At 42.9% G+C, this 41,066-nt stretch carries 40 protein-coding genes and 1 pseudogene; 17 read left to right on the top strand and 24 right to left on the bottom strand.

Annotated features, from left to right (window positions below; all coding sequences use genetic code 11):
* Positions 1-122 precede the first annotated feature (122 nt).
* The 8 genes from trmL to H3T75_RS10620 form a co-directional block, all read right to left on the bottom strand.
* Positions 123-605 (bottom strand): tRNA (uridine(34)/cytosine(34)/5-carboxymethylaminomethyluridine(34)-2'-O)-methyltransferase TrmL, encoded by a 483-nt coding sequence (gene trmL, locus H3T75_RS10655; protein ID WP_198211696.1) that lies wholly within the window; start codon positions 603-605, stop codon positions 123-125.
* A gap of 194 nt (positions 606-799) precedes the next feature.
* Positions 800-1,207, bottom strand: a complete 408-nt coding sequence (locus H3T75_RS10650; protein ID WP_198211695.1) for a hypothetical protein — start codon at positions 1,205-1,207, stop codon at positions 800-802.
* Positions 1,153-2,475 carry a phosphatase PAP2/dual specificity phosphatase family protein gene (locus tag H3T75_RS10645; protein ID WP_198211694.1) on the bottom strand — a complete coding sequence of 441 codons (1,323 nt, stop codon included), beginning with the start codon at positions 2,473-2,475 and terminating at the stop codon, positions 1,153-1,155. The genes H3T75_RS10650 and H3T75_RS10645 overlap by 55 nt, the downstream gene beginning before the upstream one ends.
* Entirely contained in the window at positions 2,472-4,232 is a 1,761-nt protein-coding gene (locus H3T75_RS10640; RefSeq protein ID WP_198211693.1) for a bifunctional alpha/beta hydrolase/class I SAM-dependent methyltransferase, read from the bottom strand. The genes H3T75_RS10645 and H3T75_RS10640 overlap by 4 nt, the downstream gene beginning before the upstream one ends.
* Positions 4,225-4,869, bottom strand: a complete 645-nt coding sequence (locus tag H3T75_RS10635; RefSeq protein ID WP_037393225.1) for a 1-acyl-sn-glycerol-3-phosphate acyltransferase — start codon at positions 4,867-4,869, stop codon at positions 4,225-4,227. Before H3T75_RS10635 ends, H3T75_RS10640 begins: the two co-directional genes overlap by 8 nt.
* 3 nt (positions 4,870-4,872) lie before the next feature.
* On the bottom strand, positions 4,873-5,787 hold the full coding sequence (locus tag H3T75_RS10630) for a phosphatidate cytidylyltransferase (RefSeq protein WP_198211692.1): 915 nt from the start codon (positions 5,785-5,787) through the stop codon (positions 4,873-4,875).
* A 1-nt stretch (position 5,788) separates the two neighbouring features.
* The gene (locus H3T75_RS10625) at positions 5,789-6,388 is read right to left on the bottom strand and encodes a CDP-alcohol phosphatidyltransferase family protein (protein WP_084547199.1); all 600 of its coding nucleotides are present in this window, start codon (positions 6,386-6,388) and stop codon (positions 5,789-5,791) included.
* A 284-nt stretch (positions 6,389-6,672) separates the two neighbouring features.
* Entirely contained in the window at positions 6,673-7,503 is an 831-nt protein-coding gene (locus H3T75_RS10620; protein ID WP_025329929.1) for a MetQ/NlpA family ABC transporter substrate-binding protein, read from the bottom strand.
* Between the two features lie 133 nt (positions 7,504-7,636).
* Here H3T75_RS10620 and dinG point away from each other — a divergent pair, with 133 nt between their 5' ends.
* From dinG to H3T75_RS10600, 4 genes and pseudogenes are all read left to right on the top strand, one after another.
* Complete coding sequence (dinG, locus tag H3T75_RS10615) at positions 7,637-9,769, top strand: ATP-dependent DNA helicase DinG (protein WP_198211691.1); 2,133 nt, start codon at positions 7,637-7,639, stop codon at positions 9,767-9,769.
* Positions 9,770-9,913: 144 nt separating this feature from the next.
* Positions 9,914-10,342, top strand: coding sequence for a 50S ribosomal protein L13 (gene rplM / locus H3T75_RS10610; RefSeq protein ID WP_025329931.1), 429 nt, complete (start codon positions 9,914-9,916; stop codon positions 10,340-10,342).
* A gap of 9 nt (positions 10,343-10,351) precedes the next feature.
* Positions 10,352-10,744 carry a 30S ribosomal protein S9 gene (gene rpsI / locus H3T75_RS10605; RefSeq protein ID WP_025329932.1) on the top strand — a complete coding sequence of 131 codons (393 nt, stop codon included), beginning with the start codon at positions 10,352-10,354 and terminating at the stop codon, positions 10,742-10,744.
* A gap of 145 nt (positions 10,745-10,889) precedes the next feature.
* Positions 10,890-11,122, top strand: a pseudogene (locus tag H3T75_RS10600) (tRNA-dihydrouridine synthase); the annotation flags it as partial.
* 380 nt (positions 11,123-11,502) lie between these two features.
* Here the strand turns inward: H3T75_RS10600 and H3T75_RS10595 are convergent.
* Positions 11,503-12,375 (bottom strand): lysophospholipid acyltransferase family protein, encoded by an 873-nt coding sequence (locus H3T75_RS10595; RefSeq protein ID WP_198211690.1) that lies wholly within the window; start codon positions 12,373-12,375, stop codon positions 11,503-11,505.
* A 103-nt stretch (positions 12,376-12,478) separates the two neighbouring features.
* Here H3T75_RS10595 and metK point away from each other — a divergent pair, with 103 nt between their 5' ends.
* The 6 genes from metK (at position 12,479) to H3T75_RS10565 (ending at position 20,455) form a co-directional block, all read left to right on the top strand.
* Positions 12,479-13,648 carry a methionine adenosyltransferase gene (metK, locus tag H3T75_RS10590; protein ID WP_084547456.1) on the top strand — a complete coding sequence of 390 codons (1,170 nt, stop codon included), beginning with the start codon at positions 12,479-12,481 and terminating at the stop codon, positions 13,646-13,648.
* A gap of 784 nt (positions 13,649-14,432) precedes the next feature.
* Positions 14,433-14,927 (top strand): MarR family transcriptional regulator, encoded by a 495-nt coding sequence (locus H3T75_RS10585; protein ID WP_037393212.1) that lies wholly within the window; start codon positions 14,433-14,435, stop codon positions 14,925-14,927.
* A gap of 18 nt (positions 14,928-14,945) precedes the next feature.
* Entirely contained in the window at positions 14,946-16,391 is a 1,446-nt protein-coding gene (locus H3T75_RS10580; RefSeq protein WP_198211689.1) for an efflux transporter outer membrane subunit, read from the top strand.
* 37 nt (positions 16,392-16,428) lie between these two features.
* Positions 16,429-17,625: an efflux RND transporter periplasmic adaptor subunit gene (locus tag H3T75_RS10575; RefSeq protein WP_084564345.1), complete on the top strand. Its 1,197-nt coding sequence runs from the start codon at positions 16,429-16,431 to the stop codon at positions 17,623-17,625.
* A gap of 208 nt (positions 17,626-17,833) precedes the next feature.
* Positions 17,834-19,363 (top strand): DHA2 family efflux MFS transporter permease subunit, encoded by a 1,530-nt coding sequence (locus H3T75_RS10570; RefSeq protein ID WP_025329940.1) that lies wholly within the window; start codon positions 17,834-17,836, stop codon positions 19,361-19,363.
* A 207-nt stretch (positions 19,364-19,570) separates the two neighbouring features.
* On the top strand, positions 19,571-20,455 hold the full coding sequence (locus H3T75_RS10565) for a lipid A biosynthesis lauroyl acyltransferase (protein WP_198211699.1): 885 nt from the start codon (positions 19,571-19,573) through the stop codon (positions 20,453-20,455).
* A 60-nt stretch (positions 20,456-20,515) separates the two neighbouring features.
* Here H3T75_RS10565 and H3T75_RS10560 read toward each other — a convergent pair whose 3' ends face one another.
* From H3T75_RS10560 to H3T75_RS10540, 5 genes are all read right to left on the bottom strand, one after another.
* On the bottom strand, positions 20,516-21,145 hold the full coding sequence (locus H3T75_RS10560) for an NAD(P)-dependent oxidoreductase (protein ID WP_084552568.1): 630 nt from the start codon (positions 21,143-21,145) through the stop codon (positions 20,516-20,518).
* Positions 21,146-21,172: 27 nt separating this feature from the next.
* A complete protein-coding gene (locus H3T75_RS10555; RefSeq protein ID WP_198211688.1) occupies positions 21,173-21,766 on the bottom strand; it encodes a uracil-DNA glycosylase family protein in 594 nt (197 codons plus the stop codon).
* Between the two features lie 27 nt (positions 21,767-21,793).
* The gene (locus H3T75_RS10550) at positions 21,794-22,000 is read right to left on the bottom strand and encodes a cyanate hydratase (protein WP_232335827.1); all 207 of its coding nucleotides are present in this window, start codon (positions 21,998-22,000) and stop codon (positions 21,794-21,796) included.
* A gap of 17 nt (positions 22,001-22,017) precedes the next feature.
* Complete coding sequence (locus H3T75_RS10545; protein ID WP_198208068.1) at positions 22,018-23,178, bottom strand: MFS transporter; 1,161 nt, start codon at positions 23,176-23,178, stop codon at positions 22,018-22,020.
* Between the two features lie 111 nt (positions 23,179-23,289).
* Positions 23,290-23,613 (bottom strand): YnfA family protein, encoded by a 324-nt coding sequence (locus tag H3T75_RS10540; protein WP_025329946.1) that lies wholly within the window; start codon positions 23,611-23,613, stop codon positions 23,290-23,292.
* Between the two features lie 358 nt (positions 23,614-23,971).
* On the opposite strand from H3T75_RS10540, the gene budA reads away from it, so the two are divergent.
* Both budA and H3T75_RS10530 read left to right on the top strand, forming a co-directional pair.
* Positions 23,972-24,673 (top strand): acetolactate decarboxylase, encoded by a 702-nt coding sequence (gene budA, locus H3T75_RS10535; protein ID WP_174829750.1) that lies wholly within the window; start codon positions 23,972-23,974, stop codon positions 24,671-24,673.
* Between the two features lie 116 nt (positions 24,674-24,789).
* Positions 24,790-25,227 (top strand): hypothetical protein, encoded by a 438-nt coding sequence (locus H3T75_RS10530; RefSeq protein ID WP_037393202.1) that lies wholly within the window; start codon positions 24,790-24,792, stop codon positions 25,225-25,227.
* A gap of 65 nt (positions 25,228-25,292) precedes the next feature.
* Here H3T75_RS10530 and H3T75_RS10525 read toward each other — a convergent pair whose 3' ends face one another.
* The 4 genes from H3T75_RS10525 to dnaK form a co-directional block, all read right to left on the bottom strand.
* Positions 25,293-27,572, bottom strand: coding sequence for a Tex family protein (locus H3T75_RS10525; RefSeq protein WP_198211687.1), 2,280 nt, complete (start codon positions 27,570-27,572; stop codon positions 25,293-25,295).
* Positions 27,573-27,750: 178 nt separating this feature from the next.
* On the bottom strand, positions 27,751-28,920 hold the full coding sequence (locus H3T75_RS10520; protein ID WP_025329950.1) for an alpha-hydroxy acid oxidase: 1,170 nt from the start codon (positions 28,918-28,920) through the stop codon (positions 27,751-27,753).
* A gap of 171 nt (positions 28,921-29,091) precedes the next feature.
* Positions 29,092-29,259 carry a hypothetical protein gene (locus H3T75_RS10515; RefSeq protein ID WP_167539456.1) on the bottom strand — a complete coding sequence of 56 codons (168 nt, stop codon included), beginning with the start codon at positions 29,257-29,259 and terminating at the stop codon, positions 29,092-29,094.
* A 281-nt stretch (positions 29,260-29,540) separates the two neighbouring features.
* Positions 29,541-31,475: a molecular chaperone DnaK gene (gene dnaK, locus H3T75_RS10510; RefSeq protein WP_025329951.1), complete on the bottom strand. Its 1,935-nt coding sequence runs from the start codon at positions 31,473-31,475 to the stop codon at positions 29,541-29,543.
* A gap of 398 nt (positions 31,476-31,873) precedes the next feature.
* On the opposite strand from dnaK, the gene H3T75_RS10505 reads away from it, so the two are divergent.
* The 3 genes from H3T75_RS10505 to H3T75_RS10495 all read left to right on the top strand — a co-directional run bounded on the left by H3T75_RS10505 (position 31,874) and on the right by H3T75_RS10495 (position 34,831).
* Positions 31,874-33,328, top strand: a complete 1,455-nt coding sequence (locus tag H3T75_RS10505; protein WP_025329952.1) for an anion permease — start codon at positions 31,874-31,876, stop codon at positions 33,326-33,328.
* A 320-nt stretch (positions 33,329-33,648) separates the two neighbouring features.
* Positions 33,649-34,215 (top strand): TMEM165/GDT1 family protein, encoded by a 567-nt coding sequence (locus tag H3T75_RS10500; protein ID WP_198211698.1) that lies wholly within the window; start codon positions 33,649-33,651, stop codon positions 34,213-34,215.
* A 52-nt stretch (positions 34,216-34,267) separates the two neighbouring features.
* On the top strand, positions 34,268-34,831 hold the full coding sequence (locus tag H3T75_RS10495) for a DNA-3-methyladenine glycosylase I (protein ID WP_084562171.1): 564 nt from the start codon (positions 34,268-34,270) through the stop codon (positions 34,829-34,831).
* A 39-nt stretch (positions 34,832-34,870) separates the two neighbouring features.
* Here the strand turns inward: H3T75_RS10495 and H3T75_RS10940 are convergent, their stop codons facing one another.
* Positions 34,871-35,275: a CHAP domain-containing protein gene (locus H3T75_RS10940; RefSeq protein ID WP_370570091.1), complete on the bottom strand. Its 405-nt coding sequence runs from the start codon at positions 35,273-35,275 to the stop codon at positions 34,871-34,873.
* 572 nt (positions 35,276-35,847) lie between these two features.
* Between H3T75_RS10940 and H3T75_RS10485 the strand changes: the two genes are divergently transcribed.
* Positions 35,848-36,432 (top strand): hypothetical protein, encoded by a 585-nt coding sequence (locus tag H3T75_RS10485; protein WP_198211686.1) that lies wholly within the window; start codon positions 35,848-35,850, stop codon positions 36,430-36,432.
* 36 nt (positions 36,433-36,468) lie between these two features.
* Here H3T75_RS10485 and dtd read toward each other — a convergent pair whose 3' ends face one another.
* From dtd to minC, 5 genes are all read right to left on the bottom strand, one after another.
* Positions 36,469-36,903 carry a D-aminoacyl-tRNA deacylase gene (dtd, locus tag H3T75_RS10480; protein ID WP_025329957.1) on the bottom strand — a complete coding sequence of 145 codons (435 nt, stop codon included), beginning with the start codon at positions 36,901-36,903 and terminating at the stop codon, positions 36,469-36,471.
* Between the two features lie 174 nt (positions 36,904-37,077).
* Positions 37,078-38,004 (bottom strand): hydrogen peroxide-inducible genes activator, encoded by a 927-nt coding sequence (locus tag H3T75_RS10475; protein ID WP_037393185.1) that lies wholly within the window; start codon positions 38,002-38,004, stop codon positions 37,078-37,080.
* A complete protein-coding gene (gene minE / locus H3T75_RS10470; RefSeq protein ID WP_025329959.1) occupies positions 38,004-38,270 on the bottom strand; it encodes a cell division topological specificity factor MinE in 267 nt (88 codons plus the stop codon). The genes H3T75_RS10475 and minE overlap by 1 nt, the downstream gene beginning before the upstream one ends.
* 3 nt (positions 38,271-38,273) lie before the next feature.
* On the bottom strand, positions 38,274-39,089 hold the full coding sequence (gene minD, locus H3T75_RS10465; RefSeq protein ID WP_100116785.1) for a septum site-determining protein MinD: 816 nt from the start codon (positions 39,087-39,089) through the stop codon (positions 38,274-38,276).
* Between the two features lie 62 nt (positions 39,090-39,151).
* On the bottom strand, positions 39,152-39,883 hold the full coding sequence (minC, locus tag H3T75_RS10460) for a septum site-determining protein MinC (protein ID WP_084552558.1): 732 nt from the start codon (positions 39,881-39,883) through the stop codon (positions 39,152-39,154).
* Positions 39,884-40,018: 135 nt separating this feature from the next.
* On the opposite strand from minC, the gene H3T75_RS10455 reads away from it, so the two are divergent.
* Positions 40,019-40,912, top strand: coding sequence for a Rossmann-like and DUF2520 domain-containing protein (locus H3T75_RS10455; protein WP_198211685.1), 894 nt, complete (start codon positions 40,019-40,021; stop codon positions 40,910-40,912).
* The last annotated feature ends 154 nt before the right edge of the window (positions 40,913-41,066 follow it).

Below are 41,066 nucleotides of genomic sequence, written 5' to 3'. Positions count from 1 at the left end.
CCGCCAGACTCCCTATAGAAGAACCCGGTTGATTAGTCAGCCGGGTTTCTTATTTTAGTACTGAGAAGTACAACAGAAGAAAAAATAATACCACAGCAGCCTAATGGCTGCTGTTGCTGTATCTAGGTCAGAGAAGGGAAGGACTGCTGACGCAGCGCTTCGTAGAGGACGATGGCGGCGGCGTTGGACAGGTTTAGTGAGCGGATGTGCTCTGACTGCGGGATTCGCAGACACTGCTCTGCGCGAGCCTGTGCGAATGCCCGGGGCAATCCGGTGGTTTCGCGACCGAAGAGAAAGTAGATTTGCTGATTGGGGTCGCTGTAGTCGAACTGAGTGTAGTTGCGAGTGCCGTAGGTTTCTATCAGGTAGACTTGTGCATTAATTTGAGTTTCGGTCATGCTGATGAATGCTTCCAGACTATCATGATAATGAATATCTACATGAGGCCAGTAATCCAGACCAGCACGCTTAAGCATCTTGTCATCGGTAGAGAAACCTAAAGGATGAATTAAATGCAGGCTGGTATGTGTGCCGGCACAAGTACGGGCGATATTGCCGGTATTAGCAGGAATTTGAGGTTGATACAGAGCTATGTGCAGACTCATCTGATTGGTTTTTATTGATACAAAAAAGATGATTAGTATAATCTATATTAGAAATTTAAGTGACTACTGCTTTGAATGAAGAATGTGACAGATGTATCGCTTATTCGCTTAACTGCTTATAGATAGAAAATTTCTATACCATTTTAATTTAACATAGATTAATCTTATTTTTTATCATTAAATCTACAGATATTTCATTTAAACAATAAAGTAATAATCCAGATTAGCCAGAGCAGAGCACAGCTTATTAAGGAATATTTGAGTTGCTTCAGTGCTCCCTGATATCTTTGTTCCAAAGTAAAATCTTGCAGTTTTTGTTTGTGCCAAATAGAAGTAAGAATAATACCAGCCTGCCGGTTATTTTCCTGAGTGAGTTCAGAGAAATAATGATTATCCAGCCATAGCCGCCAGCATTGATAAATAACTATACCGGCACCAGCTGTGATCAGTGAACGTATTAAGCCGCCAGATGCGCAAAATATTGCCCATAATAAAGGTATTAATGCCATCAATAACAAAAAGCGCCAGCTTGCTAATGTGTGGTTGACTAACACCTTACTAAGTTCATGTTCATTGGATTCTGGGTTATGCTGATATGCCATTGCTCAAGAAGTTCCATATGTTTGGAGCCTAGTACAATTTGCGGGCGTTGTTGCTGCACAAATGTACAGGCCTGTTCTACAGTTTTAAAATTATCAAAAGCCAGCAGCCATGCTACTACTACAATGGCACTACGTGATAGTCCCAATGAGCAATGGATTAAAACACTATTGTGCTGTGTACGTAATTTTTCTAATTCACTGACAGCTTGTTGCAATTGCAACATACTGGGGCAAACCAGATCCAGCATCGGTATACATGTATACACGCGATTATATGTAGATTGGGCGCGTGGAAATTCGAATGTTAAATCCAGAATGGCTTTTTGTTTAATACTGCTGCAAGGATAACTACCCATAAAAATGTGCTCATTGATTGGGCTGATAGCAGGAATTTTACGGGTATACAGCCATCTGGAAATAGTCATCAGACATCGCCAGGGAAATAACAGAATATAAGTAGCCGCTGAATATTTGCCATGCTGTGATTTATATATTGTATTAACACCAAAATGATATGAACAACTGACAATAAATAAAGATAATGCCAGCCATAATAACCACGGAGTAGAATAAATTCCAAAACATAAGCACACAAGCGCTGCTGTTGCATAATACTTAGTCAGCTTTTTTGACTGTGTACACGGTATATGAATATGGGTTTTTGGTATTTTTTTAACCGGTATTAGCCAGTCAATAAACATACCAATAGCTACGCCGATGATTACATCAATAAAATGATGCTGCCATGTCGTCAATACAGAAATACCAATTAACAGAAACCAGCAATGAATCAGCCAGCGCAGACGTTTAGGAGCATGTTGTAAAAAGTGTTGCCACAGCAGCCAGCTTAGGATGATATAGAGTATTGAAGATTGATTATAAGATAAATTAAACTGCTCCAGCTGATTAAACCACCAGCCGGTAAAACCTTCAACTTTGGGACGGATAAAGCTAAAACGAAGAGGAAATAGTAAAAAACTGATACAGGCTATTGTAGAAGCTAATACTAACCGCCAGGCCTGACGAGTCTGTTCAGATACAGAGCGACACAAAAATAAAGATATGCTATAGAGCAAAGCCAGACTACAGTAAGGAATAATGGTGAGCGGAATAAATGGGATGTATTGTTCCCAGCTATATACCACACTATTAATATCAGCTCGTGTGGCAGTAAACTGATTAACCAGTTCATACGTTACCAAGAAAAACGGCGCCAGAATGATTAACCAGCCTACTGCCAGACAGTTTAATTGACTACGCAACTTCATGATGCACGGCGAATTGCCATGGATACGCTGAAAATCCCCCATTCATCAATAATTTGTGCACATTTATCAAAACCGGCTGCACTTACCAGAGCATCCATTTCACCTTGAGAACGATTACGCATAATCCACGGCTGACCCTGACGATGGCTGGTTAAAGACCATGCAATGGTTTTCAATTGCGGGTGCCAAGGTTGATTTGTGTAAATCAGGATACCACCGGCAGGGATAGCTGCTGCTAAACCATTTAGTGAATTGCGTAACAGAGAGTTATCCGGAAAAAGTTCATAAAGTCCGGAAACAATACCCAGTGTAGGCTGAGGTGTAAGTACTGCGAGTTGTTCCTGATTGAAGGCATCACCAATTTCAAATCGCGCTTTATTGCTTAAACCATAATCAGCAATCATCTGCTGACCTTTGCTGACATTAAGTTCACTGTAGTCGCGTAATAAAATTTCTTCAACTGCATTGATATTGGATAATGCTTCAATGACATACCTGCCATGACCGGCAGCAATATCAACAACCCGAACCGGAAGATTTTCTTCCTGTAGTTTTGATACAGCTTGTTTAATCATATACTCCAGATTAATTTTGCGTTGCCGGATACCTCGCCAGCCAATGCTATTGAGATAAGCTTTGTCAAATTGTTTTCCCAGCCAGTTTTGACCCTGAGGCTGATTCTGATAAACATAATCCAGTGTACTGCCGGAATCAAAGCCAGTTTCACAACCCAGTTTAATACCATTAGAAAGTTTACCAAGGGTTGTCATACCTTTATGTAAGGCACGATAACTAAAGGCACTGAAAGAAAGCGGAACCGGTCCGCCGCTTAATTCACGCCAGTTATCTGCACTCGGGCTCCAGCGATCTTCATGCTGATAATTAAAAGCGGCTACTGGCTGCTGATATAAGGTATCGATAAAGCTGCGAATTTTTGTAAAAGCTTCTTCTCGGTTAAGTTCGCCCAATGTGTCGTGATAAAAACCGGGCAGAATGTGCATTTCTTTGAGCGGATTGCGAATACGCTGATAGAAATCCAGTTGTGGTTGCCTGTGCACTACATAATCCTGACCGGATATCAGCAGTTGTGTAGGTAAAGTAATAGCAGCGGCATCTTCAATGACGCGGTCGGCTGTACGGTATAAATCCAGTAAAATATTTACTGCAATTGCACGGGTAATCAGCGGATCGTTATTAAAACTGTTAACACGTTCAGGATCATGAGTCAGATACTTGCCTTTGACATAGGAATTAACAAAGAACAGACCTTTCACATATTGTCCGAAACTAAGCAATGGCCGGGCAAACGGCACGTACAGTTTTACTTTAAATGCAGGAGAGGCTAATACAAGTCCGCGAATTTTCGGGGCATAATCATGTGCCCATGTTGCTGCCAGTACCGCTCCTACACTTTGCGCAATCACTATGATATTCGAAAGAGGAGTTTGGCTGTCTGCGGCAACAAAATGCATAAATTCATCTACATCCTGTACAGAACGAGCCAGAGACGGGCTGTAACCGCGAGGGCCGGGAGAGTGGCCATGCCCGCGGGCATCCCATGCATAAAAATCTGTATCCGGCATGTTCAGCTCATCGACAATGTGCTGCAAACGGCCTGAATGTTCATGCCCGCGGTGAAACAATACAATAACTTTACGTATTGTGCCGGAGGTAATAGCAGGCCAGTGTCGATAAAATAATTCTTGTTTATCGCTGGTATAAAATGTGCTTTCTTTTGCTTGGCGTTGTTCAGTCATCAGAATCTCTTTTCGTATATTGCGGACGCAATGCGAGTAAATTATTTAATAAATCTGCTTTAAACTGGTCTTTATCCGGCTGGTAATACATGGCACTACCAATATTAATGTCTATGAATAGGGGCAGCGGAATACGATTACCTTTAGCCATAATCTGTTCAGTTCCCTGTAGCCATACCGGAATGATGGGTACAGTTGGCATAGCAGCGCTTAAATACCAGATACCTGATTTGAGCGGTTGCATTTTTCCGGGTTCGCCACGAGAGCCTTCTGGAAATAGGATAAGGATTTTGTTTTGACGTAAGGCTTCTTCACAGCCCTGAAGCGGATTGTTCTGGCCGCCATTCTGACGGGTAACCGGAATAATGTTGAGAATATTAATTGCAAACCAGGCCAGCCATTTATTACTCAGAAAGTAATCTGCTGCAGCTACCGGATGAATCTGATTTTGCTGTAAAGGTGAGTATAGACCCATCAGTGCAAATACATCCATGTGGCTATTATGATTAGCAACAATGATTGCCGGACCCTGTTTAGGCAGATTGTGATGCTGATGAATACGCAAACCCAGCCAGAAACGCATAAACGGCCATTCTATACATAATGCAAATATGGGTTTGAGTAATGATTTAAGCATGATTTAGTAGTAAAAATAGCGAACAAAATGAAAAAATACCGGTGCAGTAAAAATCAATGAGTCCAGACGATCAAGAATCCCTCCGTGGCCGGGTAATATCGTGCCGCTGTCTTTAATACCAATATCCCGCTTGATTGCAGACATGACAATATCACCACAGAATCCGCTTATACTGATGATCAGACCTGCAATTAAAGACATTTCCCAGCTCAGTGGTGTCAGTATAGGACCCAGCAGCATGGCAGCAATTGTCGTGCTGGCTATGCCGCCAAGTAGTCCGGCCAGAGTTTTGTTCGGGCTGACTTTAGGTGTTATTTTGATTTTACCCAGAGATTTACCCCACAAGTATTGAGTAATATCATTGAATTCTGTTAAACCCACAAGGAACAGTACCAATAGCGCACCAGTTTGCTGATGATCATTCGGCAGTACCAGCAAACTGGCAACATGGCTGAAAGCAAATACAGTTGTCATCAAACCCCACTGCAATTGAGACACTGTACGCAGAAAATGTTTGGTATCACCAGCAATAACCATTCGTGCCGGTAAAAACAGGAACATATATACCGGAATAAATATAATAAAAAAACCGTACCAGTTACTGCCGATAAACCAGTAATTAATCGGAATAGTGATAAACATCCACAGGATAGGCATACGGTCTGCATGGCGTGCCGGTACCAGCGTTAAATATTCTTTTAACGCCATAAAGCTGACCAGAGCAAAAAAACATATCCCTAACCAGGATGGACTGATTAATGCCAGAGAAAACAGTATAATAATAATCCACCACGTTCGAATACGCAGTGTGAGTTCATGCCAGTCTTTATCTGGTTTCAGGCACACTAATAAGCCATTGATAACTGTAGCCAGTAATAAAAGGCTGAAAATGACCAGTAAGGATTTTTGCAACAGCATATCAGTGTTCTCCGGTCAGGGCACTGCGACAACGGTTAACACAAGTCCAGACCAGTAAGACAATTGATACACACCACAGCAGATTGTTCCATGATGTTAATTCTGGCCAGATAGCCAGTAATAAAGACCATGTACCGAAAATCAGGGCGCGATCACTTTTACCCATGGGACCCGCATAGCTGCGGATGCCATTTATTGTTTGAGCAAGAATGCCGCAGAATTCCGTAAGTACTGCACAAAAGAGCATTACCAGTACCACAGTTGTATTACTGCCCGGTAACAGAATGAATGGCACATATAAGGCAATATCAGATAAGACATCACCCAATTCATTTAAGACAGCACCAAGCCGGCTTTGCTGGTTACATTCACGAGCGAGCATGCCATCCAGTGCATTGAGCGCCATTCTGATAAACAATGTAATCGGTAGCAGCCAGAATAATCCCGGATGCGGAAAAATAGCCAGTATGACACCGATTAATACAGAAAGACCAATTGCAGAAAGGGTAATGTGGTTTGCTGTAACGCCTTTTCGATACAGCCAGAACATGAGCGGGCGTAATAATTTTTGAAAAGCAGGTTTGATACTGTAAAGAGTCATGCTTTTATAAATTAAGTTATGTAATTTCTATATTATAAAATGTATTTAAAATTTTTGTTTTGTTATTTTTATTAAACATGTTAGGCTGCTGTACCGATTTGTTAAGGCATACTGCAAAACCCACGTTAATAAATATTACATGAGGGGTTTATTTTCAGTGTTTTGATTAATAATTAGTGAACTGCTATACATTTTTTAAATTTTTACTGTTACGTGATGAATTTATAGATGAATTGCCGGTAATGCGTGAGAGTATTACCGGCAATTTTCAGGATGAAATAGGTTTATTCACCTTGTGGCAGTGCCCACATCTGATTTTGATTGTATTTCTGCATAAATTGTTTAAATTCTGGTGATTGATAGGCTGCTTTTAAGTCTTTTGCCCACTGTGTATCTTTATTTTTTTCATTAATGGTAACCACCATTTCCATTTCCGGAATTACTTTTTCACGAAGTACGGCTTTTTTCGGATCAAGTTTAGACTGGTAAGCAATCCCACCGGAGGCGAAACCGAAATCTACTTCACCTAGTGTGCGCGGAATCATGACTGAATCCATTTCTTTAATTTTCAATTGTTTTGGATTGCTGACAATGTCTCTGGATGTTGCCAGTATCGGGTTAGTACCGGATTTGAGCTGAATGAAATGATTATCGGTCAGAATGCGCAATGCACGTGAAGTATTGGCCGGATCACTGGGAATCAGCACAGTAGCACCATTAGGCGCCTGCTGAAAGGATGTGTATTTGTCTGAGTAAATGGCAGCCGGTATGGTAGGGATATGTACCAAAGGATACAGATGTGTACCTTTTTCACGGTTAAAGACATTAAGATAGGCAGTATGCTGATCCAGATTAAAATCAACCTGACCATTATTAACAGATTGATTATTCACTTCCAGCGTGGAAAAATTCATGGTTTTAATGGTGTAGCCCTGTTTTTCCAAAATAGGTTTAATGCCTTGTTCAAATACTGTGCTGTAAGGCATAGCAGAGGCACCAAAAACCAGCTCTTTTTTGGTCGTACTGTCTGCTGTGGAATCTTGCTGAGTTTTAGAGCAGGCAATAAGACCTGTTGTCACGAGACAGAATAAAACGAAATAGATAATTTTGTTCATAATGTGCCTGCTAAAAATTTAATATGGAATTTAAGTATATAATTGGAATTAGTTTGTAAATATACTGATTTTAAATAACTTTACTACTAAAAAGAATATGGGTTTATGCTATTTACCTATTGTTTGAATTGTTATGCTTACTGATTTAGAAAAAAACGCCATACGTGATCATTACCAAAGTATTGCCAGAAGTTTGCCTAATTTCCGGCCCCGGCAGGCACAGCGGGAAATGATTGCAGCTGTTGCCAATGCATTTTCACGCACTCAGCAACAGCAGGATGGTGAGGATGCACCGGAGCGCAATGGTGAGTCTATCGTTGTAGTAGAGGGGCCGACAGGAGTGGGTAAAAGTCTGGCATATTTACTTGCCGGCGGAATTATGGCGCAGACGCGCGGCAAAATACTGGTAGTAAGCAGTGCGACTGTTGCCTTGCAGGAACAACTGGTCGGGCGTGATTTACCGTTTGTAGTCAGACACAGCGGACTGAGTCTTAGTTTTGCTCTGGCTAAAGGACGCGGACGTTATTTATGTCCCTATAAACTGTATCAATTAACCCAATTAAACGCACAGGACAGTTTGCAGGGTTTTGAACCACAAATGGTACTCTGGGAGCGGAAGCCTAAAAAAGAAGAATTGGCAGTATTGCGTAATATGGCAGATCAGTTTGCTGCCCGTACTTTTAATGGAGACCGGGATACATGGCCGGAACAAATTGACGACGGTTTATGGCAGAAAGTAACTAATGATCGCCATGGTTGTTTGAAATCCGGGTGCCCGAACCGCGCCGAGTGTCCTTTTTTTCTGGCGCGGGAGACGCTGGAAACGGTGAATGTTGTGGTAGCCAATCATGATTTACTGCTGGCTGATATCGGCATGGGCGGTGGTGTAATTTTGCCGGCACCGACCAACAGTTTTTATTGTATCGATGAAGCGCACCATTTACCGCATAAAGCTTTACAGCAATTTGCGGCTGAACATAGTTTGAATCAGACATTATGGTTTTTAGACCGGATTGGTAATATTGTAGATAAAGTAGCTGGTGTGCTGGATAAAAGTGAACTTGCAGTGCTGGCTGTTGAAGCTGCATCGGGTTTGCAGGAAAGTTTGCAGGAATGGCTGATTTGTCTGGCTGATGAACCCAGTCTGGCAGTACAGGACGGTATCGAAGAAAGCAGCTGGCTGTGGCCGGATGGTGAAATACCATTGAGTTTGAATATGCTGGTAAATAATACCGCTATCGCCGCACGAATGCTGCTGAAACATTTAAATGGTATGAATGAGGCATTATCTGCCTCTAGACGAGATAAGAATAAGGATAGCAGCCTGCTTGATCAACTCAGTACTGATTTGGGCATGCTGCTGGCGCGAACTGAACAGGTCGTGGATGTATGGGATTTAATGTCCACGGAAAAAGTTGAAGGCGAAGCACCACTGGCTAAATGGATTACTCGGATAGCTAAAGATAAGGTTGACTACAACTTTCATGCCTCTCCCATTACCAGTGCCAGTAAGCTGGCCAGTGGTTTGTGGCGGCGGGCGGCGGGGGCATTGCTGACCTCGGCCACATTACGCTCACTGGGTACATTTGATTTACTGTTAAAGCAAACAGGCCTGAGCTGGCTGCCTGATACTACTATGCTGGCACTGGACAGCCCGTTTCATTTTGCAGAACAGGGTGAGCTGTATATACCGGCACTGGCAGCCAGCCCGAAAGATGCGGCAGCGCATACCAGCGAAATTGTTAATTGGCTGCCGAAGCTAATTAATGAAAGCGAACCTATTGGGACGCTGGTATTATTTTCTTCACGGCGGCAAATGCAGGAGGTCGCGCTGAAATTGCCGGACAGTCATTTGCCCTTATTGCTGGTGCAGGGAGAAATACCTAAACAGATATTATTAGAGCGCCATCATGAGGCAATTGCTGCCGGTCGTCCAAGTATTATTTTCGGTCTGGACAGTTTCGCTGAAGGTCTGGATTTACCCGGTGAGATGTGTGTGCAGGTCATTATTGCCAAGTTGCCGTTTGCTATGCCGGATAATCCGATTGAGAAAACCCGCAATCAATGGATAGAGGCACGCGGCGGTAACCCGTTTATGGAAATTACTGTGCCGGAAGCCAGTATCAAGCTGATTCAGGCCGTAGGGCGGCTGATTCGGACTGAAACAGATTACGGCCGGGTTACTATTCTGGATAATCGTATTCTGACTGCGCGATATGGTAAACAGTTACTGGCGTGTTTACCACCTTTCAAACGTATCGGCTGAATATGACTACAGATGTAATCATCAATGCAACTGTATCCTGCTCAGTACAGGGAAATTGTCATACAAACCCTGTACAGCAATTGACAATCAATTGATTAATCTTTAATATTAGAAGCTTTCGTATATTTATCTGGATTAGCTTTTATGAAAACCTTTTCAGCTAAGCCCCATGAGGTGAAGCGCGATTGGTATGTGGTTGATGCTCAAGACAAAGTTCTGGGTCGTCTGGCTGCTGAAATCGCCCGCCGTCTGCGTGGCAAACATAAGCCAGAATACACGCCACATGTTGATACTGGTGATTACATTATTGTAATTAACGCTGACAAACTGCGTGTGACTGGTCAGAAACAGACTGACAAAAAATACTATCGCCACTCAGGTTTTCCTGGTGGTATTTATGAGCGCACTTTTGCTGAAATGCAAAACCAGTTTCCTGGTCGTGCGCTGGAAAAAGCCGTTAAAGGTATGTTACCTAAAGGCCCGTTGGGCTATGCCATGATTAAAAAACTGAAAGTATATGCTACTGCAGAACATGGCCATGCTGCTCAACAACCTAAAGTTTTGGATATCTAAGGACACGCAATGAACGGTAAATATTACTACGGCACGGGTCGCCGCAAAAGTTCAGTGGCTCGTGTTTTCCTGCAAAAGGGTAGCGGTCAGATTATTGTAAATGGTCGTCCGCTGGATGAATTTTTTGGTCGCGAAACCGGTCGCATGATTGTTCGTCAGCCTCTGGTACTGACTGAAAATCTGGAAGCTTTCGATATTAAAGTAAATGTTGTAGGTGGCGGTGAAACCGGTCAGTCTGGTGCGATTCGTCATGGCATTACCCGTGCACTGATTGACTACGATGCAGCTCTGAAACCAACTCTGTCTGCTGCTGGTCTGGTTACTCGTGATGCACGTGAAGTTGAACGTAAAAAATTCGGTCTGCGCAAAGCACGCCGTGCAAAACAGTTCTCAAAACGTTAATCTGTATTGCCACTACCAAAACAGTTTATATATTCAAAAAAGAGCCTTTATTGGCTCTTTTTTTGTGAATAGGTCAATAAAGATATATTGTAAATTTTGAAACAGATTACTGGCATATTATCCGCAGGAGCAATCTATTGCTTAGCAGCAGGGCGGCAGTAAGCGGGCAGTTCTAGTACAGGCTGCTATAATTACTGCTGGTTATGAGTATGATGAAATTAATCTGAACTGCGGCTGCCTCAGCACCAGCTCGCGGGTACAGCAAGGTGCTTTTGGTATCTGTCTGATGTGTAAAGTTGAACTGGTAGCACAATGCTTAATGCTATGCAGGAAACGGTTAATATTCCGGTTACGATTAAGCATCGCATCGGTCTGGATTAAGTCGAGTTTTACGGACAAATATTAAAGCAAAAAATTACAAGTTATATAGTTTAATAAAAATAAAACAAATCATAATTAGATAATTGTTTAATATTTTTTGCTAAACAAATTATTTATATTTTTAGTATTAATTTTAAGATTAATATATCTGTTTTATTAATAATAATTAATGATTTGTATCTAGTAGAAATTAATCTATATAATTTTATTCAATCTAATTTCAGATCATACTTGATAAATATTTATTAAATTGATATGACGATTTTTAATTAAATAATGTATTAAATAATTTCTGAATAATTATAATTTAAAGATAATTCTTCTGTGATTTCTATATTGTTTGTATAAGATATAGTTTGCTAATTTTTCGATGGTTTTTAGATAGCAGGTCTGTTTTTACGCCATTTGTACCGGTTATAGCCAAACAGGTACTGGCTTGGGAAACGTGTTACCCATTTTTCAACATTATTATTAATAATCTGTGCATCATGCTCGCGGTTGCCGTTGAGTGTACCTTCAAGCGGTGCGATATGAAGGGCAAAGCCGCGACCGTGCGGCAGGCGTTCGCCGCAAAAGAACAGGGGAGTGACTTCAGGCATGATGGCCAGACGCGAGGCTAGGGTCATGGTGTAGGCAGGCTGACCAAAAAAAGTTGCCCATACACCTTCACCTTCGCCGGGTACCTGATCGGGCAGTACAATGGTAGCCTGCTTATTTTTTAATGCCCGTACAATTTGTTTTACCCCCAGCATATTGGCAGGAGCGGTATAGCCGTTATCACGTACACGTCCGCTATTCATAACGCTTTCCAGCCAGCTTATTTTAGGCGGACGGTACATGGCGGTAAGCGGGAAAGGCAGTTTTTCGCTCAGAAAACGGCCGGCAAGATCATAATTGCCCAGATGTGGTGTAATTAAAAGCAAACCTTCGTTGCGTTCAATAGCGGCTTCTATGTGTTTCCAGCCGTGTACTTCTTTAAATAATGAGACGATATGCTTGCTTGAGCGGGTCCAGGCTATGGATAACTCAAGCCCGCTTTTGGCTGTTTCTGCAAAAATAGATTTAACCAGTTTTTCTGATTCTTGGTCGTTGGCGGCAAGTTTGCTAAAATGCAGATTTTTAGTTGTGCGTTTACGTTCACTGGTGGCGAAGTAAAAGCCAAGGCGCCCCAGTACGGAACCTAAACCCTGTAAAACAGGTAAGGGGATTAATGCCAACAGGAAAAATATGAAATAAACCAGCTTTTGCATCCGTTCTGTATCTCAAACTCGAAAATTTGGGCGACATTGTAACAAAAGCATTTATAACTGCCCATCATAATGCTTGATTAGCATCAGAAAGTATCCGCCAATTATGAGTGAATTTCTGTTTACTTCCGAGTCGGTATCCGAAGGTCATCCGGATAAAGTTGCCGACCAGATTTCCGATTCTATTTTAGACGCTATCCTGACTCAGGATCCTACTGCACGTGTTGCAGCTGAAACTCTGGTAAATACCGGTTTATGTGTTCTGGCCGGTGAAGTTTCTACACGTGCGCATATTAATTATATACAAGTTGCACGCGATACAATTAAACGTATCGGTTATAACTCATCAGAACTGGGGTTTGATGCCAGTGGCTGTGCGGTAATGGTGTGTTATGACGAGCAGTCTCCTGATATTGCTCAGGGGGTTAATGAAGGGGAAGGGCTTGACCTGGACATGGGTGCAGGCGATCAGGGACTGATGTTCGGTTATGCCTGTGATGAAACGCCTACGCTGATGCCGTTTGCAATTTATTATGCACACCGGCTGATGCAGCGTCAGAGTGAAGTGCGTAAAAGTGGTGAGCTGCCGTGGCTGCGTCCTGATGCCAAGGCACAGCTTACCTGTGTGTATGACAGTGAAACCGGAAAGGTAAAACGCATTGATACTGTGGTGCTGTCTACGCAGCATGAGCCGGATATCGAACGTGATGAATTGGTTGCAGCTGTTAAGGAATATATTATTAAGCCGGTGTTACCTGCTGATATGCTGACTGAAGAGACGCAATATCTGATTAATCCGACCGGGCGTTTTGTCATTGGTGGTCCGCAAGGCGACTGTGGTCTTACTGGTCGCAAAATTATTGTGGATACTTATGGTGGGGCAGCTCCTCATGGCGGTGGTGCTTTTTCCGGTAAAGATCCTACCAAGGTTGACCGCTCTGCTGCTTATGCCTGCCGTTATGTGGCGAAGAATATTGTTGCCGCCGGTCTGGCCAGTCAGTGTCAGATTCAGATTTCCTATGCTATCGGTATTGCACAGCCTACTTCGATTGCGATTGATACTTTCGGTACTGGCAAGATCGATGAAAACAAGCTGATTGAAATTGTGCAGGAACATTTTGATTTGCGTCCGAAGGGTATTATTAAAATGCTGGATTTGCAGCGACCGATTTATGCGAAAACGGCGGCATATGGTCATTTCGGGCGTGAAGAGCCTGAATTTACCTGGGAACGTACGGATAAAGCGCAACTGCTGCGTGAAGCCGCAGGTATTTAATTCTGGTTATGTAGAAACAGGCTGCTTTTGACGCAGCCTGTTTTTTTGCTGATGCGGTAGTTAGTCAGGATATGTATATATTGTGATGGTGTTGTATCGGTAGATTGTCTGTGGAATAAGCTGAATATGCTGCTTATGTCGTTATTGGTAATGTATTTGCTAAGAAAATTGCAGTTTTGTACAGGGTGGAAGATGCAATTTTGTTTAAGGCTGGTGTGAAAGGTTGTTGTGGAGAAGCCGGTAAAACAGGTATCTGGTTAATAAGGCGTAAAAAAATTCAAAATGTCTCTATATTTAATCTGTTATTAAATATAATTATGCTCTTAACACATAAGTATGGTTTTGAGTTGTTACTTTATGGTTTGTATAGAAAAATAATTATGTTTATGGTCTTTGCAGCCAATTATTAACAAGTTTAAGTGATGGTTTTTTTGAGTTGAAAACTGGTTAACCGGTATTGCTGAATGCTGTCCGGGTTGTTTCATTTCTGCAACGACGGATGATGTGCTAAAGCAATTTGCTGCTCTGGTCTGTAGAGTCTGTTTCCGGTAATTCTGTTTGACAGGTGATAGATGAGGGCTGGAAAAAACGATAACGGTATAGGGTATTTACTGTTACCGGCAATATGCAGATATACAGATAGATAAGAGGGCTTTTCAAAAAATTTGCTAAGGTAGTGACTATTTTAGGGATGGAATATTTTCAGCTAAATAATAAGCTTCATTTATAATAAGTGGTATGGTTATTAAAATGGTTTATTTTTTGGATTTTGAGGTGTTCTAAGATGGGTTTTTCTCTTCCTGCTACCGAACTGGAAGCTACTTTAGAGGTGCTGGCAGTGAAAATGCCAAGCATGAATGTTCAGTTGGTGATGCTCAGCCGGTTAATCCGTCTGGTACATACGTCGATTCACGGTGAGCTGAATGAGCGTTTACACAAGCACCATTTATCAGAAAGTCTGTGGCATGCATTGCTGGCAGTGTATTCACGCCCGAATCATGAGATTTTACCATCAGAACTGAGCAGTATTCTGAATCTGACTCGTACCAGTGCAACGCGTTTGTCGGATGAACTGGTGCTTAATGGCTGGGCTACGCGCTCTACTCATCCTTATGACCGGCGCAAAATTACGCTGAAGCTAACTAAAGCCGGTGAAGATCTGATTCAAACGGTTAGTCCGGAAACCAATGAGGTTCACCGGCGGGTATGGTCAGCCCTGAGTGAACCGGAATATGAACAATTACAGCAGCTGTTAACTAAGTTATTAACCGCTGCTTAACTTTTTGCTGAGATTTGCATGAAATTAACTGTATCTGCGCCCCGATTACGTCAGCTGGCTCTTGTTAGCCCTGTTGCTTTGCTGCTGTTATCTGCTTGTGCCAATTTTGGCAAACAGCCTGAGTTGGAAAATCCACAGGATGCCGGTCAGCTGCAATTGCCGGCAGGGCAGACTGTAGCAGTAAAACAAAACTGGTGGCTTGGGCTGAATCAGCCATTGTTAAACAGATTAATGGAAACCGGCTTGTCCAATGCGCCGGATTTACGTATTGCGGCTGCGCGTATTGCAGAAGCTGATGCTCAATGGCGTGGTGCCAGAGGCGAAGCTGGTGTTCAGGTCGGGGTACAGGCTAATGGTGTGGCCGCCTATCTGAATCCGAAGCCTGACTCAAACCGGGACGGTGATAACCCGAATCATGTTTTCAGTAATGAAATGGCTGCGGTAGCGGTTAATTATACTTTTGATTTCTGGGGCAGACAGCGTAATCTGATTAAGGCTGCGCTGGGTTCCCGTCTTGCAGCTTCTTATCAGCAGGAACAGGCCCGGCTAGTACTGAGTCAGAGTATTGTGTCGCAATATACGCAATGGCAGCAGTTACAGGAACAGTCGGATATTCTGAAACAGCGTATTGCAGTGAATCAGCAGTTGCAGAAGCTGGTTGCAAACCGGATTCGCGCAGGTTTGCAGCCGGCAAGTGATGAGTATGCTGTTACGCAGACTGTGCTGAATTTGCAAAGCGCTTTACGTCAGACACAGGCGGATATTGAACGTACCCGTCATGGTATTGCGGCACTGGTCGGATTATCACCGACCCAGTTGCCGGAAGCAGTACCGCAGCCATTGGGTAAAGTGCCTGCAGTTGCGACTGATGGTTTGCGGGCGGATATTTTAGGGCAGCGGCCTGATATTGCTGCACAGCGGGCGTTGTTACAGTCAAATTATTTTGGTGTAAAGGCGGCTGAGGCTGCTTTTTATCCTAATATTGAAATTAAGGGTCTGGCAGGTCTTGCGCATGTTGATGCGTTTGATCTGGTGCACTCTTCTTCACGGATGCTGGGTGTTGTTCCGGCCATTACTCTGCCATTATTTACTTCAGGCAGTTTACAGGCGGCATTATCCGGTAAACGCTCTGCTTATAATGAACAGGTAGCTCAATATGATAAAACCGTATTGACTGCCTTGCAGCAGGCAGCTGATGCAATTAGTGATTATCAGCACAGTACTGTGGCACTGCCATTACAGCAGCAGGCATGGCAGGTGGCACAGAAAAATGCAGCTGCCAGCAGCAAGCGTCAGGCAGCCGGTCTGGACAATGCTATTACCAGACTACAGCGTGAAGACGCTGCTCTGAGTGCACGGGCTGATTTGGTTAAAACCATTGCCTGGCAGCAGCAAAGCTGGAATAGTCTGCATGCTTCTCTGGGCGGCGGTTTCCAGATGTCATATGCTGAGGCTACTCGTTAATTTACTGTTATTTTTAAATTTTATTGAGCTATTTCGTATGAGTGAACAAAAGCAAACTAACGAGGCGGTAACCACCTCACAACCGGCGGTTCAGCCGCAGTCAGAACGGGTACCGGCCGGCCGCAAACGTAAACTCGTGTTGCTGACCGTGATTTTTCTGCTGATTGCACTGGGTTGTCTGCTGATGTATCTGCTGGTTTGGCAGCATAAAGAATCTACCGATGATGCGTATGTGAATGGTCATCTGGTACAGATAACTCCGCAAATTACCGGTACGGTACAAAAGGTAAATGTGGATGATACGCAAACTGTGAAAGCCGGTCAGGTGCTGGTAGAGCTGGATAATAGTGATATGCAGCTGGCGTTTGAACGGGCACATGATGAGCTGATTAATGCAATTCGCCAGAATCAGCAGCAGACTGCTCAATCACGTCAGGCCAGTGCACAGGTTGCAGCGCAACAGGCACAGTTAAAACGTTTGCAGGCTGACTTACAGCGCCGCCAGAGTCTGGCCGGTACAGATGCCATCTCTGCTGAGGAGCTGAGTCATGCGCGTGATGCAGTACAGGAAGCACAGGCTAATCTGAAAGCTATGCAGGGACAGGAAAGCGCGGCTAAAGCTGTATTGGGTCACAATGTTCCGCTGCGTCAGCAGCCGGCAGTGATGACTGCTGTCAGTCATCTGAAGAGTGCATGGCTGGATTTGCAACGTACTCAGATTAAGGCTCCGGTTGACGGACAGGTTGCCAAGCGTAATGTACAGGTAGGGCAGAAGGTAGCCACCGGTGCTGCACTGATGGCGGTTGTACCATTGAATAATGTGTGGGTGGATGCAAACTTTAAGGAAAGTCAGCTGGCTAAAATCCGTATTGGTCAGCCGGTGGAAATCAGTGCCGATGTATATGGCAGTAAGGTGACTTATCACGGTAAGGTAGCCGGTCTGTCAGCAGGTACGGGAGCTGCGTTCTCACTGTTGCCGGCACAAAATGCAACCGGTAACTGGATTAAGGTGGTACAGCGTGTGCCGGTGCGGATTGCTCTGGATCCGAAAGAGCTGGCTGCACATCCGCTGCGGGTAGGTTTATCAATGGATGTTGAAGTGAATACGCGCAACCAGAATGGTCAGGATTTAACTGCGGCTAATGCGATTCCCACTAATGGAAATATGGCTGCAATTGACTGGACTCCAATCAATAATATGATTGAGGAAATTTTTACTCAATATGCACCCTGATTGAGTTAATACTGAACCATAATCCGACGGCTGCCAAAGCAGAAGGGCATATTCTGCCGCCAGCAGCCATTATTCATGGTAATGATTTTGCCTGATTTTTTTGTTATTCCGGAAGTATCGTCTTTGTGAATAGTATTGACTGTACTTGTGAGTACAGCTATCCGGATATGCTGCAGATAAAAAATATTTCTGCGATAAGGCTGCTTGAATGACGCATTCTCCTTTAAAAGGTCCGGCACTTGCTCTGGTTACGGTGGCTCTGTCACTGGCCGTTTTTATGCAGGTGCTGGATTCAACTATTGCCAATGTGGCATTACCGACTATTACCGGTAATCTGGGTGCAGCCAATAGTCAGGGTACGTGGGTAATTACGGCGTTTGCTGTGGCAAATGCTATTTCTGTACCGCTTACTGGCTGGCTGGCACGCCGTTTTGGTGAAGTAAAAGTATTTGTCGTGGCTACACTGTCCTTTGTGCTGGCCTCGTTTTTATGTGGTATTGCCCCCAGTCTGGCATTGCTGGTGTTTTTCCGTGTATTGCAAGGGGCTGTGGCCGGTCCGATGATTCCGCTGTCACAAAGTCTGCTGATGGCAGCTTATCCGCCGGAAAAGCGCCCGATGGCGCTGGCTATGTGGTCAATGGTGATTATTGTGGCACCGATTTTCGGCCCGATTCTTGGCGGGATTATCAGTGACAACTGGCATTGGGGCTGGATTTTCTTTATTAATGTGCCAATCGGGTTGCTGGCCGCAGGTATCTCATGGCAGATGCTGAAAAAACGCGAAACTGAAACCGAAAACCAGCCAATCGACCGGATGGGGCTGTCCCTGATGGTTGTAGGTGTGGGTGCCTTACAGATGATGCTCGACCGTGGTCATGAGCTGGATTGGTTCTCATCCAATGAGATCATTATATTAGCGGTTATTGCCACGGTATGTCTGAGCTATTTTGTTATCTGGGAATGGTATGCAAAATATCCGATTGTGGATTTACGCCTGTTTAAAGACCGTAATTTTACGGTAGGTGTGATTACGCTCAGTACCGCCTATATGACCTATATGGGCGCAATTGTATTATTGCCGATGCTGTTACAGATGCAGTTGGGCTATACCGCTACCTGGGCAGGGCTTGCAACGGCGCCTATCGGTATTTTCCCGGTATTGTTGTCGCCATTGATTGGTAAGTTTGGTAACAGGCTGGATATGCGGGTGCTGGTAACCATCAGCTTTACTGTATATGCCATCTGTTTCTTCTGGCGTACCAATTTTAATGCCGGTATGAGTTTTATGGATGTATTCTGGCCGCAGTTTGTGCAGGGGATTGGTATGGCTATGTTCTTTATGCCGCTAACCCAGATTACTTTGTCCAATATGTCCGGTTCACAGATTGCCAGTGCTTCAAGTATTTCCAATTTTGTGCGTATTCTGGCCGGCGGTATTGGTACTTCAATGGTCAATGTGTTATGGGATAAACGTGAGGCTTTGCATCATACACAACTGGTAGAAAACATTCATCCTTATAACAGTACAATGAATGAATCAATTCAGGGGATGAACCAGCTCGGTTTAAGTGGTACTCAGCCACTGGGCTCGATTGAGCAGACCATAGGGCAGCAGGCTCATATTATGGGTGCCAATGATCTGTTCTGGCTGTATGGGATGACATTCCTGATTCTGATTGTACTGGTGTGGTTTGCCAGACCGCCGTTTGGCAGTGGCGGTGGCGGCGGGGCACATTAGTTTGTCTGTAATCCGGTTCATACGGTCTGTGTCTTTGCAGGCCGTATTTATTTTTATCCGGAGTATTTTGCCTGTCACCACTTGCTCTGGTGTTATTGCAATAAGTTATATACAACAGTGAATGTAAAGTGACCGCAGCTTGTGTACAATAGAGCGCAGTTAATGATAGAGCTGGCGATAATCAGTTAGGTAACAATAGTAATGATGATGAAATTGGCGTTTGCTTTTTTGTATGTGCTGCAATTACTGCCATTATGTATGATTCATGCGCTGGCACGCTGTGTAGGCTGGATAAGTTATTATGCGGTAGCACCAAGACGACGTATTGGTCTGATTAATTTGCGTCACTGTTTTTCTGAGTGGACAGAACAGCAGCGGCGCAAAATACTGCGTGAACATTTTTACCATATGGCCATGTTATTACTGGAATATGGTTTGTACTGGTATGGAGATGCCGGCCGGCTGAAAAAGCTGGTGCGTTATCAGGATAAACATTATCTTGATGAGGCTCTCGCCGCAGGTGAAAAGGTAATTTTACTTTATCCGCATTTTACTGCTTTTGAAGCAGCTGTCTATGCTCTTAATCAGGACGTACCTCTGATTAGTGTTTACTCACATCAGAAAAATAAACAGATGGATGAGCAGATACTTAAGGGACGTCATCGTTATCATAATGTGTTTCTGATTGGGCGTACGGAAGGGCTGCGTGCAATTATTAAGAAAATCAAAACCAGTACCGCTCCGTTTCTTTATCTGCCCGATCAGGATTTTGGCCGGCGTGAATCAATTTTTGTGAATTTTTTCGGTATTCCAACTGCTACAATCGCCGGTCTGAGCCGGATTGCTGCTCTGACTAAGGCAAAAGTGATTCCTGCTATTCCAACCCGCGAGGCTGATGGTACAGTAACTCTGCGCTTTTATCCGCAGTGGGAACATTTCCCCAGTGAAGATGTGGTTGCCGATACTCAGCGCATGAACGATTTTATTGAAGCAAGAATACGTGAACAGCCGGCACAATATTACTGGCTGCATAAACGCTTTAAAACCCGTCCGGAGGGTGAAGCGTCGTTTTATCGAAAAATCCGCAAATAATAAATTGTCTGCCTGCTACAGCAGACAGACGGTCAGATTCATCTTATGGCAATTATTTATTCAGACGCCGGATAATGCGACAGATTGTCCGATATAAGCATCATTGTGCAGTGCTTTCAGCATAAAATGTGCCACATCTGCGCGGGCAATACGACCACTTCCTGCTGGTACACCCTGTGCTGCTTCAAGATAATGAGCCGAAAGCGCATCATTAGTTAAGCCAAGCGGGCGCACAATGGTTGCAGACAGACCGGCTGCCTGAATGATTCCGATTGCCGCCCGATGGTCTGCCAGCGGATAACGTAAAAATTCCATTGCAGCCTGACCGCGCTCTCCTTCAAGTTCATTATCCACGCCGGCAGAGGCGCAATACACAATACGTTTAATGCCATGTTTCTGTAATTGTGTAACGATGTTGTCAAGCATGCGCTGCAAATCATCACCCGGTTTAACTCCCTGATTGGTATTCAGAGCAGAAGCGACAGCATCATACTGGCTGTTACCGGTAAATAGTGCCGCTACATCAGCAGCGTTAAATGCATCACAGTGGCGAATATGTAATTTAGGATGCTGTAAATCAAATTTTTCCGGCGAACGAAGCGCAGCAGTTACTTCATCTCCGCTGTCTAATGCCTGCTCAACCAATGCCCTGCCAACGCCGCCACTGGCACCAAAAATCAGAATATGCATAAAAATTCCCCCACTGAATAGTTAAAATTAATTCAATAACCCAATGTTAGCAAAATAATCACGATAAATTGCTGCCTTGCGTTCCAGTGCAAGCGGATAAGCACGCGATGAAGAAGGCAGTCTGGATAAAGTTAAATGCCGGCCGTCCAGTATAGTGTGACTGGGATGGCCGATAGTCGGTACTGGCATATCTGCTGGTAATAGTTGTAATAATGTGCTGGTAGCTTTGTCTCCGGTAGTTATAATATGCTGACAGTGCGGAATCTGAGTCAGTACTGCCGATAAGTTTACTGGTGTAACAACTTCGAGGAATTTGTCGGCTGCATTATTTTGTAAACGTCTGATCTGATAAGCAGCGTCATTAATGGCTATACCGCGTTCTGATAAAAAAGTACGGATGAGTTTCTCGTTGAATGCTTTATTGTTATCAGTAAAAAAATAATGTTTGTCCTGAAAAAATACCAGCCCGAAAATACGCCACATATCATTTTGCAGATTCGGGTAATAAAAATTCATTTTCCATCGTCCGGCAGGCGGAGGGAATGACCCGAGCATCAGCAGCCGCGCATTTGCGGGTAAAAAAGGTTTCAGCGGGTGTGTTTCAACAATAATTTCAGCCATAAGTATCTATAATATAACCCGTACTTACTAGCAGCGGCCGAACAGACAGGCTACCATATGAGCCTGTTCATCTGTATAACCTGCTTCTCCCAGCCGTGCAGCCATTACCCATTCACTGGAAAAGCCTTGCAGACTACTGTATTCCTGCCATAAACGCAGTTGTTCGGTTTTATTACCGTTTTTTTTGGCAAGTTGCAGACGTTGCCTGATTTCCGGTGGTATAGATTCATCCATTATTATTTCCTTATAGTTCAGATATCCTGTCCCTGATTTTCATAGCGACGGTGAAACCACAACAGGCAGGCACAACCAATTAATGTCAGTGGCACCCCGAGTAATGCCGGATATTGATACCCCCAGTGATGGCTGATGGCCAGCCCGCCATTATAAGAACCAATGGCATTACCCAGATTAAATGCCATCTGTACACTGGCGGCTCCAAGCAATGCACCACCCGGAGAGTGACGCAGTAATAACAATTGCTGTGGTGCGGATACGGCAAACAGACAGAATGTACATACACACATCAGTATGGCTGATAACCAGCTATTCGAAGCAAACAGAAAAATCAGTAATAGTGCTGCGGCTGCCAGTCCCTGTAAGCCGGCTGCGACCTGACCCGGTGTATAACGGTCGGCCAGACGGCCACCGCACCAGTTACCGGCGACCATACCGGCGCCGGCCAGTACCATCAGTAAGCTGACTTGATTACCACTGAAACCGGATACCTGTGTGAGTAAGGGGCTAATATAGCTGAACCAGCAGAAAATCCCGCCGTTACCAAACATGGTGGCAGCCAGTATCAGCCATGGTGCAGCAGATTTCAGAAAACGGAATTGTCCCAGAATACCGGTATCGGGTAAACGATCCATTTGCGGGATAAAACGCCGTAAGGTGAATACCAGTATGATGGCCACTACAGCCACCAGAGTAAATACCAGACGCCAGCTTAAATGCAAACTCAGCCATGTACCTACTGGTACACCAATCAGATTGGCTATTGTCATTCCGGCAATCATTAGTGCTACAGCCTGCGCAGAGCGTCCCGGTGGTGCAAGTTTGGTAGCAACAATGGAGCCGATACCGAAGTATGCGCCATGCGGCAGACCGGAAATAAAACGTGCTACCAGTAAAGTCATATAGCCCGGAGATAATGCAGCCAGTATATTACCAATGGCAATCAATGCCGATAATGACAATAAAATAGTTTTGGGTGGCAGACGGTAACTTAATACCAGCAGCCATGCACCGCAGCAGACACCGATTGCATAAGCAGCAATAAAATGTCCGGTCTGAGCGATACTGATATTCAGTGAAACCGCCACATCCGGCAGAATACCCATCATGCTGAATTCTGCCATACCCAGTGCAAATGTGCCTAACGATAATGAAAGTAAACTTTTCAGTAGCATAATAATTTACAGCTATAGTTTGTTCAGCAATAAACAGTCAGTTTAGACGCAGCCTGCCGGCTTGTCACTTTTCGCACTGGTAAATACCATAATCATATAAACAAATTTTGTTTAGCCACGCGGAGCAAGCAAAATGATTGCTGCACCAAGCAGGCATACCAGTGCACCACTGATATCCCATTTATCCGGTACAGATCCTTCTACCAGCCAAGACCACAGCAACGAACAGCAGATATAAATACCGCCGTAAACGGCATATGCCCGTCCGGCAATATTGCTTTCCACCAGCGTCAGCAACCATGCAAACAACAACAGTGACAGTGTGCCGGGTAGTAGCCAGAGTACTGATTTGCCCATGCGTTGCCAGACCCAGAAAGAAAAACAGCCGCTGATTTCAGCAACAGCAGCCAGAAAATAATAAACAAAAGATTTCATGGTGAGTTTTCGAATCAGTCTGATTGATTGTAACTACCTGCATTGCAGATGCAGAAATAAAGAGAATCGCTTATACCATAACAGTCTTACCTGCACCGGATAATCTGATTTCAGCAGGATATCTGCCAAAGGTGGGTGCTGTGACCAGTGTAACTGCAATACAAAGCCTGATTCAGACTATGCTAATCTGAATTTAAATACATTATCAAAATAATTAATTGATTCTGCTGATGTCCGGTTATTTATTGGTATTAAATTGACCAGCAATAACCATATAAACATTGTTTATTCAATAAATTTTTATTTTAGAGTATATTAATATGTAAATAAAATTTATTGTCTATTCTCGGAGCAAAAAATGAAAAAAGCAATTGTCCAGTTTTCAACCATTAATGCATTGATGGCAGGGTTGTTTGATGGAGTATTTAGTGTGGGAGAAGCAAAAAAATATGGTGATTTTGGTTTAGGCTGTTCTCATGCGCTGGCCGGTGAGGTAATTGTTGACCATGATTTTCTGGAGGCCGACGGTGATAAGGCGGTTAAGGTAATGGGAGATAATGAGCTGTTGCCGTTCGTACAGGTTACAACATTTCAGCCTGATAAAGTTGTGGATATAACTGATGTCTGTAAAAGCAATCTGTATGCGCATCTGGCGCACTATCTGCCTCTGGATAATGTATTCGTGGCAGTAAGAATCAGCGGACAGTTTGATGAGCTGAAGATTCGTCGTCCGTTTGCTCAGCATAAACCTTATCCGTCTGTTGTTAAAGTTTTTGAACAGCAAATCGTGGATACGGTAGAGAAGGTCACTGGCACATTAATCGGTTTCTGGACGCCAGAGTTTTTCAAAGAATTATCTGTAGCTGGTTTTCATCTGCATTTTATTGATACTACACGTAAACTTGGTGGTCATGTTATAGATTTTTCTGCAAGTAATGCTGAGCTGGCATATGAGTGCAAACAATCGGTTCAAATTGCTTTACCTGAAAGTGAAGAATATTTACGCAAGAATCTGAAAATGGATGATTTAAATAAAGTTATTAAGCAAGTAGAAAATTAATCAGCGCGTGTTACACTATTATTGATTATCTGGAGTAAATTAAGGGGAAAGGACAGACAAAATTTTCCGGTATGACCGGATAACTCCTGTCTGTATCTGCTCTGAAAGTGTCAGCTATGAAAAAAATAATTGCGCTATTTTGTTTGTGCTTACTGGCAGCCTGTAACCGGCAGCCGGATGAATCTGGTGCAGCTTCTGCAGAAGCCGCCAGTAAACCTCGGCATATGCCTCTGGCCATTGATCCGGTATTGACTACGTCTGTAGATCAGCAATTGCTGGCATTACAGAAGAAACTGCCACAGCAACACAAACAGAATCTGTTTACAGCAGCTGTACGGCACAATCAGACTATTTATTATTCGTATACCATGCTGGACAGTAAGCGAAATCAGGCTAATTTCAATCCGGCATCAGTGAAAAAAGATTTAGAGCAGGCGTGCCGTCAGCCTCTGACACGGCGTATGTTGCTGGGGGGATTTAATTTTGTGTATGTTTATACTTTTCAGGATCATTCACAGGTAAGTGTGCCGTTGTCTGGCAAAGATTGTCGCTAAGATATTATATGCAGGCTGTTTAATGAAAAAAGGGGCAGAGATGCCCCTTTATAGCGGTCTTTTGTCTATTGCTGTTTTAACCGGGCAAATGCTGCCGCCATAGCATTATCTGTGCCGGATACATTTTGTGTTTTACCATTTTGCCGGCGTGGTCGTTCGTGTTGGCGGGATGCAGGCTGAGCATCGTCGTTCAGACGCATGGACAGAGCAATACGTTTGCGCGCTATATCAACATCGATAACCTTCACTTTAACTACATCGCCGGTTTTAACAATATCACGCGGATCAGCAATATAGCGGTCAGCTAAGGCAGAAACATGTACCAGTCCGTCCTGATGCACGCCAATATCGACAAAAGCGCCAAATGCGGCCACATTACTGACTACGCCTTCAAGAACCATGCCGGGTTTAAGGTCGCTGATGTCTTCGATACCATCAGCAAATGTTGCGGTCTGGAATTCGCCGCGCGGGTCACGACCGGGCTTTTCCAGTTCCGCCAGAATGTCGTTAATCGTAGGTAAACCGACATTAGCATCGATGTAATCTGCGGGTTTAAGTGTTTTGAGCACACTGCGGTTGCCAATCAGCTGGTCAGCCCGCAGCTGAGCCGTTTTGAGCATTCTAGCAACGATAGGATAACTTTCCGGATGGACAGCACTGGCATCCAGTGGTTCATCACCGCCCTGAATACGCAGAAAGCCGGCCGCCTGTTCAAAAGTTTTACTGCCCAGACGCGGTACTTTAAGCAGAGTTTTGCGATTGGCAAAAGCGCCATTCTGGTCACGATAACTGACAATATTCTGTGCCAGTGTACTATTAAGACCGGAAATACGCGCCAGCAGGGCAACTGATGCGGTATTCACATCCACTCCGACAGCGTTTACACAATCTTCTACAACTGCATCCAGACTTTTGGCCAGCTGGCTCTGGTTAACATCATGCTGATATTGACCAACACCAATTGATTTGGGGTCAATTTTCACCAGTTCTGCCAGCGGGTCTTGCAGGCGGCGGGCGATAGAAACAGCACCGCGCAGACTGACATCCAGCTCAGGAAATTCTTTGGCTGCTAAAGCTGAAGCGGAGTAAACAGAGGCACCGGCTTCAGAAACAACGATTTTTTGCAAATGATAATCAGACAGGGCACGAATCAGTTCACCGGCCAGCTTGTCGGTTTCACGACTGGCCGTACCGTTACCAATGGCAATCAGCCGGACTTTATATTGTTTTACCAGATGCATCAGTGCAGTCAGAGCACCTTTCCAGTCGTTACGCGGCTGGTGCGGATAGATAGTAGCTGTTTCCAGTAGCTTACCGGTATCATCCACTACCGCTACTTTTACTCCGGTACGGATACCGGGATCCAGCCCGATAGTGGTAAGACGGCCGGCCGGAGCTGCAAGCAGCAAATCTTTCAGATTTTGGGCAAATACGCTGATGGCAGCCTGATCGGCATTTTCTTTAAGCCGGTTGAGGGCTTCAAGTTCCAATGAAAGAAAAATTTTGGCACGCCAGCTTAAGCGCACTGTGTCACGTAACCAGCGGTCAGCAGCACGTCCGATATCTGCGATACCAAACTGTTGTGCAATCAGCTGCTCATAAATACTCTGTTCGCCGGCAGGTGTATCATCAGGCTGGTATTTCAGACTGAGCGACAATATTCCTTCATTACGGCCGCGCAGTATGGCCAGAGCACGATGGCTGGGCATGCTGTGAATCGGTTCACGGTGATTAAAGTAATCTTTGAATTTCTCACCGGCACTTTCCTGACCTTCGATTACCATGGCATGGATTTCGCCTTCACGCCACAATTTCTCGCGCAAACGTCCTATCAGAGCGGCTTCTTCGGCAAATTGTTCCATCAGAATTGCGCGCGCTCCGTCCAGAGCGGCTTTACTGTCAGCGACATTGTCGTTTAAATAATTTTGTGCGGCAGTTTCCGGATCCAGATCTGGCTGAGTAAGCAGTGATTCAGCTAATGGTGCCAGCCCGTACTCGCGTGCAATTTGTGCCTTGGTACGGCGTTTGGGTTTATAAGGAAGATAGATATCTTCGAGTGCAGTTTTATTATCAGCGTCTTCTATGCTCTGGCGCAGCTCATCAGTCAGTTTGCCCTGTTCTTCGATGCTGGATAATACAGTTTGTTTGCGTTCCTGTAATTCACGCAGATATTGTAATCGTTCAGCCAGCGTCCGCAGCTGAGTATCATCCAGCCCGCCTGTGGCTTCTTTACGGTAGCGTGCCACAAACGGTACCGTAGCGCCATCATCCAGCAGGTCAATCGCTGCCTGAATTCGTGCGGAAGCAACATTCAGCTCCGAAGCAATTTTCTCAGTGATGTTCATAACAGTCTAATAAGCAATAAAAAGGCAAGCATAGCCGGCTGAAGTGGCTTTGTCACCTGTTCATGTCAGTTAAAAAGCCAGTTAGTTATACCAAATACTGAATAAGATGAGCAGTATCGATAAAAAAGCTATTTGTCTGAGACAAATAGCTTTTAAATATCCTTAGAATCAGGCAGATTTAACCGGCTACCGGATAAGTGCCCGGTATCAGAATATCTTTATTAACGGTTTTGATATCAGTATGACCGGTAAAGGCCATGCTGATATCCATTTCGTTATAAATAATTTCCAGTGCACGTGTTACCCCATCCTCACCATATGCACCCAGACCATACAGGAATGCGCGGCCAATTAGTGTACCCTTGGCTCCCATAGCAATAGCCTTGAGAACATCCTGTCCGCTGCGGATACCACTATCCAGCCAGACTTCAATATTATTGCCTACAGCAGAAATAATATTGGGTAAAGCATGGATGGTCGAAGGAGCACCATCCAGCTGGCGACCACCATGGTTAGACACTATAATTGCATCTGCGCCGGATTTCACAGCCATTTCTGCATCTTCGGCATCAAGAATGCCTTTAATAATCAATTTTCCGCCCCATAAATTCTTGATTTCTTCTATGTCTTTCCAGCTGAGGCGCGGATCAAACTGTTCAGATGTCCATGAAGACAGTGATGTCATGTCGGCAACGCCTTTGGTATGTCCGACAATATTACGGAAAGTGCGACGCTGTGTATTCAGCATAGCCAGACACCATTCCGGCTTAGTAGCCAGATTCATCCAGTTGCGCAGTGTGGGTTTAGGCGGCGTAGACAGCCCGTTTTTAATATCTTTATGTCTTTGTCCCAGAACCTGTAAATCAGCAGTAACCACCAATGCTGAGCATTTGGCTTCCTGAGCACGGCGAATCAGATCGCGCATGAATTCGCGGTCACGCATAACATATAATTGAAACCAGAACGGAGCGCTGGTATTTTCTGCCACGTCTTCAATAGAACATATAGACATAGTAGACAGCGTAAACGGCACACCGAATTTTTCGGCCGCACGTGCAGCCAGAATTTCTCCGTCGGCATGCTGCATACCGGTTAATCCGGTAGGTGCCAGTGCTACCGGCATTTTTACTGTCTGACCAGCCATTGTTGTTTCCAGTGTACGGCCGGTCATATCCGTCAATACACGCTGGCGTAATTTAATTTCCTGAAAATCATTACTATTGGCATGATAGGTAGATTCAGTCCACGAACCAGTATCAGCATAATCATAAAACATCTTAGGTACTTTGCGTTTGGCAACTTTACGCAAATCTTCGATACAGGTTATTTTGCTTAATTTGTTTTGCATGTGGATACCTATTTTTCAAATTTTCTTTGAAGAAAACAGTCTTAGCTAGAGAAGATAATGTTATACATCAATTTTATTCGGTTGTAATCACCATCATTGATTTCCAACCGATTCTTAAATAGTTATTCATCTGCCAGAATCAAAATGAAGCTGACAGACAGGAATCAGAATTCAGACAACGCGCGATAGTTTATATATCATCACCATAATCAGAATCAGCAGGCAGCTAATGCCAACCAGCATAGTCCATGGACCCCAGCGTTGTGAGCGTCCGCAAAATCCGGCAGTTAGTATGGCACAACAGACACCAAGTAAAATCAGTAAAATATAAAAATCCATCTTTTGCTCCAGTTGTATTTCTTTATTGTAAATAATCGCTACGATTATTGTAACGGTCAGTTTGCAAATATGTCTGTTTTTTTACAGGACATTAAATATTCACAATTTCTGCTTATGGATATTTTCATCTGTCTGAATGATTATAAACTGGCAATAATAATAAAATCAGAAATTTTGCGGCAAAAAAGACAGATATAAATGGTATTTTTTAGTCTGTAGAGCAATGGCCAGATAAAATAAAACCCCGCTTGGAAGCGGGGTTAAATAGTATCAGGAAAAAATTAGTCTTTTTTCTCTTTATCTTTTACTTCTTCAAATTCAGCGTCTACAACGTCATCGCTGCCTTTGCTTTGTGACTGTTCAGTCTGGGCACCAGCTTGCTGACCTTCGGCCTGTGCCTGAGCATACATCATTTCGCCCAGTTTCTGGCTGGCTGTACCTAAAGCCTCGGCTTTAGCATCAATTGCAGCTTTATCTTCGCCTTTAACAGCTTCTTCAGCTTCCTTGATGGCTGCTTCAATTTTTTCTTTTTCAGCAGCATCCAGTTTGTCGCCATATTCAGTCAAAGATTTCTGTACTGAATGAATCAAAGCTTCAGCCTGATTGCGACTGCTTACCAGTTCGGATAGTTTACGATCTTCCTCAGCATTAGCTTCTGCATCTTTTACCATGCGTTCGATTTCTTCTTCGCTCAGACCGGAAGAAGCCTGAATGGTGATATTAGCTTCTTTGCCGGTACCTTTGTCTTTTGCAGATACATGCAAAATACCGTTGGCGTCGATATCAAAAGTAACTTCTACCTGAGGCACACCACGGGGTGCAGGAGGAATATCACCCAGATTAAATTGTCCCAGACTCTTATTAGCAGAAGCACGTTCACGTTCACCCTGTAATACATGGATGGTTACTGCACTTTGATTATCTTCAGCTGTAGAGAATGTCTGAGTTGCTTTAGTCGGAATGGTGGTGTTTTTGTTGATGAGTTTAGTCATCACACCGCCCATGGTTTCAATACCCAGAGACAAAGGTGTTACATCAAGTAACAGCACGTCGTTACGGTCACCGGCCAGTACGGCACCCTGAATAGCAGCACCTACAGCAACAGCTTCATCAGGATTAACATCACGGCGCGGTTCTTTACCGAAGAAATCTTTAACAGCTTCCTGTACTTTTGGCATACGGCTTTGACCGCCTACCAAAATAACATCATTAATATCATTTACGCTCAGACCGGCATCTTTAATTGCAGTGCGGCAAGGTTCGATAGAGCGGGTAATCAGATCTTCTACCAGACTTTCAAACTTGGCACGGGTAATTTTCATCGCCAGGTGTTTCGGGCCGGAAGCGTCCATGGTGATGTAAGGCAGATTGATTTCTGTCTGCTGACCACTGGAAAGTTCGATTTTCGCTTTTTCAGCAGCTTCTTTCAGACGTTGCAGAGCCATTACATCATTTTTCAGATCGATACCCTGATCTTTTTTGAATTCATCAATGATGTAGTTAATCAAACGCTGGTCGAAGTCTTCACCGCCCAGGAATGTATCACCATTGGTGGCCAGTACTTCAAACTGTTTGTCGCCATCAACTTCAGCGATTTCAATAATAGAAATATCAAATGTACCACCGCCAAGGTCGTATACGGCAATCTTGCGGTCGCCTTTTTCGCCTTTATCCATACCGAAAGCCAGAGCTGCGGCAGTTGGTTCATTGATAATACGTTTTACATCCAGACCGGCAATACGACCGGCGTCTTTAGTAGCCTGACGCTGACTGTCATTAAAATAAGCCGGCACGGTAATAACAGCTTCAGTTACTTTTTCACCCAGATAATCTTCAGCTGCTTTTTTCATTTTACGCAATACTTCGGCAGATACTTGCGGAGGTGATAATTTTTCACCATGTGCTTCTACCCATGCGTCGTTATTATTTGCTTTAACAATCTGAAAAGGCATAGATTTAATATCGCGCTGTACTTCAGCATCATCAAATTTGCGGCCGATCAGACGTTTTACAGCATAAATAGTATTTTTCGGATTGGTAACAGCCTGACGTTTGGCTGGTGCACCTACCAGAATTTCGTTATCGTCCAGATAAGCAACAATTGAAGGCGTAGTACGTGCACCTTCCGCATTTTCAATTACTTTAGTCTGGCCACCTTCGGAAATGGCAACACAGGAGTTGGTGGTACCTAAGTCAATACCGATTACTTTTGCCATAATTAATAATCTCCTAATTATTTAATTTCGTACTTTGCGCCGCTATATTACGGCTGCAAACAGGGTGGTTAATTACCACCGCCATACTATTGCTAATGAATCGTAAATGGGTATGCCCGGCACGATTTCAAGCATAGTTTTGCAAAATTTATCTATTTAATCGCATCCGGAAAATCTGCTTTAACATCAATAGCGTTTACTTACACAGCTGTATGTTATATTCATTCAGGCTTAAACAGTATAATCATCTGACTTTCGTTAATACCGTCTGATACTTTTTTGCTTTATATCAGACGGTATTTTGCTATAAAAGTATACAATCACATTCAGTTTAGTGATTTCTGTCTGGCTGTAGTCTGTATCTTTATGATTTAGGAGTATGTTGTATGCCTGTAAAAATTGGGTTTAAACCCATTCCCGCGGCTATTGCGCTGATAATCGCTCTGATTATCTGGTTCATACCGGTTCCAGAGGGGGTTTCACCTCAGGCATGGCATTTACTGGCCATGTTTGTCGGAGTTATTGCTGCCATTATCGGCAAAGCAATGCCAATTGGCGCACTATCTATTATTGCCATTATGCTGGTTGCCTTAACCGGAGTAACTAATAATGATCCCAGTAAGGCTATGGGTGATGCCTTAAGCAGTTTTGGAAATCCGCTGATCTGGCTGATTGGTGTGGCAATTATGATTTCGCGCGGTTTATTAAAAACCGGTCTTGGTGCACGTGTGGGCTATCTGTTCATTAGGTTATGGGGTAAACGTACGCTGGGTGTTGCCTATAGTCTGGCCGTAGTGGAATTAATACTGGCTCCGGTTACACCGAGTAATACTGCTCGTGGCGGTGGCATTATTCACCCAATCATGAAGTCTATTGCATCCAGCTATGATTCTGATCCTGAAAAGGGCACAGAAAAACGTATGGGTAAATTTTTGGCTCTGGTAAATTATCATGCCAATCCCATCAGCTCAATCATGTTTATTACTGCTACCGCTCCTAACCCGTTAATTGTGAGGCTAATTGCCGATGTAACCAATAAAAATATTAATTTGACATGGGGTACATGGGCTTTGGCAATGTTAATACCGGGTCTGATAGCGATGTTCCTGATGCCACTGATTATTTACTGGTTGTATCCGCCTGAAATCAAGCAAACACCCAATGCCGTTGCTTTTGCTCAAGAGCGTCTGAAAGAGCAGGGGCCGATGACCCGTGATGAAAAAATCATGCTGGGTATTTTTGCAGTATTGCTGATTTTATGGGCAGGTGTGCCGGCAATGCTGTTTGGTGACGCATACATTATAGACGCGACCACTACTGCATTCATTGGTTTGTCATTGTTATTGTTAACCGGTGTATTAAGCTGGGATGATATTCTGAAAGAAAAAAGTGCATGGGATACCATTACCTGGTTTGCTGCATTAGTCATGATGGCTACTTTCCTGAATAAACTCGGATTGATTAAATGGTTCTCTGGTGTGCTGGAAAGCAGCATAGGCGGACTGGGTATGGGCTGGATGGGTGCCTGTGCCTTATTATTACTGGCTTATATGTATGCGCACTATATGTTTGCAAGTACTACTGCTCACATTACAGCCATGTTTGCTGCCTTCTATTCTGCCGGTCTGGCGCTTGGCGCACCTCCGATGCTGTTTGCACTGATGATGGCTGCAGCTTCCAGCATCATGATGACACTAACGCATTATGCTACTGGTACTTCACCTGTGATATTCGGTTCAGGCTATGTTACTTTAGGCGAATGGTGGAAAGTCGGTTTCATCATGAGTGTAGTCGAACTGATTATATTTGTGGCTATCGGTGGTGTTTGGTGGAAAGTTCTGGGTTATTATTAATCTGATTAATCTATTATTGCAGGCTGCCATAAAGTATGGCAGCCTGTTTTGTTGTCTGAAATCAAATTCAATGAATTTTTAAAGAATTTCACTTGTTGCGTTTGTATAGAATGGGTTATGATGCCCTGCCTTAAGGGAGTAGTTGCACAGGTGGTTTCTTCAAGCCTGTGGTTACGGTCAACATATTTACAGTTTTTGCTGTATGGTCGTAACGTCCTTGCCTGTTGGCGGACTAACGAGACTTGAGACACATAAAACCGTTACGGCGGGGGTTTTATTGTGTCTTTTGTCTTTTGCCCGCCAACGGTATTCTGAAAATGATTCATGCTTTTCTTTCTTCTGTCATTCCAGTTGCGCTTGCTGAAATTGGTGACAAAACTCAATTACTGACTTTATTTCTGGCAACCCGATTTTCGCGCAAATATTCCATCATTGCCGGTATGCTTTGTGCCACCTTACTTAATCATATTGTTTCTGCATGGTTTGGCGTAGAAGTAGCACGTTTTTTTACACCGCAGTTAATGGGCTGGGTTGTAGGCTTCAGTTTTCTGATAGTTGGTTTATGGCTGTTAAAGCCGGATAAAGATGATGGTGTAGATACTCGCTTTATGCGTTATGGTCCGTTCGTGGCCACCGCAGTATTATTTTTTCTGGCAGAAGTGGGTGATAAAACCCAAATTGCTACTATTTTGCTGGCAGCTCAATACCGTGATTTATTTTCAGTAGTTCTGGGTAGTACAGTAGGTTTGTTATTAGCTAATGTTCCGGTAATATTTTTCGGAAACTGGCTGATGCAGCGTTTACCCTTAAACTGTATCCGTATAGGAGCCTGCATTCTGTTCTGTCTTTTAGGTATTATCACCCTGATTCAGACATGGTTATATTAAAAACTATCAGATAAATATGCAAAATTTATAACATTAAGCGGATTCAAATATTATGCAAAAACAATTGAAACAACGGTGTGAATGGGTCAACGCCGACCCATTGTATGAACACTATCATGATTTTGAATGGGGAAAAATACAGAGAGACGGGCAAAAACTGTTTGAAAAGATTTGTCTGGAAGGCCAGCAGGCGGGCTTATCATGGATTACCGTATTAAAAAAACGCGATGAATACCGGCGTTGTTTCTATGATTTCAATCCGCATCAAATTATTACAATTACCGATATTGAACCACTATTACAGAATTCCGGGCTTATTCGCCATCCGGCCAAACTCAAAGCAATTATTAATAATGCCCATGCATATCTATCCATGCAGCAACATGGGGAAGATTTTGCCAGTTTTATCTGGTCATTTGTTAATGATCAACCGATTATAAATCACTATAAACATTTATCAGAGGTGCCAACACAGACAGAAATTAGTCGCGCTATGTCCAAAGCTTTAAAAAAGCGTGGTTTTAGCTTTGTAGGTCCGACTACGTGCTATGCGTTTATGCAATCAATGGGATTAGTAAATGATCATTTAACAAACTGTTTTTGTGCCCAGCATTAAAATAACTATTATTTCTGTGATTCATCATGTAATTTGCTTTTAACGTTTACGTAAATAACCTAAAACACGAAAAGAATCTATTTTCCATAATCCATCTTTATAAATTAACGGAAAAGTGGCACGACTACTGGCAGTAGGACCAGGATTTTGCTGAACAATCTCAATATCATTGTCAGTAACTTTACTGATAATGGCTACGTGACCATATTTAGACCAGTCTAAGACAATAATATCGTCAACTTGAGGTTTTGTGGGAGAGCCGTTATGGAACTGAAGTAAATTACGTTTAGGATTAAGATTTCCATCTGGTATCGAATCATCAAAAAATTGTTTGGCATGACCGTAACTGTCAGGCATTTTATGATTAAAGCGTTCATAATAGTAGCGCTTAATAAATTCGACACATTGATACTTTAATCCTAAATTATAGCCATCTGGTGCTATATTTCTTTCACTTACATGGCTGATTTTTCCATTGTAGTAAACCTTAACACCATTGAATTCATCGACAACCGTACCTATTTTGCTTTCATCGACAAAGAGATCTTCATATACATAATAAAAACTGAATCCTAATAATATTAATACAATAATTATTGGGAAGAAAACTTTTTTAGATTTAAGTAAAATTTTGTTTCCCTATTATTTAGTATATTATCATTATGTTAATTAATAATTAAAAGTAAATTTAAGAAGGATGAAGTAATTTTATGATTTTTATTTATGTGGTTAAGTGCAATCTTTGAAATTATCAGAAACATCAGGAGAATAAATTAAATAACGTAAACTCTGTACTTATATTACAATAATATAAAAAATACCCGTACACCAGATAATTTGTCTTACAATTATATTTTGTAAAGATTTCAGTCACTGGTTAATTATCCAAATCAGCAAATTGTGCTATAAAACTACATTGTGTATGTATTTAAATGTGGACGTAACGAGTAATTGTTATGCAAAACAAGTTCAGATTTAGCTTTTATTTCATTATCTGTTTATTGTTTTTCAGTGATATGGATGTAGTTTGGGCTGAAGACACAACAGCAGCTGTATCCACAGCCAGTGAGCCTAAATCTGTGGTCTGGTATGCTTGTCCGCTGGCAAATAATCATGTCAGCTATACAACCAAACCTTTAGATGTTCAGTGTCAGATTGCAAAGTATCCACCCGCAGATGATGATAATCTAAAAAAATATTCTCTGGAAAATCAGAATGCTCCGGGTTTGGAGCAATTGCAGCGTCTTTGGTACAGCGCTGAATTTGGACAAGACAGTGACTTAATGAAAACACCGGCTTCTCCCAAAATAGGTATTTCACTGCGACAACAGCCCCCGAAACCTGAAACTGTGACTATGATTAGAAATAAAAATAATATGGCTACAGTACCGGCTAAAATAATCACTATACCCAAACTGACACCAAAACAACTGGTTCAGCGTGATATTGCCAGTGAACAGAATGCATTGACAATAGCCCAGCAAAAGTTGCGTCAGGCACAAAAGCAGGGAGCAACAGCACAAATTCAGCGCTGGCAACAAAATATAACAGACCGGCAAGCCAATATCCGCGTATTAAAGCAGGAACTCAGCCGATACTAAAAATTAATTTGTTTGCTATTGAATAAATACAAGTACTCAAACTTGCAGCCAGAATGTTACCGGTCCGTCATTAATCAGGGAAACCTGCATATTTGCGGCAAAGATACCAGTTTTAGTCACAATTTGTTTCTGGCATAATTCAACAAAATAATTATACAAATCATTGGCTTTTTCTGGTGCTGCACCTTTGGTAAAACTAGGGCGCATCCCTTTTTTAGTATCAGCAGCAAGCGTAAATTGTGAAACAACCAGTAACTGACCATTAGCCTGCTTAACGTTCAAATTCATTTTATTATCTTGATCACTAAAAATCCGATAACCAAGTACTTTGTCACAGAGACGTTCAGCTTTTTGTAAATCATCTCCTTCTTCCACACCTAATAACACCAGTAATCCCTGATCTATTTGTCCAACTATTTCAGAGTTTACACAGACGCTGGCTTCTTTCACACGTTGTATTAATGCAATCATAGAAAATCCTGTTTCGAATCTGTTTGAATTTAAATTCATTTATAGATTACAGATTATTTAATCAATTTTCATATGATTAAATAATCTGTAATTATATATAACTTAAATCAGAAAATTTTGTGCATCAAAAAACGCCTGTTATAGAGTACAGGCGTTTTTTGATTGCTCTAAAATTTAATCAGCATCATGAATAAATTTTACCCCAGTTAACTGCGAAGCCAAAATAGCAGACTTAATCATGCGCAAGGCTTTAGGGCGGACAAAATTGCGTCTGGAGGCCAAAACCACGCGCCGTTCCGGTGTCGGGCTGGTAAAAGGAATAATACTGAACAACAGATGATCATTCTCTGTTAAAGCTGTAGCTGGCATGACACTAATACCCAGACCACTGGCCACCATATGTCTGATCGTATTGATAGAACTTCCCTGAATACTATTAGACAGTCCCTGAATTTTCTGACGCGAAGCCAATTCCTGACAGCTAGCCAGTACATTATCACGCATACAGTTGCCTTCGGTGAGCAATAATACCCGTTCCTCACCTAGTTGCTTTGGTGTAACCTCGTCCAATTGCTCGAAAGCATGGCCTTTTGGAACAATAACAAAAAAAGGCTCATCATAAAGCGGGATAGTTTCCAACCCGGTTTCAACAAATGGCTCGGCTACTACAATAGCATCCAGATCACCACGCTTAAGTGATTCTTTTAATACATCTGTATAGTTTTCATCCAGCTGTAATGGCATTTCAGGAGCCATCTCTCGCAAAGATAAAATCAACTTTGGCAGCAGATACGGTGCAATGGTAAAAATCAGACCAAGTTTAAATATTCCTTCCAGCTCACTCTGTTCCTGATTCGCCATCAGCTTAATACGATCAGCTTCTTCAAGAACACGGCGAGCCTGTACCACAATTCGCTGGCCAGCATCAGTTGTCATTACCTCATTACTGCTGCGATCAAATAATGGCAGCCCAAGCTCCTCTTCCAGCTTCTTAATTGCAATGGATAAAGTAGGCTGACTTACAAAACATCGCTGGGCAGCACGTCCGAAATGTTTTTCCTGAGCTACCGCCACAATATAGCGCAATTCAGTCAGCGTCATTAACTGGCCTTTTTCTTTCCTGTTTCAGGTAAAGTAATATTCAATGCCAATACATCCATACCGTTTTTCTTTTCCTGAGAAATATGAATATCATTTAAAGAAACATGAACATATTTTGATAACACTTCCAGTAACTCTTTTTGTAGTGTAGGTAAATAATCCGGTGTATGAGTGGCTCGCTCCTGCGCAATAATAATTTGTAAACGATCGCGAGCCGTTTTTGCGGATTGTTGCTTTTTGCCAAAAAGAAAATCTATTATAGACATGTCTTATCCTCCAAACAGTCGCTTGAGAAAACCTTTTTTCTCAGTATCTAGAAAACGGATTGGACGATCCTCACCCAGCAGGCGAGCGACAACATCTTTATAAGCATCCGCAACAATAGAATTTTCCTGCAAAATAACCGGTGTGCCTGAATTAGATGCCTGTAATACATTTTGTGATTCCGGAATAACACCAATTAATGGAATACGCAAAATATCCTGAATATCCTGCACGGACAGCATTTCGCCTTTTTCAACACGTTCAGGTGAATAGCGGGTAATCAGTAAGTGTTCTTTCACTGGTGCACTGTTGGTTTCAGCACGACGTGATTTGCTGGATAAAATACCCAGAATACGGTCAGAGTCACGTACACTGGATATTTCCGGGTTGGTAGTGACAATGGCTTCATCGGCAAAATACAAAGCCATCAATGCGCCTTGCTCAATACCAGCCGGTGAATCGCAAACTACATATTCAAAGCCCATTTTCACGGTCAGATCTTTTAAAACCTTTTCTACACCGTCGCGGGTAAGCGCATCTTTATCCCGAGTCTGAGAAGCCGGTAACACATAAAGATTTTCGCAGTGTTTATCTTTAATTAATGCCTGATTCAGAGTAGCTTCATCCTGAATAACATTAATCAGATCATAAACTACACGGCGTTCGCAACCCATAATCAAATCCAGATTACGTAAGCCCACATCAAAATCAATTACCGCAGTTTTATGACCGGCTAAAGCCAGACCTGTTGAAATACTGGCACTGGTTGTGGTCTTACCAACACCACCTTTACCTGACGTCACCACAATAATCTTTGCCACAATCAAAATCCTTTTTGTTATATAAATGAATCTGTCAATACATTCAAAAATCAGTCATAAAATTAATGCGCCTGAATCGCACTAAGCACCAGCCGGTCATTCTGCAGAAAAATCTGTACAGGGTGACGATACAGATGTGCTGGTAATTGTTGATCAAAAATGCGATAAATTCCTGCTACAGATACCAGTTCAGCCTGCATAGACTGTGCAAAAATACGCGTATCCTTGTTTCCGGCAGCACCAGCCAATGCCCGGCCGCGTAAAGGACCATAAATATGAATATTGCCATCTGCAATAATTTCCGCTCCTTCACTTACCAGTCCCAGAACAATTAAATCAGATTTTTCCGCATAAACCTGCTGACCGGTACGAATAGTGCGATCTATCACCAGCGTCGGTAAGGCAGAAGCAGATGAAGTGATTTTTTCTTTTTCAGTAATTTGTGGTATTTGCGCCTCAGTCACAGCTTTGACGCGTGCACTGGCCTGTTCCTCTGGAAGAATGCTAAAAGCAATATTATGCTGTTTAGCCAGATTGGACCAAGATAAATCGGTATGGCGGATAGCAATAATGCGCAAATTATATCGTGCAAACAGCGCAATCAGCTTCGCTAAATTCACATTTGCCTGATTGGAAAGATTTTGCAGATCCAGAGTAAAAGGCATATTGCGTAAATTACCAAAACGTTCTGCCCGTTGCTTTAGTTCCTGGTTAATCAAAGTCAGATCATCTGTCAGTAATTGTACTGACAGCGTATCCAGACGCGCAGATTTCACATTAAAAGCAGCATTCATTAACGTGTTTGCCCAAGTAAATTATGGTTAGAATAATAGAGTAAGTATTGAAGTGTACCGTTTTGGTTAAGAGGCTTCAATTGCAACACATAGTCTCAGGTAAAATAATCGTCTTTTAATTTAGAAAAATTAATAATGACAACTAGCTCCATTTGCCTGAAAAAAGCACGCAGACCAAGCGTAAATATTGTTGGTGCAGGTAAGGTTGCCTCAACATTAGCCATAATCTGGCATCAAAGTAAACTGATTAATATTCAGGCTGTCTGGAATCGCAATTTTTCAGCTGCAGAGTATCTCAAAAATCACATACCGCACATCCAAGTACACAAACAACTGGAAACTTTACCACCAGCGGATATTATAGTCATAGGTGTTAGCGATCAGTTCATCGAAGAAATTGGTTGGAAAATACATCAAATTGACTGGCTAAAGGCTGACACATTGATACTTCATTTCAGTGGTGCATTAAATAGCAATATATTAGTACCACATAAGCAACAGAAATTATTAGTAGGTTCATTACATCCGGTATTTGCCTTTGCTTCGATAGAAACGGCCATCAATACTTTACCGGGGCATCCATGTGCAATAGAAGGTGATGAAGAAGCATTATCTTTATTATATAAGTTGGCACAGGCAGCAGACTTAATCTGCTTTAATATTGATTCTGCTCAGAAAAACCGTTACCACGCGGCTCTCTCCATAAGTGCAAATTTTTTAGTAACCTTAAATGCATTTGCAAGAAATATATTGACTTCCCTGTCTTTGCCACAAGAATTGGCAGAAGCTCTGGTAAATCAGCTAATGCAGCAAAATCTCAATCAATTGCAGATAATGTCTCCGGAAGAAGCCTTAACCGGCCCCATTAAACGTGGTGACAGCAATACCATTGCCCTCCACTGGCAAACATTAGAACATTCAGAACAAACACTATATAAAGTATTGGCAGAGCAAACCTTACACTTAACCACATTGAGTGCAGAAAAACAGCAACAGATTTTGCAAATCATCAATTCACAAGAGAATTAGACAGTAAATACACAGCAAAGAATGCGAATTTGATGTAATCAAAAATAATAGATCAAAAATAAACTTAGTAAAAACAGTTGAATGAGGAGGAAGTCAAAAATAAATGCAGGCAGGAGTTGACAGGGGATTTGTGGAGGCGTATAGTTCGCCTTCT

It is taken from the genome of Snodgrassella sp. W8135, from assembly GCF_016101225.1.
GTDB classification, from domain to species: domain Bacteria; phylum Pseudomonadota; class Gammaproteobacteria; order Burkholderiales; family Neisseriaceae; genus Snodgrassella; species Snodgrassella alvi.
The sequence above is the reverse complement of the archived record's forward strand: the minus strand, read 5'-3'. Positions and strand labels throughout refer to the sequence as shown.

What these genes read in the sequence shown, in the direction of transcription:
- H3T75_RS10580 (WP_198211689.1), top strand. Translation starts at nt 14,946, where the DNA reads ATGAAATTAACTGTATCTGCGCCCCGATTACGTCAGCTGGCTCTTGTT.
- H3T75_RS10650 (WP_198211695.1), bottom strand. Translation starts at nt 1,207, where the DNA reads ATGGCATATCAGCATAACCCAGAATCCAATGAACATGAACTTAGTAAG.
- H3T75_RS10640 (WP_198211693.1), bottom strand. Translation starts at nt 4,232, where the DNA reads ATGACTGAACAACGCCAAGCAAAAGAAAGCACATTTTATACCAGCGAT.
- H3T75_RS10630 (WP_198211692.1), bottom strand. Translation starts at nt 5,787, where the DNA reads ATGCTGTTGCAAAAATCCTTACTGGTCATTTTCAGCCTTTTATTACTG.
- minE (WP_025329959.1), bottom strand. Translation starts at nt 38,270, where the DNA reads ATGTCTATAATAGATTTTCTTTTTGGCAAAAAGCAACAATCCGCAAAA.
- H3T75_RS10585 (WP_037393212.1), top strand. Translation starts at nt 14,433, where the DNA reads ATGGGTTTTTCTCTTCCTGCTACCGAACTGGAAGCTACTTTAGAGGTG.
- H3T75_RS10495 (WP_084562171.1), top strand. Translation starts at nt 34,268, where the DNA reads ATGCAAAAACAATTGAAACAACGGTGTGAATGGGTCAACGCCGACCCA.
- H3T75_RS10525 (WP_198211687.1), bottom strand. Translation starts at nt 27,572, where the DNA reads ATGAACATCACTGAGAAAATTGCTTCGGAGCTGAATGTTGCTTCCGCA.
- metK (WP_084547456.1), top strand. Translation starts at nt 12,479, where the DNA reads ATGAGTGAATTTCTGTTTACTTCCGAGTCGGTATCCGAAGGTCATCCG.
- rpsI (WP_025329932.1), top strand. Translation starts at nt 10,352, where the DNA reads ATGAACGGTAAATATTACTACGGCACGGGTCGCCGCAAAAGTTCAGTG.
- H3T75_RS10620 (WP_025329929.1), bottom strand. Translation starts at nt 7,503, where the DNA reads ATGAACAAAATTATCTATTTCGTTTTATTCTGTCTCGTGACAACAGGT.
- H3T75_RS10485 (WP_198211686.1), top strand. Translation starts at nt 35,848, where the DNA reads ATGGATGTAGTTTGGGCTGAAGACACAACAGCAGCTGTATCCACAGCC.
- H3T75_RS10550 (WP_232335827.1), bottom strand. Translation starts at nt 22,000, where the DNA reads ATGGATGAATCTATACCACCGGAAATCAGGCAACGTCTGCAACTTGCC.
- minC (WP_084552558.1), bottom strand. Translation starts at nt 39,883, where the DNA reads ATGAATGCTGCTTTTAATGTGAAATCTGCGCGTCTGGATACGCTGTCA.
- dtd (WP_025329957.1), bottom strand. Translation starts at nt 36,903, where the DNA reads ATGATTGCATTAATACAACGTGTGAAAGAAGCCAGCGTCTGTGTAAAC.
- H3T75_RS10555 (WP_198211688.1), bottom strand. Translation starts at nt 21,766, where the DNA reads ATGGCTGAAATTATTGTTGAAACACACCCGCTGAAACCTTTTTTACCC.
- H3T75_RS10575 (WP_084564345.1), top strand. Translation starts at nt 16,429, where the DNA reads ATGAGTGAACAAAAGCAAACTAACGAGGCGGTAACCACCTCACAACCG.
- H3T75_RS10540 (WP_025329946.1), bottom strand. Translation starts at nt 23,613, where the DNA reads ATGAAATCTTTTGTTTATTATTTTCTGGCTGCTGTTGCTGAAATCAGC.
- H3T75_RS10455 (WP_198211685.1), top strand. Translation starts at nt 40,019, where the DNA reads ATGACAACTAGCTCCATTTGCCTGAAAAAAGCACGCAGACCAAGCGTA.
- dnaK (WP_025329951.1), bottom strand. Translation starts at nt 31,475, where the DNA reads ATGGCAAAAGTAATCGGTATTGACTTAGGTACCACCAACTCCTGTGTT.
- H3T75_RS10570 (WP_025329940.1), top strand. Translation starts at nt 17,834, where the DNA reads ATGACGCATTCTCCTTTAAAAGGTCCGGCACTTGCTCTGGTTACGGTG.
- H3T75_RS10635 (WP_037393225.1), bottom strand. Translation starts at nt 4,869, where the DNA reads ATGCTTAAATCATTACTCAAACCCATATTTGCATTATGTATAGAATGG.
- H3T75_RS10530 (WP_037393202.1), top strand. Translation starts at nt 24,790, where the DNA reads ATGAAAAAAATAATTGCGCTATTTTGTTTGTGCTTACTGGCAGCCTGT.
- H3T75_RS10520 (WP_025329950.1), bottom strand. Translation starts at nt 28,920, where the DNA reads ATGCAAAACAAATTAAGCAAAATAACCTGTATCGAAGATTTGCGTAAA.
- H3T75_RS10545 (WP_198208068.1), bottom strand. Translation starts at nt 23,178, where the DNA reads ATGCTACTGAAAAGTTTACTTTCATTATCGTTAGGCACATTTGCACTG.
- trmL (WP_198211696.1), bottom strand. Translation starts at nt 605, where the DNA reads ATGAGTCTGCACATAGCTCTGTATCAACCTCAAATTCCTGCTAATACC.
- H3T75_RS10595 (WP_198211690.1), bottom strand. Translation starts at nt 12,375, where the DNA reads ATGCAAAAGCTGGTTTATTTCATATTTTTCCTGTTGGCATTAATCCCC.
- H3T75_RS10625 (WP_084547199.1), bottom strand. Translation starts at nt 6,388, where the DNA reads ATGACTCTTTACAGTATCAAACCTGCTTTTCAAAAATTATTACGCCCG.
- rplM (WP_025329931.1), top strand. Translation starts at nt 9,914, where the DNA reads ATGAAAACCTTTTCAGCTAAGCCCCATGAGGTGAAGCGCGATTGGTAT.
- H3T75_RS10515 (WP_167539456.1), bottom strand. Translation starts at nt 29,259, where the DNA reads ATGGATTTTTATATTTTACTGATTTTACTTGGTGTCTGTTGTGCCATA.
- H3T75_RS10560 (WP_084552568.1), bottom strand. Translation starts at nt 21,145, where the DNA reads ATGCATATTCTGATTTTTGGTGCCAGTGGCGGCGTTGGCAGGGCATTG.
- H3T75_RS10645 (WP_198211694.1), bottom strand. Translation starts at nt 2,475, where the DNA reads ATGAAGTTGCGTAGTCAATTAAACTGTCTGGCAGTAGGCTGGTTAATC.
- dinG (WP_198211691.1), top strand. Translation starts at nt 7,637, where the DNA reads ATGCTTACTGATTTAGAAAAAAACGCCATACGTGATCATTACCAAAGT.
- H3T75_RS10475 (WP_037393185.1), bottom strand. Translation starts at nt 38,004, where the DNA reads ATGACGCTGACTGAATTGCGCTATATTGTGGCGGTAGCTCAGGAAAAA.
- H3T75_RS10565 (WP_198211699.1), top strand. Translation starts at nt 19,571, where the DNA reads ATGAAATTGGCGTTTGCTTTTTTGTATGTGCTGCAATTACTGCCATTA.
- budA (WP_174829750.1), top strand. Translation starts at nt 23,972, where the DNA reads ATGAAAAAAGCAATTGTCCAGTTTTCAACCATTAATGCATTGATGGCA.